Below are 54,818 nucleotides of genomic sequence, written 5' to 3'. Positions count from 1 at the left end.
CAGACATTCGTCGCATCCTGATCTGAGCGCATCACGCGTGAGACGCAAGCCAACGGCCCACTCGGGCCGTTGGCTTTTTTTTGGTCCGGCGGGAGCCCCGGTATTCGCCGAAGCGAGCCTTGTGCGGTTGTCGCACGGCAGGTATCGTTTTGCTCCATTCGCCGGTCGTGTACCGGTGCCATCTTTCAAGGAGCACTAAACCATGCGTTTGATCCTCTTGGGCGCCCCGGGCGCTGGAAAGGGTACCCAAGCCCAGTTCATCTGCGAGCACTTCAACATCCCGCAGATCTCCACCGGCGACATGCTGCGCGCCGCGGTGAAGACCGGCAGCGAGCTGGGAGTCAAGGTCAAGGAGGTCATGGACAGCGGTGCTCTGGTATCGGACGAGCTGATCATCGCGCTGGTGGCGGAGCGAATCGCCGAGCCGGATTGCGCCAACGGCTTTCTGTTCGACGGTTTCCCGCGCACCCTGCCGCAGGCGGATGCGATGAAGGAAGCCGACATCAAGCTCGACCACGTCGTCGAGATCGCCGTCGCCGACGAAGAGATCGTCAAGCGTCTGGCCGGCCGTCGTGTCCACCCCGGCTCCGGACGGGTCTACCACGTCGAGTACAACCCGCCGCGTGAGACGGGACTCGATGACGTCACCGGTGAGCAGCTGGTTCAGCGCGAAGATGATAGCGAAAACACCATTCGTCATCGTCTCAACGTGTATCACGATCAGACCGCACCGCTGATCGACTACTACCAGGCGTGGGCGTCGGAAGACCCGGATTCCGCGCCGACCTACCACCGCATCGCCGGTATCGGCACCGTCGACGATATTCGCGGTCAGGTTCTCGCGGCCCTCGAGGGCTGAGTTCTCGCCAGCGTCGCGCTGCCGCCCGGCAGCGCGACGTCTCCCGCCACCCGGGCGGATCCGGGCTTTGGCCCCTCACTCTTGAACGTTCGGTAACTCGATGCCTTCCCTCCTGGCCCTGGATGCCTCCTCGAACGCTTGCTCGAGCGCCTTGTGGCGCGACGGCACCTTGATTCACCGTTTCGAGATCGCGCCACGCGAACATACCCGACGGCTGATGCCGATGATCGATGAGCTGCTGGACGAGGCCGGGATGCGTCTCGCCGATCTCGATGCCATTGCCTACGGTCATGGACCGGGCTCTTTCACCGGGCTGCGAATTGCCGCGGGCATCGCCCAGGGGCTCGCCTATGGCGCGGATCTCCCGCTGATGGGCGTCTCCACGCTCGAGTCGCTCGCGCTCGCCGCGCACCGTCAGTGGCATGCTCGCCACGTCGTCGCAGCGCTCGACGCACGCATGGGCGAAATCTATGTCGGCGCCTACCGCTGTGTGGAGGGGGAAGTCGAGATCTGCCTCGAAGAACGGGTGATCTCGCCGGCCAAATTGCGTTTGCCGGGGGAGGAGGGCGACCGAGAGTGGGTCGGAATCGGCAGTGGCTGGCAACTTTTGGAACAAACGCCTGTCCAGATACGCGCGTCGCTCGCTCAGGTCCTGCCGGACGAACTCGTAGCGGCGCAGGATATCGTCCGTCTTGCCGCCGGCGCCTGGGCGCGGGGCGAACGCGGCGGCGCGCCTCATGACGCCACCCCCGTCTATCTGCGCAACGAGGTGGCCTGGCGCAAGACGTGAACGCGACGATTCACGTGGCTCATCGATAAGGATCTCGAGCGATCATGGATGTTTTGCACCTGGTAGCCCTGGCCGTCATTCAAGGGGTCACCGAATTTCTACCCATCTCTTCCTCCGCGCACCTGATACTGCCTTCTCAACTGTTGGGCTGGTCCGACCAGGGACTCGCTTTCGATGTCGCCGTGCACATCGGCTCGCTGGGCGCAGTGATGTTCGCCTTTCGGCGAGATATCTGGCGAATCACTCACGCCTGGTTCGCGCAATTCGGAAGCCGCGGGCAGAGCGAGGAGAGCCGACTGGGCTGGGCGGTGATCATCGCGACGTTGCCGGCGGTCATCGCTGGGCTACTCGTGGAGAACTGGGTGGAGAGCGCCGGCCGGTCGGTGCTGGTGATCGCGACGACGACACTGGTCTTCGGTGTGGTGCTCGGCATTGCCGATCTCAAGAGCCTTCGCGAGCGTCCGCTCGGCAGCATGACGCTCAAAGCGGCGCTGCTCGTCGGGTTGGCGCAGGCGCTCGCGCTGATCCCCGGCACCTCGCGCTCCGGGATCACCATGACGGCAGCGTTGATGCTCGGCTTCACGCGCCAGGCAGCGGCTCGCTTCTCGTTTCTACTCTCGATACCCCTGATTCTCGCCGCGGGGCTATACCAGAGTATCGAACTCGTTCAGGCCGATAGCAGTGTTGCCCTGTGGCACGAGATGGTGCTCGGTGTGGTCTTCTCGTTCATCGCCGCCTGGATCTGCATCAAGCTCTTTCTGGTGGCGCTTGACCGGATCGGCATGCTGCCCTTCGTGATCTACCGGCTGCTCCTCGGCGCCGCGCTCTTCCTGTGGGCGACGTGAGCGGTCTCGTCGTCGTCGGTGATGCGCTGCGGGAGCTTGCCGAGCGCTATGGCCTCGCGTGGCAACGAGCGCAGCCCGAGTCCGGGTTGGTCCTGCGGCAGGGTGAGCCGGGGCTCGTCATCGCGGGAGACGCCGCGAGCTACGGGCACCCGGTAAGCGCGGACTTTCTCTCCGGCGGCGTGGCGCACCGGCGTCGATTCGGCGGCGGGCGCGGACAGCTGGTCGCCCGCGCCTGCGGTTTCGCCAAGGGCGTGACGCCCTGCGTGGTCGACGCCACTGCCGGTCTCGGACGCGACGCCTTCGTGCTGGCTTCGCTGGGGGCCGAGGTGCTGATGGTCGAGCGTGTCGCGGCGATTCATGCGCTGCTGGCCGACGCGCTCTTCAGAGCGCGCGAAGACCGGGAAGTGGGCGATATCGTCTCGCGGCTCTGTCTGCTCCATGCCGACAGTGCTGCCGGGCTCGGTGCGGCGGTCGCCGACTGGCCGCATTCGCCCCAGGTCGTTCACCTCGATCCGATGTTTCCGCATCGTGAGAAATCGGCGCTGGCCAAAAAGGAGATGCGTCTTTTCCGCGAGCTGGCCGGTGCCGACGACGACGCTCCGCGCCTGCTGGAAGCGGCGCTGGATATTGCCACCCACCGCGTGGTGGTCAAGCGACCGCGCAAGGCGCCGCCGATCCACGGCCCCGCGCCGCGTCACGTCATCGAAGACAAGACAAGCCGCTACGATCTCTACGTTCATCGCTCGCTAAGGACCTAGGCCGTCTGAAGACTGGGCGCTGGCTAAAGACCCGGGAGCTCGCTAAGAGCCTAAAGGCTCGCTTAAGACGTAAAGCGCGCGGGTCTCGAGGGCGACGGATCGAGCGGGACCATCATGACGACGAAGCCGGGCACAAGGCCCGGCTTCGTCGTATCGATGGCAGTCCGGGGGCGATGCCCCAGCGCGTTACTGACGTTTCAGCGTCATGTCTGCCCCGGAGCTGATGACGCCCATGCGCGTATCGAGCACTTCGAGATTGCCGTCGTCCAGCGGACGCAGGAAGTAGATGGTGTTGCCGCCGGCGCCTCTGAGCTGATAGACGGTCGGCAGATGTTGCGGGCCAACGTCGTTGAGGATGAGGAAATTGCCCTGTGTCTTCATCGGCTCGTCGCTACGCCCCTGGTAGAGACTGTTGAGCACATAGGCGCCACCCGTGTCATCCATGTTCATCATCTTCAGATCGACCTGGATTCCCGAGCAGTCCGCGCAGGGCAGTACGCCCTCGTACTCTCCGGCCACTTTCTCATAGGGAGACGGCGGCGTACTGGCACAGCCACCCAGCGCCAGTGCCAGTCCTAGAACGCCCGCGCCGATCATTCCTTGAGTACGCATTGCAGTCTTCCTTTCTGATTAGGTTACTTGTCCAGTATAGATGTCTCGTCGAAAGTTGCGCTGGCGATGCGTTTCGCAGGCTGAGTGCGAGGTCACGGTATCAGCGAATAGAGACCAACATTGTGGGTTTTCCGACGGGCAGCTACGCTCATTCATCAGCGGAACGAATCCGCTGACATAACCGCTGCCAAGGAGGTCCGTATGTACGAAGATCAAACGAAGGGACGCACCGAAGAACTCAAGGGTCAGGCCCAGGAAGCGGCAGGCCGTTTCACCGAAGACAATGATCTTCGTCGTGAAGGCAAGGCGCGCCAGGCTGCCGGCAAGGTCCAGGCCAACTACGGCGAAACCGTCGACAGCATGCGCGAAGCCACGGTGAAGAATCCCATCAGCGCGCTGGCGATCGCCGGCGGCGTGGGTGTCTTCCTTGGCCTGATCCTCGGCCGCCGTTGATCGACTCGGCGCCGATGCGACCGCAGTAACACGGCGGTCGACGACAGCGCCTCGGTGCGCCCGTATCACGCAACGCCCCGGTATTCAGATACCGGGGCGTTGTCGTTATGGGGTGCGACTCTCGGTTTGCGCCATCGAGGTGGGGAAGTGCCATCTCGACCACTGGCGCAGCAACACGAAAGCCAAGAACGCCTCAGGCAGTTCACCTAGGTAGAACATCCACTCCGCCCCCTGCTGAACCGCGAGCCAGTGCTCCTCACGGGGCAAGTGAAAGCGATACATCCACTTCGCCAATACACCATGGGCCACCATCGAGACGAGCAGCACTCCCAGGCGTAGGTGCAGACTCGGCCTCCGAGGGGCGGGGTCGGGTCCGGCGATCGCCCAGGTGAACAGGCAACCCGCCAGCAGGAAGTGCCAGTGGAGCCACACGGCAAACGCCGGACTCGTCAGCATGACGCCATAGAGGTCGGTCAGGTAGAGGGCGTAGAGGCCGCCCACGTTGAGAACGGCGGCCGTAATCGGGTGAGACAGAAACCGCAGCGGCCGCGTGTTCAGTAGCGTCACCCAACGCCGTCCCCAGATGGCGGGAACGTTCTTCAACGCCAGTGTCACCGGGGCCGCGAAGACCAGCCCGATCGGCGCCATCATGGCGACTACCAGGTGCACCATCATGTGGCCGCGAAAGTCGTGATGCGCCCAGTGTGCGATCGGGGGAAGCAGTGCAACGACGACGGCGAGTGCGGCGAGGGCGAATGCCGCCAGACGCCAGAGCGGCCATGCCCGCCCGCTGCGACGAAGGCGCCAGACGCCCAGCCCGTAGAGCGCCAGCGCCGCTGCCATCAGCCCGGCGAGTGCGGTCATCGCTGACTCAGGGCGCGACCGCGGGCGGCTCGTTTGTAGAGCCAGACCCCGATCAGGAGTACCAAGAGGCCCGCGCCGTTCCACGCCAGGTCGTAGGGCAGCAGGTTGTCGACATAGCGCACCTGATGCAGTCCCAGAATCTTGTGGTCGACGATGCCGTCGAAGAGTTGAAACCCGCCCATGCCCAGCAGAAAGCCCGCACCGCGAAAGCCCGCTGCCTGGCGATGCGTTTCATGGAGCCTGAGCATCATGACGCCGCCGGCGATGATGGCGATCAGTTCGAGGGTATGCAGCAGGCCGTCGGACGCCAGCGCCAGCGCCGAGCTATCGGTCTCGACGAAGTGGTGCCAGGCGAGGACCTGGTGAAAGATGATCTCGTCGATGGCGGCCATGAAGCCGATACCCAGCAGTATGGCAGCGAGCAGCGTCGCCTTGACGTCGGGTCTTGTGTCAGCGGGCGAGTGAGGGGGCGTTGTCTTCACAGTAGCGTTCCTCTGTACCGGGACGGATGCGGGGCGGCGATGAGCCGCCCGACGGGTAGAATCAGGTTAGTCGATGTCATTGCGGTGGCTAGTGTTCCATCGGGGGCGAGGCGCACGTCATCGGTCGCCGTCCCGTCGAGCCCGCGGCCAGGTGTCTCTCGGCGGGGTTTGGCGCCAAAAAGGCTTGAGCCCCGCTGCCGACGAGGCCATCATCTGCGGCCTCGTCTCGCGTTGGTCGCGGGGTGAGAACCATGACCGGGGTGGCATCGGGTCGGGGTGCGCTGAATTTTCCAGAAAGTTAGTTGCCCACTACCGATAAGACCTTATCTCTGTTGACTTTTCCCGATCTGGAACCGAACCATGAGCAAAGTCCTGATTATCGGCGCCGGCGGCGTCGGCGGCGTCGTCACGCACAAGTGCGCGCAGCATCCCGAAGTCTTCGCGCAGATCTGTCTGGCCAGTCGCAACGAAGCCAAATGCAAGGCGATCGCCGAACAGCTCCCGCGAGCGATCGAGACCGCTCAGGTCGATGCGGACGATACCGACGCGCTGGTGGCGCTGATCGAATCGTTCAAGCCGGACGTGCTGATTCACGTGGCGCTGCCGTATCAGGATCTGACGATCATGGAAGCGTGCCTGCGTACCGGCGTGCCCTATCTCGACACCGCCAACTATGAGCACCCCGACGAGGCGAAGTTCGAGTACAAGGAGCAGTGGGCGTTCCAGGATCGCTATCAGAACGCCGGTAACATGGCGACGCTCGGCTGTGGGTTCGATCCGGGCATGACCAACATCTACTGCGCTTACGGCCAGAAGAATCTCTTCGACGAGATCCACCGCATCGACATTCTCGACGCCAACGGCGGCGACCACGGCTATCCGTTCGCGACCAACTTCAACCCGGAGATCAACATTCGCGAGATCACCGCGAACGGTCGCTACTGGGAGAAGGGCGAGTGGGTCGAGACCGCGCCGCTGGCAGAGAAGCGCACGTTCGACTTCGACGGTATCGGTGAAAAGGACCTGTACCTGCTCTATCACGAGGAGCTCGAGTCGCTGGCGCAGAACATCAAGGGCATCGAGCGCATCCGCTTCTGGATGACCTTCTCCGAGAAGTATCTGACGCATCTCAAGGTACTCGAGAACGTCGGCATGACGAGCATCGAGCCGATCAACGTCAACGGTACCGAGGTATCGCCGCTGCAGTTCCTGAAATCCGTGCTGCCGGATCCGGCGTCGCTCGGCCCGCGCACCAAGGGCAAGACCAACATCGGCGTCATCCTTGACGGCATCAAGGATGGCAAGCGTCGCAAGGTGTACATCTACAACATGTGCGACCACGAGAAGTGCTATGCCGAAGTGCAGTCCCAGGCCATTTCCTACACCACCGGCGTGCCGGCGGTGACCGGGGCGATGCTGATGCTGGAAGGGATCTGGAAGGGCGACGGCGTGTTCAACGTCGAGCAGCTCGATCCGAATCCGTTCATGGAGCGCATCGGCGAGATGGGCCTGCCGTGGCAGATGGTCGAACTCGACCCCGACGTCGACCCGCTCGCCTGATGGGAGCGGTCGACAGGAACGCCCAGGCGGTCGAGGTCTGCGGCTTCGATATCCAGACCTGTCCCTCGCCGGCCTACGTGGTCGACGATGCCCGGCTCGAGCGCAATCTCGAGCTGCTCGCGCGAGTGCAGGCGGAAAGCGGCGCCAAGATCCTGCTGGCCCTCAAGGGCTTCGCCATGTGGGATACCTTTCCGCTGGTGAGCCGGTATCTGGTGGGGACCACGGCCAGCGGGCAGGACGAAGCGCGTCTGGGGGCGGAGACGTTCGGCGGCGAGGTGCACTGCTACTCGCCGGCGTTCACCGTGCCGGAGATGGAGGTCGTGCTGCGGTACGCCGACCATTTGAGCTTCAATTCGCCGGGGCAGTGGCACTACTTTCGCCAGACCGTGGAGGAAGCACCGCGTGACGTCTCCTGCGGGCTACGCGTGAACCCGGAGCATTCTACCGGCGAGGTGGCGCTCTACGACCCCTGTGCGCCGGGCTCACGGCTGGGAACACGCGCCGGCGATCTTCGCCCGGGCGATCTCGAGGGTCTCGACGGGCTGCATTTCCACACGCTCTGCGAGCAGGATAGCGACGCGCTGGAAGCGACGCTTGACGCTTTCGAGACGAAGTTCGGCGGGTATCTGGGTGGGCTTCGCTGGGTCAACTTCGGCGGCGGGCATCACATTACCCGGCCGGGTTATGACATCGAGCGGCTGATCCGCGTAGTGCGCGAGTTCAAGGCGCGCTACCCGCATCTCGAAGTCTATCTGGAGCCGGGTGAGGCGATCGCGCTCAATACCGGGTTTCTGGTCGCGACAGTGCTGGATATCGTCGACAACGATGGTCCGATCGCGATTCTGGACACCTCGGCGACGGCGCACATGCCGGACGTGCTGGAGATGCCGTATCGCCCCGAGATCATCGGTGGCGCTTACCCGGGCGAAAAGGCGCATACCTATCGGCTCGGCGGCACCACCTGCCTGGCGGGTGATGTGATCGGCGATTACGCCTTCGACGCCCCGCTCGAGATCGGGGACCGGCTGGTGTTCACGGACATGGCACATTACACCATGGTCAAGACGACCACTTTCAACGGCATTCGTCTGCCGGCAATCTGTCGCGTCGAGGCAACGTCGCGGGTGGTGACCACGGTCAAGACGTTCGGCTATGAAGACTATCGCCAGCGCTTGAGCTGATGTCGCGTCGCTGGCGGGGCGCGTCAGGCTGGCCACCATCGACGGTCGTGATTGGCTGTCAGAACCGACACCTTCGGGGTGTCGGTTTTTTGTATCGGTCTTCTGTGTTGGCGGGTTTTGTCCCGCAACAGTACAGAGAGACGAGCCGTGTCGTCATTCGCGCCGACCGGACGTAAAAAAGCCGCCGGGTGAGTGGCGGCTTTCGACTGGCGTGAGTCAGCTCAGGCGGATTGCTTGAAGTCCGAGAAGTGTTCGGTGGGTGCGACCGTCTCCCGGGCCATCTGAAGAATCAGTCCGCGAGACATGTTGAGTGCCTGCAGCGCGTAGTTGGGTGCCTGGCGGTCACGATACTGCCCGCAGGTCGTGATGAAGTCGCCGCAGTCCGTACAGCTGATTTCATCCCAGTCGAGTGCGGTATCCGGGGCAATGGCGCTGGTGCAGCCGCAGCGGGTACATGAGATTTGATAGTTCATGACACTCCCTCCATGGTGCTGTTCGTCGATTTCCTTGACGATAATCCAATGTTTCTCGAATCAGGCGTCCTTGCCTGGAGGCGTATCGACACAATCCCTTTTCCCGATGAACCTGTCGGTACGTCAAAGGGCTTCCTGCCCCGTGGTACAAATTAAACTTGGCATAATTGCTCAAGCTGTACAAGCATTGATTGCGTGTACAACTTCTGAGGAATGACCGTGACCGATTTCAAGCAGCGACAGAGCGTGAAATGGAAGTGGGGACCGAACTGGGCGGAAGGTACGGTAACCAAAAAATTCCGCGAGACCGTGACGCGCAAACTGCAGGGAAGTGAGGTCAAACGTAAAGGCAGCGAGGACAACCCGGCGTACCTGATCAAGCAGGAAGACGGTACGCGCGTGCTGAAGCTGCAAAGTGAGCTTGAGAAAGCGTGAACCGTGACCTTGGGCATATCGGTCATGCGAGTGATGCCGGCCCGTATCCAGGAGTAGAGAGAATGACTTTTGATGAATTCGTGACCCTAGCGCGAAAGGGTGGCGTGGATGAGCTGCAGGTCGAGGCGATGGAGGGCGATATCTATCTCTTTCACGCGATCGTCGCCGATGATACCCACACGCTGGAAACCGAATCGGGTGAGGTGCTGCGCCCAGATTCGCTCGAACATGCGCGCAAGCTTCTCAAAGGCGCCGGCGGGCTGGAGGAGCTACCGCTGTTTCTCGTCCAGCAGACGGCCTACGACGAGATGATCGGTCAGCAGTCGTCTCAGGAGTCGCACAAGACGCGGATGTCGCTGCGTACCGGCACCTGATCGATAACGCTTCGCCACCCTCCACAGGCTCAATTTCAGGCCGGCTACCTCCCGGGGCCGGCCTTTCATGCCGAGTCACGACCCCATGACGCGGCCGGCGAGTCGATTAGCGCTACTGTATGAGATCGACGTGCTGCGCTCGAGACATGCCATGCGTGGTTATCGCCTCGAGCAACTCGTGCGCGCATGCTGACAGTGCGGCCCGATCGCGTATTAGCAGGCTGCGTTCGCGATAGGCCCAGGCGTCGTCGAGATGGCGAATGTCGATACGCATGTGCCCTTGATAGCGAAGGGCACAGGATTCGGGGAGGATGCCTACTCCGACCCCCGCTTCGATCATGCGACACGCCGATTCGAAGCCGAAGACCTTGATCCTGACGGGTAGTGGCTTGCCGAGCTCGAGCGCCTTGCCTTCCAGAAAATGCAGCAGCGTACTGCCCTCGTGAAGCGCGACGTGGGGGTACTCCAGAGCGCTTTCGAAGGTCACTCGCTCCCGGTGCACCAGTGCATGCTCGCGTGGCGTCGCGATGACCAGTCGATCCCGACTGAAAGGCAGGGTCTTGAGCCGAGGCGGTAGCTCCAGACCGACCATGATGCCGAGCACCCCGAGATCCGCCGTACCGTCGAGCACGCCGCGAATGATATCGGTGGTGAGCCTCTCCTGGAGATCTACCGTGACGCCGGGTCGCGTCGCCAGAAAATCCGCCAGAACCTCCGGCATGAACTCGATGACCGCCGTGGTATTGGCAAAGATGCGTAGATGACCCGAGGCCTCGCTGCCATAGCTCGAGAAGTCGCTCTTGACGGCTTCGACCTGACGCAGGATTCGCCTGGCGTGATCGAGCAGTTTATCCCCCGCCGGCGTTGGCTCGACCCCTAACTGGCCGCGATAGAAGAGCCGCTGGCCGAGCTGATGCTCCAGCGACTTGATGCGTCCACTGACGGCGGCGGCCGACAGGTGGGCGCGCTGTGCACCGGCGGTGAGGCTGCCACCTTCGGCGACATGGACGAAGACACGAAGGTCGGCGAAGTCGAAATGCATCGCGTTTTCCGTCCTCTTGCGGGATGGCTGAATCCATGGGGTGGTGCCGCGCCAGCATCATCACGGGTCGCCGTCGCGTACAATGGTCAAACTCGACGATACGTTGGCGGTGGAACGGCAGTGACGATGACGCAGCCTTGCCGGCATCGGGTGACGAAGGCTGCGGCGTTTCGGCGCATTAACGGTCTTCTGATTGAACCATCGTTTCGTCGGCAGCACTATCGATGCCTTGGTGTACGGCGCCCGCTGCGCGCGCAGACATCTACCGACCCTCGAATGGGAGTTCGTGAAACGTGTTGACCGCATTGGTACTACTGCTCAACTTCATCGGCGTTGCCATCGCCGTATACCAGGTCTATGACATCTACTACGAGCAGAACGTCGGCGACGAAGAGCGTCAGCGCGCGGAGGGCGACGTAGCGGGGGAGCGAGGGGTTGCAGCGACGATCGAGGCGCTGCGTCAAGACAGGATGGATCCGCGGCTTCTCCAGGCAGTGACGGAGCACCCGAATCCGGCCGACTTCCTGCAGCCGCTTCGCCGTCGGCGGCAGCGACTTGTTTTCGACGGCCACCTCAAGGCAAGACATCTATCGTTCTGGTCGTCGTCACTGCCTCGGCGTGACATGCGGCTGGTGCTGCTCAACGTCGTGTTGATCAACTGCCTGCTGGTGCTCTTCCTCGGTGGCTTGAGCCTTTATACGATCGCCTACGAGGTACCCGGTGCCACGCTGGCGTGGATGAACAATGAAGTCGTGCTGATGGTGCTGATCTACGCGCTGGTCGCGCTGACGCACCTCGTCGCCTGGCTGGACCGCTATCTTCATGACCTGTACCAGATAAATCGGCTCATGACCTCGTCGTCGGTCATCGCTCGCTGAGGTCGTCCGACTCGAACACGATCGGTCGTCGGCTCGGTAGGGGTAGCGATCGCCTGTCGTGCTGGGGCAGGCATTCCAGGCGCTCGAGCATGACTGTCATGCCGGTGCGCCGACGAAGCTCCTCTTTCGCGATCGCCACGGCCTGCTGCCAACAGGCCGCCAGTACATAGACGTAGGCGGCTTCGAGATTCGAGGCAATGTAGTGCGCTCGGTAGCGTTGAAGTCTCGTCATTCTCACGATGCGTCGTTGGCAGCTGTGCTGCTCCCCTCATTGAGCAAGCGCTGCAGAATACGGCGTCGAGGGAGTCAGGCCAAGTCTGTGCGGCGGTGTCGGCGCGATCTGAAACGAGCAGGAGCGCCAAAAGGCGCTCCCTCGGTCAACGCGTGGCTTCGCGTCTCGCATCATTCTGACTGCCGTCGATCAGGCGTTATCTTTCTCGACGCTGACGATCTCCGACGGCTTGTGACGCGTCTCGATGATCGAACGGGCTTCCTGTTCGCTTTCGGCTTCGACCTTCTCGCTCTGCGTGTCCTGATGGGCCGGCAGCTTGAACGTGATGTTGAAGATATCCATGGTGATTTCCTCGTGGTTTTTTCAATGGCCTCATAGGCTTAGACGCCTTTACCCGTTCGCGTCAATGTTTTCCGTTTCACACATACCCATCGCGCGGGCATGATCGCGCCAGAGCGAGGCCGGACACGTGTCGAAAGGCGATCTCTTGTCGCCGTGAGCGGTCTGTCGGCCGAGATGCGTAAAGCGTTATGCGGCGGCGGGGTAGAGCGAGCCGAGCGGGGCGTTGATGACGCGGCGGAGCGAGAAATCGGGGTGGGGGAGCGAAGACGCTCAACGGGGAGCCACAATAGGCTATGCGTGAGCTTACGCATGCCTCAAACGCAACGAAGCCCGCGTATGCCGGCTTCGTCGACAGTAATTCTCAAGCGTTAACGCAAGAGCTTACTCGTTACAGCGGCTTGATGTTCGCAGCCTGCAGGCCTTTTTTGCCCTGCGTAACGTCGAAGGAGACTTCTTGGCCTTCCTGCAGCGACTTGAAGCCAGTCGCTTGGATCTCGGAGAAGTGTGCGAAGAGGTCATCGCCACCGTCTGCCGGAGAAATGAAGCCAAAGCCTTTGCTGTCGTTGAACCACTTAACGGTGCCAGTTGCCATGTGTCGAATTCCTTATGCGCAATGCATGTTTCAAAGTTGCCGGGTAATACCCGAGATAGTGGGCAAAACAAGGGGATATAACCAGGCTACCGAATAATTCGACTGCTACTGACAATATGCGACTTGCTACCTACTGCGGTTAGCCTGCGCCCTACAGCCTTTTGAGTCAACCAATACTTTCGGATAGAGCCAAGTCGATGGCGCTGAATCCGCATCGACGGGCCGGTGGGGATCATCGGTAGCGCGCCGCCTCTATCTCGAGCGTCAGCGCATGAGCCGGCAGGGCGCGAGTTTTGTATGTCTGCGTGCCAGCCCACTGCGCACCGTAACCGAATTCCCCCTGCCGTTTGGCGGCCGCGTGGAGTGCCTTCGCCAACGCGTAGGTGCAGGGGTAGGCGGGGATGTCTTCGGTCGGTACGGCCTCAGCCCAAGCGGTGAACCGGTTGGCGAGACAGCGCGCCGGTCGCCCGGAGATGGCGGTAGTCATCCGCGTTTCGCCTCCTTCCAGTAGGCGCTCGCGGTAGGTGTCGTCCGCGGCACTTTCCGGGCAGGCGATAAAGGCCGTCCCCAACTGCGCGGCGCTGGCGCCCCAGCTCAGCGCCCGCGTGACGTCGTGGCCGTCTATCAATCCGCCGGCCGCAATCACCGGCAGCGAGATCTCGTCGGCAAGCAAGCGGGTCAGCGCCTCGGTGGAGAGCTTGTCGTCATGAGCGCGAGGGTCGAACACACCGCGATGACCACCCGCCGACCACCCCTGGGCGATGACGGCGTCGAGACCGCTCGCCTCGATACGCCGCGCCTCCTCGAGTGACGTGGCCGTCGCGATCAAGCGGCAGCCGGCATCACGAAGGGCGCGAATCTGCCCGGGCCTTGGCAGGCCGAAGTGGAAGCTCACGACAGACGGGCGCGTTTGAAGCAGCACATCCAGCATGGCGTCGTTGGCGGTGAACGGGGTGTAGATCTCCTCGAGTCCCGCCGGGGGCGCTGCACCGAACGACGCGAATAGCTCGCGGGTGCGCTCGATCCAGTCAGTCTCTAACCGCTCGTTACGTACCGCTGGCGCGTGGCAGAAAAAATTGACGTTGAACGGATGGCGGGTCAGCGCCTGCGTCTCGAGGATCGTATCGCGGGCGGCATTGGGCGACATCGCCCCCAGGCCCAGTCCACCAAGACCGCCGGCATTGGAAACCGCCGCCGCCATCGCCGGCGTCGAGACGCCCGCCATCGGCGCCTGATAGAGGGGGATGGTGGGGGAGAGCGGATCGGGTCTCTCGTGGCGCATTCGAGGGCTCCTCTCTTGGCGTGGCAGGTCATGGGTCTACCTATCGTCGCGTGCGGACTGCGACGATCAGGCCGCGAGCGGATGCAGCGGGCCGAAGCACTCGAAGCGCCGGTCGGTGGCCTCCACACCCCGGCTCGCCAGCAGCGCGTCGATCTCTTGCATCATGGCGTGCGGGCCGCAGAAATAGAACGTCGCCTCGCGGCCCCCCGTCCAGTCGGCGATCTCCGAGCCGTCGATCGCCCCCGACGCTGTCGAACCGGTTGCTGACGTTTCGCTATAGCGAACCCGTACGTCGACATTGGCGTGCTCGCGCTGCAGCGTCTCGAGTTCTTCACCAAACGCGCGGACACCTTCGTGCCGCGCCGCCTGCACGAAAATCACCGGTCGTGAATTCGATGCCGCCAGCGCCGCGTGCGCCATCGAAATCAGCGGCGTCACGCCGACGCCGCCAGCGATGAAAACCAGCGGTCGCGTTTCATCTTCCGGCAGCTCCAGCACGAAAGTGCCGCACGGCGGGGTGACTTCCAGCGTGTCGCCGACAGCGTACGCCTCGTGCAGTCGCGCCGAGACCGCGCCATCGGTGCCTTCCCCACCGCGCTCGCGTTTCACGCTGATGCGGTAGCTCGCAGCGTTCGGTGCACTGGAAAGACTGTAGTTGCGCATCACCGGTTCGCCGCTCGCGTTCGGCAGCCGCACGCTGACGTACTGACCCGCCCGGTGGGGCGGCAGTGCCGCGCCATCGGTGGGCGCCAGCAAGAAAGAGACGATGTTGTCGCTCTCGACCCGGCGATCGACGATCGTGAACGGCTTGAAACCGCTCCAACCCTGCTGCTGCGCCTGCTCGGTATAGATTTCGCTCTCCCGGTCGATGAAGATCGCGGCCAGCTCGCCGTAGGCCGCCGCCCACGCATCGATGATGTCATCCGTTGCCGCCTCGCCCAGTACTTCTCGGATCGACGCCAGCAGGTTTTCGCCCACGATGGGGTAGTGCTCGGGACGAATCGTCAGGGAGGCATGCTTCTGAGCGATCAGCTCCACGGCGTTTGCCAACACCGAAGGGTTCTCTATGTGCTCGGCGTAGGCGACGACGGCCCCCGCCAGCGCCCGTTGTTGCGCCCCCGAACGCTGGTTCGCCGGATTGAAGTAGCGTTTCACCTCAGGATTGTGCTCGAACATGCGCGCATAGAAGTGGCGAGTCAGTGTCTCGCCGTGGGCTTTGAGCACGGGGACGGTCTGTTTGACGATAGCAATCTGGGCGGGGCTGAGCATGGAGACTCCAAAGGCAGGCCACGGAAGCGATGTCTCGCCGCAAGGCGAGGCATCGGCAATGATTTAAAGTGGTATATCAAATACCTCTTTAAGATCGAGTATCCGCAGCTCGATTCAGAGCGTCAAGCGCCGGAAGCCGTGCGCGACATCTCGCCACGGGGCGGTCAACGTCGCGGGTGTGACCCAGTATCCTGATACGCCAAGCCCACCTCGGCCGGGGGCGACGAATAGCAATGGCGAACGCCTCACCCGCGGGAACAGAGCGCGACGCGCCAAGGATCGACGACGATGAAACTGACGACACATACCGACTACGCCCTGCGCCTGCTGATCTTTCTCGGGGTGAGGGAGGACGACGAGCCCGCCACGGTGCCCGCCGCCGCCAGGCACTACGGCATCTCCAACCACCATCTCGCTAAGGTGTCGCAGACGCTGGTGCAGCTCGGCTATCTCGTCAGCGTGAGAGGGCGGGGCGGCGGGCTCAAGCTCGCCCGCCCCAGTGACAAGATCGCCATTGGCCCCCTGGTGCGAGAGATCGAGAACCTCGAACTGCTCGAGTGCTTCGGCGCGAACTCGACGTGTCCCATCGACCCCGCCTGTCGTCTCAAGGGCGTGCTGTTTGAAGCGCAACAGGCGTTTCTCAGTGTGCTCGACCGCTACGTGCTCGCGGATCTCATCGAAAACCGCCAGACGCTGCGGCTACTGCTGGGAGAGCCGGGGTAGGGCGCCACGACTTGTTGAACGCTCAAGGCAACGAAGCGTTTCTCTACTCCCCCGCGGCCATCGAGTTGGCTTCTCGAGCCTGGCGGAAATCCTCCGCATGCTCGAAGATCCAGAGCCACATGGGAATGATCTTCAGGAGAAATTCCTCCCCCAACCGAGTCAGCTCGTAATCGACTCTTGGCGGAACTTCCTCGTAATCCTGGCGAAGAATCAGCCCATCGCGCTCGAGCTGCCGTAGCGTTCTGGTTAGCATCCGCTGAGTGACACCCTCGAGCCGTCGGCGAAGCTCGGCGTGTCTCAGCCGTCCTTCCTCCTTTAGCGCGTGAATCACCCCAAAAGCCCAGCGATTGCCGGCGTGAGTCAGCACCTCTCTTTTCAGCCAGTCGTCCTCGTCTTCCATCGCGTCACAGAGCGCCCGGGAGCGAGCGAGCAGGTCGTCTTCGTCTTTCGGTATCACCGATGTACCTACTTATGCGGGGAATCCTGACGTGACAACATCCGCCACCTCGAAAGGAACTGCAACGGTGGCAAACGCATGAATTGCACGAACGACTATGAATCGATTTTGGTATTGGGCGCAGGCGAGCTGGGGTTCGAGATCCTGCGCCATCTCGTTAATCGTGGTGACACCGCACCGGCCGCGCGCGTCCATGTACTGCTGCGGCAGTCGGCGTTGGAGACGACCGATCCGCGCAAACGACAGCAGATCGACCAGCTACAGGCGTGGGGTATCGAGCCGATCGCGGGAGATATCGTCTCCAGCAGCCAGGAGACGCTCGCGGCACTTTTCGCTCCCTTCGATACCGTCGTCTCCTGCGTCGGTTTCTCGGCGGGGGCCGGTATCCAGACCAAGATTACCCAGGCAGTGCTCGAGGCCGGCGTGAAGCGCTATGTGCCGTGGCAGTTTGGCGTCGACTACGACACGATTGGCCGAGGTAGCGCGCAGGACGTGTTCGATGAACAACTCGACGTGCGCGACCTGCTCCGGGCGCAGAACCGCACAGAGTGGATCATCGTCGCCACGGGGATGTTCACCAGCTTCCTGTTCGAACCGGCTTTTGGCGTCGTGGATCTTGAGCAGAGCGAGGTTCACGCACTGGGTAGCTGGGATAACCAGGTCACCGTGACAACGCCGGAAGACATCGGGCGCTTGACCACGGCGATACTGTTTCACGAGCCACGGTTCCAGAACGAAACCGTGTTCGTCGCAGGAGATACCGTCAGCTACGGGGCGTTAGCGGATGAGCTGGAGCACCAGCTCGACCGTCCGTTTACCCGTCACGTATAGACGGTGGACTTTCTCGCCGACGCCATAGCCGGTGACCGTGATAACAACCTGCTCAAGTATCGCGCGGTGTTTGCAGCGGGCATAGGCGTCGCCTGGCCCAAAGGCGGGACATTCAATCATCATCAAGGTATCGAAACGGTCGACGTCAAGACCTGGATTCACCGGAATCTGGTCGACTGAGGCGCGAGAATCAGCGGGGGATCAAACCTGTCGAGCGTGATGTGCCGCGGTTAGCGCTAAGGAGAAGAGGCAACAAGAAGGGTCGCCGATATGGCGCCCCCATCAGGATTCGAACCTGAGACCTTCCCCTTAGGAGGGGGACGCTCTATCCAGCTGAGCTATGGGGGCGCAATGCCAAACCGTGCGGCGTTGCGCAAGCGGCGCACAGTATAAGCGCCGGATTCGTCGAGATAAACCCGCGGCGCCGTAGGGAAGGACGTTCGAAGGGGGCGTTGCTACAATGCGCGCCTCGCTTCCACGGCTCCGGTTCATGTCGATCTCTGATCCCTCTCGCGCGCCGGCCGGCGCCTCCGGCCATCACGGCAACGATCTGCCGGTCGCCGACGACCGGATCTTCGATGGTCTTGCCGACAAGTTCGCCAACAGTCTTTACGGCACCGCTCGCGGCGCCATTCGGCTGGCGGTGCTCGACCACCTTCTAGAGACGGCACTGCCGGCAGACGGTTCGCCGGCGCTGGATGTCGGCGGCGGCCTCGGCCAGATGAGCGCCTGGCTGGCGGACCGCGGCCATGCGGTCACCCTCGCCGAGCCCTCGGCGGAGATGCTTGCGGCTGCGCAAAACGGGATGGGGACGCGCGACGTGACCTATCTGGCCTCGACGCTGCAGGCGCTGCCGGCGGCGGCACCGGGGCCGTGGCCGCTGGTGGTGTGTCACGCGGTGCTCGAATGGCTTGCCCAGCCGCAGACTGCCATTGCCACGCTTGCTTCGCTGATGGCACCGGGGGCGCGGCTGTCGCTGATGGTCTTCAATCGCGATGCGCTACGGCTCTCCAACATCGTCAAGGGCAATCTGGACAAGGCGCTGGAGGATCGGCTCTCCGGCACCGGCAAGCGCCAGCGACTGACGCCGATCTCGCCGCTCACGCATGACGACATCGTTGCCTGGTGTCGCGAAGCGGGACTGGTGATCGAGCAGGTCAGCGGCGTCCGCGTCTTCCACGACTATCTCGGCGAGCGGGGCATCGAAGGCGAGCGACTGGAGACGCTGATCGCGCTGGAGAAGCGCTACTGCCAGAGCGAGCCCTACTGGCGTCTCGGTCGCTACCTGCACTATCTCATTCGCCGGCCCGAACGCCCTTTGACTCACCGCCCCGAAGACCCCGCTCGAGGAGACTCGCGATGACGCCCCAGACGCCGCCGGTCGAGTTGCTCGCTCGCCAGAATGCCGACTACCGCGGCTGGCTGTGGGTCGCGCCGCCGCGAGACGGCTGGCTGGCGTCCGGCGAAGGGGCGGTGCTGAGCGCGGATTTCGATATCGTCAGTGCCTGGCAGCGGGCCGACCGCGGCGTGTTCTCGCCACTCGATGCGACGCCGATCGCGGTGGCCGGGGCGGTGCTCTTCTGGCCCAAGAGTCATGCCCTCGGCGAGTGGTGGCTGCGCTCGCTCAACGCGCGGCTGGCGCCCGGTACGCCGATCCAGATCGTCGGCGAGAACCAGGGCGGCATCAAACGGCTGCCCAAGGTGCTGGCAGGGCTCGACCAGGCGTATCGCAAGCTCGACACCGCCAGGCGCTGTGCGCTGTTCGAGACCGAGGCCAGCGGCGTCTCGCTGGCGCCGGACGCGGGCTGGACCCAGTTCGAGGCGGAGGGGCTCGCGCTGGCCTCTCACCCGGGGGTGTTCGGCCACGGCAAGCTCGACGCCGGGACGCGGCTATTGCTGGAGACGCTGGCGGTCGAGTCGAGCACCGGGGAAAGCGAACGCGTGCTCGACGTGGGCTGCGGTGATGGCATCGTCGCTGCCTGGATGGCGCGGCGGGGAAACGCGGTGACCGCGACCGATATCAACGCCTTTGCGGTGGCGGCCGCGCGCCGCACGCTGGCACTCAATCACTTCGAGGGGCGCGTGGTGCAGGGTGACGTCTACAGCGAGGTATCGGGGCAGTTCGAGGCGATCGTCAGCAATCCACCGTTCCATCAGGAGCGCACGATCGACTACGGGCCGGCCCAGCGGCTGATTCTCGAGGCGCCGGACCATCTGCTGCCCGGCGGCACGCTGACGCTGGTCGCCAACGCCTTTCTTCCCTATCCGGACTGGCTGAGTTCGGCCTTCGGCGAGTTCGAGACGCTGGCGGACGACCGTCGCTTTCGCGTCTACCGGGCGACTAAAGGCCGGCGTTAGCCTCCAGGTCGTTCAGCTCGCGCAGGGCGCGCTGGTTGGCCGCGCCGACGTCGAGCGCATCGATACCGAGGCCGGCGAGCCGGTCCCAGGCGATCTCGCTCCAGGTGCCGTTTTCCAGTTGGATCGCCGTGTCGAGCAGTGCCCCGACCGGGCCCTCTCCGGTCAGCAACGCCTGGGCAATGGCATCGTGCAGCGGCAGCGAGTCGATCAACGCTTTCATGGGCTGATCGAAGAACGCCTCGAGGTAGGAGAAGAGCCCGGCGATGAAGGCCTTCTCCGCGAGCGCGCTGTCGTGGCCGGCCAGCGCCTTGCACAGGCACGCTCGAGCCAGCGCGAGCTGCTGGAGGGAATCCGGTTTGTCCTTCATGTCGGCGAGCGCGAGAAGCGTGGCGAGACTGCGAATTCGCTGCATGCCGATCATCGTCACGGCGTGATGCAGTGACGTGATGCGGGCCCGGCGCTGGTATTGGGCTGTGTTGACCAGGCGCATGATGCGAACGCCGAGGCTCGGGTCACGAGCGATCGCCGCGGTGACGTCGGAGACGCCGACATCGGGCTGGTTGAGGGTGGCGATCAGCTGCAGGATCGCCAGTCGGTCGCTGGTCATCGGCCTGCCGTGGACCAGCTGCGGTCGGGCGAGCCAGTAGCCCTGAAACAGATCGCAGCCCGCCTGCTGGCAGCGCAACAGGTCGTGCTCGCTCTCGAGCTTCTCGGCGAGAATCGTCAGATGCGGGTAGTCGCGACGCAGACGGCGCACCACCTGTGTGAAGGTCTCGTCGTCGTAGTGCGGGTACTCCAGTTTGACGATGTCCACCAGCCCGAGAAATGGATGATCGCCGCCCGGCAGAGTGTAGTCGTCGAGCGCCAGCGTGAAGCCCTCGGCCTTCAGTGCTCGTAGCCGCTCGCGAACGGAGTCGTCCGTCGGCGTGTCCTCGAGGATTTCGATCACCAGCTGCGAGGGGGCGAAAGGCAGCTCGTGGGTGAGTGTCTCGCCGGTGAAGTTCACGTAGAGGGGCCGGCCGTGGCTGACGCTTTCGAGATCGCTCTGGGTGAAGGCGTTGAGAAGCACGGTACTGGTGGCACGGTCGCCGTCAAAGGGCGATGGCATGGGGCCGCCATTGGTGGGCCGAAACAGCAGTTCGAAGGCGACGATCTCCCGCGCCGCGTCGAATATCGGCTGGCGGGCGAAGAGGATCGGGGACGGGCTAGAGGCGGCGGCATCCGGCATGGGAATTCTCGAATGGGTGCCGTCCCGATGTGGATGGGTCGGGCGGCGTAGGACGTATTGGGTCTTATCGTCCGGTTGCCGCCATTCTGAATGAAACTTAGGTTTTAAATTGAAGCGGCGACGCGAAGCCGGGCCGAGGCGTCACTCGCGCGTCTTCGGATCGACGTAGGCAATGTCGGTGACGACATAGTGCGTTTCGCCGCCGGGCGCGGCGACGCTTGCGTCGTCGTCGAGCGACTTGCCCAGCAGCGCCTTGGCCAGCGGGGCATCGATGCTGATCCAGTGCCGGCGGGTATCGGTCTCGTCGTGCCCGACGATGCGAATCTGCATCTCCTCGCCATCGTCGTCCTCCAGGGTCACGTAGGCCCCGAAATAGACCTTGTCGGTATCGGCGGGCAGCCGGTCGACGACCTGAAGCTCGTCCAGGCGTTTTTGCAGATAGCGGATGCGTGCGATGACGCGATTGAGCTCTTTCTTGTTGTAGGTGTAATCCGCGTTCTCGCTGCGGTCTCCCATGGCGGCCGCTTCGCCGACCTTGACCGACAGCGCCGGGCGTTTGACCCGCGACAGATGGTCATGAATGCCCTCCAGGCGTGCGTAGCCCTGGGGCGTGATCAGGTGACTCTTCTTCTCCTGGCGAGGGTCCTTCTTGGGATCGCGCCAGCGCGTCATGTTGCGGCCTTGCATGGAACGTCTCTAACATCGGGTGGGTTCGCGAAGCCTAACCCAAAGCGTATCGAGCGTGCCATCGAGCGCGGGGCGACGGCCGCGGGCGCCTTCATGCGACCAAAAACTCATGGTCGCGGATTCAAACGATCGTTAGATTTCCGACACGACCCCGATTTCCGCCGAGCCCCGGTTCGGCTAGACCCGATGGAGCGAATGGCAATGCGACTGCGATACTGGATGGGTACGTGCGGCCTGGCGGCAACGCTTGCGATAGCGAGCGTGGCCCAGGCGCAAGACACGGCGCCTTCGCTGTTCCCGTTGATGCAGCGGTGGGGCAACGTGGAGTATCAGATGCAGGGCAGCGCGCAGGAGAAGGCGTTCGATGCCTTGGCCAGCGAAGTCAACGATCTGGCCGCCACCCATCCGGACGACGTTCACGTGCTCACCGCGCAGGGCGTGATTCTCGCCTCTTACGCGCGGTCGAAAGGCGGCATGGGCGCCCTCGGTCTCGCCAAGCAGGCACGCGCGGCACTGGAGCGAGCGATCGAGCTCGATCCTCAGGGCGAAGACGGCTCGGCACTGGTGACGCTCGGCGCGCTCTATCAGCACGTGCCCGGCTGGCCCATCGCTTTCGGCGACGAGGAGCGCGCCGGCGAGCTATTCCAGCGCGCCGTCCAGACGCGCCCCGACGGCGTGGATACCAACTTCTACTATGCGCAGTACCTCGAGGATCGGGGCGAGCACGATCAGGCGATCGCCTATGCCGAGCGCGCGATCGACGGTGACGCGCGGGACCACCGGCCTTCCGATGAGTCGCTGCGCCGCGACGCCGAACAGTGGCTGGAAGCTCGCCGCTAACGGCAGTCCGCCCACCCATCACAAAGTGCGATAGGTCAGCCTTTCGATTCGCGCGCATCATTGGTTTTCCACGCCTGGCCCTCACATAAGGGGGAAACCGACCGTGGGAAATTCCAATGGCTAACCCGATCGACTCTGTTGCTCGCTTCGACGCTACCGACGTCGAGCGCCTGGAAACCCAGGAGATCTATTCCGGCTTCTTCTCGCTGGAGAAACGGCGTCTGCGGCATCGCCGCTTCGACGGTAGCTGGAGCGAGGCGATGGACCGCGAGGTCCACGTTCGCCGCGATGCCGTCGGCGTACTAATCTACGATCCAGCCCGCGATGCGGTGGTGCTGGTCGAGCAGATTCGCGCCGGGGCGCTGGACGATCCGCGATCTCCCTGGAAACTCGAGCCGGTCGCCGGACTCGTCGAAGCCGGCGAAAGCCCCGCCGAGGTCGCGCGTCGCGAGGCGATGGAGGAGGCCGGATGCGAAATCGCCGAGCTCATCGAACTTCACCGCTACTACCCGAGCCCGGGCGCCTGCACCGAGCAGGTAACGCTCTTCTGCGGCCTGACAGACAGCCGCGGCCTCGGCGGCGTCCACGGCCTCGAGACCGAACACGAAGACATCCAGGTGCACGTGATGCCGTTCTCCCAGGCGTGGGATCGAATGCTGGCGGGGCAGCTGGACAATGCGATGGCGCTGATCGGCTTTCACTGGCTCGCTCGCGAGCGAGCCGGTTTGAGAGCGAGCGTCTAGACACGTCAATCACGAGGTCCGCCGCTCGCGGGCGGCGGGTCGGAGAGCACTATGCGCAAGACCGCCTACGTCACCGATCTCAAGACGCTGCAGACCGAGTGCAGTAGCAACTACCTGCGCCTGCGCCGCTGGGTCATGGACATGGACGCGGGCGAAACGCGAGAAGTTCCTCTGGCCGGCGAGCACGCGCGCTTCGGCACGCTCTGGATCGAAGTGCTGGAGCAGGCGCCCTACACGACCATCGCTCGGGTGTCGCAGACCGGCGTGCTCGACGGCATCATCGATTCGCCGAGAATGACCGTCCATCTCTATCACGATGCGAACATGGCCGAAGTTACGGGATTTCAGCGTCAGCGCCACTTCCAGGGGCGCTACCGTTACCCCAACCCGCGGATGCACCAGCCGGACGAGAAGCTGCAGCTGAATCGCTTTCTGGGTGAGTGGCTGCAGCACGGCCTGGCGCATGGTCATGCCGCCGATCTGCCGGCCATTCGCTGATGCGTCTGGTTCAGATCAGCGACACGCACCTGCTCGCGGACCCGTTCGGGCGCTCGCGCAAGGGCGAGCCGCTACGCCAGCTGCATGCCGTGCTGGCCCGCGCCAGGGCACTGCGCCCGGACGTCGTGCTGATGACCGGCGACGTGGCGCAGGACGAAACCCCCGTCGCCTATCGTCACGCCTGCGACGCCTTCGCCGATCTGGGCTGCCCCTGGTTCTGGATTCCCGGCAATCACGACCAGCCGGAACTGATGACGGCGTCCCACCCCTTGCACGAGGCAGTCGATCTCGGTCATTGGCGCCTGCTGCTGTTGAATACTCGCGTCAGCGGCCAGCCCGGCGGCTCCGTCGGCGTCGAGCAGCTGCAGCGACTCGCCGAGCAGCTCGAAAGCGACGCCCGGCCCACGCTGATCGGGCTGCATCATCCGCCGGTCGCGATCGGTTCGGTATGGATGGATGCGATCGGCCTCGAGGATCGCGATGCGCTATGGCAGACGTTGACGCCGTATCCGCAGGTGAAGGCGATGCTATGCGGCCACATTCATCAGGCGTTCGCGGCGCGAGAGGGGCCGGTCGAGGTCTATGGCTGCCCCGCGACGTCGGATCAGTTTCTACCGCGCAGCCACGAGTTCGCCGTGGACGAGGCCGCTCGCCCCGGCTTGCGCGTGGTGGATCTCAGCCAGGACGCGCTGCAGACCTGGGTCGAACGCGTCGACCTGTAACGCGTCCCGCCGACAGCGGCCTTTGCTGGCATCGCACCCGGCCATCGCGTACGCGGCATTCGAATGTCGTCGCGTGCGCGATAGCTCGTCGGCGTCACGCCTGCCGCCGTCGTCAAACAGCAAGGCCCGCGCCGGCCCAGCCTCCATCGTGATGTCCTCTCCCATTCCTTATATTTCTTTTCGGTCTTTAAAGATCGTTTTCGATTCTTTGACGTTATTAAAGGCCAGTCGTTAGGGTTTGCCTTTTCAGCGCGACAGTGGCGTCCCACCGAGTCCACCGCGCGGTGCGATAGCGAGAGTTCTCATGGCAGATCCCCTGGTCAGCAGTCAGCGTCAGACTCACCTCAAGCAGCTCGAGGCGGAGTCCATCCATATCATTCGCGAAGTCGCCGCCGAGTTTCGCAACCCGGTCATGCTCTACTCGATCGGCAAGGACTCCTCGGTGATGCTGCATCTGGCGCGCAAGGCGTTCTATCCCGGCACGCCGCCGTTCCCGCTCATGCACGTCAATACGACGTGGAAGTTCAAGGAGATGATCGAGTTCCGCGACCGGATGGCGGAGGCCACGGGCATGGAGCTGATCGAACATGTCAACGAAGAGGGCCGCGCTGCCGGCATCAACCCCTTCGACCACGGCAGTGCCAAGTACACCGACGTCATGAAGACCCAGTCGCTCAAACAGGCGCTGGACAAGCACGGCTTCGACGCCGCTTTCGGTGGGGCACGTCGCGACGAGGAAGCCTCCCGCGCCAAGGAGCGCGTCTACTCGTTCCGCGACAAGCACCACCGCTGGGACCCCAAGAGCCAACGGCCCGAACTGTGGAATCTCTACAACGGCCGGGTGAACCAGGGCGAGTCGATCCGCGTCTTCCCGCTCTCCAACTGGACCGAGCTGGATATCTGGCAGTACATCTACCTCGAGTCGATTCCCATCGTGCCGCTCTACTTCGCCGCCCCGCGCCCGGTGGTCGAGCGCGATGGCATGCAGGTGATGGTCGACGACGAGCGGCTGCCGCTGGAGCCGGGCGAGATTCCCGAAGAGAAGTGGGTGCGCTTTCGTACGCTCGGCTGCTATCCGCTCACCGGCGCGGTGGAGTCGCGTGCCGCGACCCTGCCGGAGATCATCCAGGAGATGCTGTTGACCCGTACCAGCGAGCGCTCGGGTCGGGCCATCGACCGCGACCAGGCGGGCTCGATGGAGAAGAAAAAACGCGAGGGGTATTTCTAAATGTCACACCAGTCAACGCTCATCGCCGACGACATCGAGCAGTATCTCAAGGAGCACGAGAACAAGGACCTGCTGCGCTTCATCACTTGCGGCAGCGTCGACGACGGCAAGTCGACCCTGATCGGGCGACTGCTCCACGACTCCAAGATGATCTACGAAGATCAGCTCGCGGCCATCACGCGGGACTCCAAGACCAGCGGCACCACGGGCGACAAGGTCGACCTGGCGCTGCTGGTCGACGGTCTGCAGTCGGAGCGCGAGCAGGGCATCACCATCGATGTCGCCTATCGCTTCTTCTCCACCGACAAGCGCAAGTTCATCATCGCCGATACGCCGGGCCACGAGCAGTACACCCGCAATATGGCGACCGGTGCCTCCACCGCGAGCCTGGCGGTGATCCTGATCGATGCCCGCTACGGCGTGCAGACGCAGACCCGCCGGCACAGCTTCATTGCCGATCTGCTGGGTATCCAGCATCTGGTGATCGCGGTCAACAAGATGGATCTGGTCGACTACTCCCAGGCGCGCTTCGACGAGATCGTCACCGAGTACCGCGCCTTCGCCGAGAAGCTCGATGCCCGCGACATCCGCTTCGTACCGCTGTCGGCGCTGGAGGGCGACAACGTCGTCAACCCGAGCGACAACATGCCGTGGTATCGCCAGGCCGACGCGCCGGGCCCGGCGCTGCTCACGCTGCTGGAGAGCGTCGACGTCAAGCACGACGCCAACCTCTCCGACCTGCGCCTGCCGGTGCAGTACGTCAACCGGCCCAATCTCGACTTTCGTGGCTACTGCGGCACGCTGGAAGCGGGCATCCTGCGCCCCGGCCAGGCGGTCAAGGCGCTGCCGTCCGGCAAATCGTCGCGCATCGAGCGCATCGTGACCTTCGACGGTGACCTGGAGGAGGCGTACCCGGGACAGGCGATCACCGTGACTCTGGCTGATGAGATCGATGTCTCCCGCGGCGACTGGCTGGTGGCGGCCAACGCCGAAGTCGAACTCGCCAGCGGCCTGCGCGCCGACGTCGTCTGGATGGACGAAAACGCGCTCGAACCGGGGCGGCTGTACGACTTCAAGATCGGGACTCAGTACGTCCCCGGACGGGTCGCCGAGATCGACTATCAGATCGACGTCAACACGCTCGCCCATCAGGACGCCGAACGCTTGCCGCTCAACGGCATCGGCCGCTGCCGGGTGGAGCTCACCGCCAGCGTGCCGCTTGACGACTACCGCACCAGCCCCGGCACCGGCAGTTTCGTGGTGATCGACCGGCTGACCAACATCACCGTCGGCGCCGGACTGGTTCGCGGCACCGCTGACGGCGATTCCAGCGCGACCACGGTCGATTGGGCGGCATTCGAGGTCGAGTTCAACGCGCTGGTGCGCAAGCACTTTCCGCACTGGGAGGCCAAGGACGTGCGCGAGCTGTTCAAGCGCTAACGTTGCATACGCCGTGATCGATCCACGCCCGGCGCCTTGCCGGGCGTTTCGCGTTCTCGCGTCTCGCCGGCGTCTCGGTACCGTCCGGTCGTGCACGCCGGTTTCGACACCCAGCGCGAGGTCACTATAATTCCCCGCTTTTTCATGTCGTCAGGCTAGGCAAGTCTGGGTTTCTGCATCACTTTTCATCGGCAGTCGGAATCACACCATGCACATCGGGAAAGGGCGGCGCGCACTGCTGGCCGCGACGGGCACGCTTGCGCTGGCGCAGGCGGGTGTCGTTCAGGCGGAGGTCACGCTGCTATCGCCCGCCGAGCAGCCTCGTACGGCGCTGGATCGCGTCGAGGTTCAGGTCGGGGGCAGTATTCGGGCGCAGCATTTCAACGAAATAGGGGGAACGGACGACGGCAGCTACAAGCATCGGGGCTACGACGGCGGCACGCGCTTTCGCCTGCACGTCGATTACCACGTCAGCGATGATCTGACGCTCTTGAGCTATGGCGAACTCGGCGTGAATACGGCCAAGGTCATGGGTTGGGATGACCACTACGACCGGGATGGCTCGGACAGTGCGACGACCCGTCGGCAGGTCTACTTCGGCTTCGAGAGCGACCGTTATGGCCGGCTGACCGCCGGCAAGCAGAACAGCGTCTACTACGACACCGTCGGGGTCAGCACGGACGTCTGGGATTACAACCAGTTCGCCCAGGCGCCGGGCGTCGGTGTCGATGGCAGCTACGACGGCTCCTACCGCGCCCGCAAGAGTCTCCGCTACGCCAACGGCAACGAGGACTTCACGGTTTTCGTGGGCTGGCTGTTTCCCGACGATGACCTGCATCTGGACGCGCCCTATGACTATCGTCGGCGCACCGGCGCGTCCATTGGCTTTCGATGGCAACTGACCGAGGATCTGACGCTGGGCGGCGCCTACGCCAATACCTCGGCGGCGATCAAGGGCAGCGGCGATCAGCAATCCTTTCGTCAGCAGCTCACCGGCAGCTCCCTGACCTGGACCGGCGGCGACTGGTATCTCGCCGTGGGCGCCGGCTACTACGAGGATTTCGTGCCGGACCCGGCGGGCGGGCTCGATGACTACTTCGCAAGCGACGCCTACGGGGTGGAGTACATCGCCCGCTACACGGTTGCGCTGGATAAGGGCTGGGTCCAGAGCGTCAAGCCGTTCGTCGCCGGCGACCGCCTGAAGCGGCTGGGCAGCGCCGACTCCCAGAGCAATCACCAGGTGCTGGGTATGACCACCCAGTTCGATCACGGTTTCCGTCTCGATCTCGAGCGAATATTCGCCAACACCTCGGACGACGAGCCCGACGCGTTGCTGGCGAGGGCCCGCTACGATTTCTAGCGCCGCCGTTCGCTGTCGTCGAGGCGCGAACGCCCGGGGCCATCGTTTTGCTCGTCCGACGGCCACCGGCTTATGATGAAGCGCTACCGCACGGCCGTGACTACAAAGGAATGACCCATGCAACACGTCAATTGGCAGCTCGACGGGATCGTCACCCAGCTGCGAGCCACCCGCGAGCAGTGGCGCGCCCAGAACGGTCGCGAGAAAGAGAAGGGGTGCCGGGAGCTTCCGTCACGCCATCGCCTGCGCGACACCCTCGATGCGCTGTGCGGGGCCATCTTTCCGATGCGCCTGGGGCCGTCGGATCTGCGCAAGGAGAGTGAGGACTTCTACGTCGGGCACATCCTCGACCGGGCGCTCAATGCGCTGCAGGAAGAAGTGGTGCTGGAACTTCGCTACATGGCGCGGCTCGACGGCGACAGCAAGAGCGACCCGGTCGAGCGCGCCAACGAGATCATCCAGGGCTTCGCCGACGCGCTGCCGGCGCTTCGCAAGCGGCTCGACGGCGACGTGATGGCGGCGTTCTACGGCGACCCCGCGGCGCGCAGCGTCGACGAGGTGCTGCTCTGCTATCCCGGCGTCCACGCGGTGATTCATCACCGCATCGCGCACTACTTCTACCGCGCCGGCGCGGGGCTGGTGGCGCGCATCATCACCGAGATGGCGCACTCCGACACCGGGATCGATATCCACCCCGGCGCGCAGATCGGCGAGGGGTTCTTCATCGATCACGGTACCGGCGTGGTGATCGGGGAGACGGCGATCATCGGCGATCGCGTGCGGCTCTACCAGATGGTCACGCTGGGCGCCAAGCGCTTCCCCGCGGACGATAAGGGCCATCTGGAAAAGGGGCTGCCGCGCCACCCCATCGTCGAGGACGACGTCGTCATCTACGCAGGCGCTACCATCCTGGGACGCATCACCGTCGGCAAGGGATCGGTCATTGGTGGTAACGTCTGGCTCACCCAGAGCGTCGAGCCCGGCAGCAACATCACCCAGGCCAATCTGCAGTCCGCGCCCTGCCCGTGACGCCTCCCGCGTCAGACGCGACGCGTCGCCGAACCCGAAAGCCCGGCGAATGCCGGGCTTTTCTGTGGTCGAGCGGAAAGCGAGGACGGGCTAGCGCAGCGGCTTGCGGGCGATCAGCGTCGCCCGGCGCGGGGCGGGATAGCCCTCGACGGTGCGCGAACGGTCTTGCGGGTCGAGAAAGTCGGCGAGCGAGTGGAACGTCATCCAGTCGGTGGCGCGCTGCTCGTCGAGAGTGGTTGGGGTTTCGTCGACGCAGCGAACCGCCTCGAAGCCGCAGCGCGTGAGCCAGTGCGACAGCGCCGCCGAGGACGGCAGGAAGTAGACGTTGGGCATGCTGGCGTAGCGCTCGCCCGGCATGAAGACGGTGCGCGCGTCGCCTTCCACCACCAGCGTCTCCAGCACCAGCTCGCCGCCGGGGGCGAGGGTGTCCTTCAACTGCTGAAGATGCTCGAGCGGCGAGGGGCGGTGATAGAGCACCCCCATCGAGAAGACCGTATCGAATGCCTCCAGTCGCGACGGCACGTCCTCGATGCCCACGGGCAGAAAGTGCGTGCGATGCCCATCGGCATCGCCGACGAAATGACGCACTGCCTGAAACTGATAGTAGAAGCGCGGCGAGGGGTCGATCACCAGCACGAACGCGGCCCCTGCGCCGGCCATGCGCCAGGCGTGGTAGCCGTTGCCGCCGCCGACGTCGAGAATCCGTCGCCCCGCCAGCGGTGATAGATGCGGGGCAATACGTTGCCACTTCCAGTCCGAACGCCACTCGGTGTCGATCTCGATGTCGCCGAGCCGGTAGGGGCCCTTGCGCCACGGCATGAGAATGCGCAGCAGGCTCTCGCAGCGGCGCCGGTTGGCATCACCGAGTGCGACATCGATGGTGACGCTGTCGGCGTCGAGGCTGACAGCGCGAGCCTCGTCCAGCGCCGGGAGCTTGGCGACCGCCTTCTCCCAGGCCGGCAAATCGCCGTGGCGCCGGCGGTCGAGGCCGGCTGCGAGCTGATCCGGCAGTGCCGCGAGCCAGCGCGTGAACCCTTGATCGAGAAAGGCGAGATAGAGCTGACGTTCGGCCTCTTGCAGTATCGTTCGCGCGTCACTCATGGTCGGCCGCCTCGGCGTGTTCGCCCGCGGACGGCTCGTCTTGAGATCTTTCGCGTCGCGCCGGCGCCCCTCGCGGCTTGAAGGCGATCAGCGAGGCGAAGTTCAGGTACTGGAACCAGGGGGTGACGCGCTCGAAGCCGGCCCCTTCCAGCCGTGCCCGATGCCCCTCCAGCGAATCCGGCACCAGCACGTTCTCGAGTGCGGTGCGTTTTTGGCTGATCTCCATCTCGGTGTAGCCGTTCGCCCGCTTGAAGTCGTGATAGCGCTCCACCAGCCAGGCGTTCTCCTGCTCGTCGGGAGCGACGATCTTCTCCGAGAGCACCAAAAGGCCGCCGGGTTCGAGGGCGTCGAAGAGGGCGGCGATGACGGCATCGCGGTCCGCCGGTGGCAGAAACTGCAGCGTGAAGTTGAGCACGATCATGCCACTGTCGCGGTAGGCGAGGCGGCGGATGTCCGCCTCCACGAAGCGCAGGTCGTGCCCGGGGGCCTCCTGGGCAGCGGTCTCCCGGGCGCGCTCGATCATCGCCGGGGAGAGGTCCACGCCGGTCAGCGTGAAGGCGTTTGCCGGCAGGCGCCCGGCCAGCGCCAGCCCCACCGCGCCGAGCGAACAGCCCAGATCGTAGACGTGGGCGCCGTGACGCAGATGGCGCTCGGCGAAGAGACCGAGCATGCCGAGAATCTGGCCGTAGCCCGGGATGGAGCGGCGCACCATGTCGGGAAAGCAGGCGACCACCCGCTCGTCGAAGGAGAAGCTCGCCACACGATCGAGGGGTGTCGAAAAGATGGCGTCACGGTAAGATGCGTCAGTCATTGCCGGAAGACTTCTAATAGGTACATGAACAGGTACAAGGGCGACGGTGGCAGGGTCGAAGGATGACCGCCGAGGACGTCGGCGACCCGCAGCGCGAAAGCCGTAAGCGAAGGGCGCATCGGGAGAAACGCGTAGTCTACGTGCTGCGTGACGCCGCTGCACGGTGCACCGCGCCGGGCGACGGCAAAAGCCCACGCGGTTTCTCGCCTCGCCCGTTGTGACTAACGGGCTTGTGGCTACCTCGCTTGTGGCTACCTTGAGTGTCACGGCCCCTCATTCCCCGGGGGAGACGCGGGCATTACCGCCGAGCGAAGAGACGCGCCACGACGTGCGTCGCCTACGGCAGGCAATCCAGCGGTTTCCCCAGCAGACAGACCGATACAAGGAGAGTCATCGATGTCGATTCGCGAGACGCAGGCGTGGAAAGCGCTCGAAGCACAGCTCGAGGGCGGCATGCGCGACGTCCATCTCAAGACCCTGTTTCGCGAGAGCGGACGCTTCGAGACCTTTTCGCTCGACGCTGCCGGCATTCAGCTCGACCTCTCCAAGCAGCGCTGGACGCCGGCGGTGCGTGAGAATCTGCTCGCGCTCGCTCGCGCGGCGGACGTGCCCGGCGCGATCGAGCGTCTGCTCAGCGGTGAGCGCGTCAACGTCACCGAAGACCGCCCGGCGCTGCACACTGCGCTGCGGCTCCCGCGGGACGCCAAGCTCGAGGTCGAGGGCACCGATCTGGTTGCCGAGGTTCACGCCACCCTCGACAAGATGGAGACGCTGGTCGACAAGCTGCTGAAAGGGCAGTGGCGCGGGGCCACCGGCAAGCCGATCACTGACGTGGTCAATCTGGGCGTCGGCGGCTCCGATCTCGGCCCGCTGATGGTGACCGCGGCGCTGCCGGAGTTCGAGCAGGACGGCGCGCACAATATCGAGACCCATTTCGCCTCCACCATGGACGGCTCGCAGCTGGCGGATTTCCTCGGCTGGCTCAATCCCGAGACAACGCTGTTCATTCTGTCGTCGAAGTCCTTCGGCACCATCGACACGCTCTCCAACGCCTCCACCGCCCTCGACTGGATCGCGACCCGGCTCGGCAGCGACGAGTCGCTGATCAAGCGTTTCCATTTCGTCGGCGTGTCGACCAAACCGGAAAAAATGACCGAGTGGGGCATCGCGCCGAGCAACCAGCTGCTGTTCTGGGACTGGGTCGGCGGTCGCTATTCGCTCTGGAGCGCCATCGGTCTCCCCATCGCCATTCGCCTCGGCATGGATAACTTTCGCAAGCTGCTCGCCGGTGCCCACCAGATGGACGAGCACTTTCGCACCGCGCCGATGGAAGAGAACCTGCCGGTCCAGCTCGGCCTCATCGGTATCTGGAACGTCAACTTCCTGGATATCCGCTCTCACGCCGTGCTGCCCTACGACGGTCGCCTGAAGCACCTGCCGGGCTACTTTCAGCAGCTGGAGATGGAGTCCAACGGCAAGTCGGTGACCAACGACGAGCAGGTCGTCGACTACTCCACCTGCCCGGTGATCTGGGGCGAGATCGGCCCCAACGGTCAGCACGCGTTCTATCAGCTGCTGCATCAGGGCACCCAGCCGGTGGCGTGTGACTTCCTCGCCCCCGTGAATCGCTACAACGACGTCGAGGACGAGCGTTTCCGCGACGACCTGATGGCTCAGCACCGTCTGGCGCTGGCCAACTGCTTCGCCCAGTCCCGCGTACTGATGCTCGGCGACGATGCGGTGAGCGAAGAGGGCACGCCGCCGAGCTACAAGCGCTACCGTGGCAATCAGCCCTCCAGCACGCTGCTGTTCGACAGCCTCAACCCGACGACGCTGGGTGCGCTGATCGCGCTCTACGAGCACAAGGTCTTCGTTCAGGGCGTGATCTGGAACATCGACTCCTTCGATCAGTGGGGCGTCGAGCTCGGCAAGCAGATCGCCACCGAAACCGAGGAGATCATCGCCACGCGCCAAGGGCTCGAGACCCTGGATGAGTCCAGCCGCGGGCTGATCGAATCGATCTGGCGCGGTCAGCCGTCCCAGTGAGGGCAGACGCGCTCGTCACTGAAGGGCCGCGGGGGGCGGTGGCCGGCCCGTCGGGCCCCGTCTCTTCGGTGCTCTATCTGCACGGTTTCAACAGCGCGTCCGCGTCACCCAAGGCACGCCTGATCGAGCGCACCTGCGAGCGGCTGGCCGCGACGCGGGGTGAGAGGCTCGACTGCCTCGTGCCGGATCTACCGGACCGGCCGGCGCTCGCGCTGGCCAGGGCCGAGCGGGATCTCGCCACCCTCGCCGAACGGACCGGCAGGGCGGGCGAGACGCTGCTGATCGGCAGCTCCATGGGTGGCTTCCTCGCCACTTGTCTCGCCGAACGCTTCGGGCTGCGCGCCGCGCTCATCAATCCGGCCGTGGCGCCGGCACGGCTCGTCGCCGACTATCTCGGCGCGACGCTGACCAACCCTTACACCCAGGCGACGTTCACCATTCATGACGCCCATCGGAATGAACTCGAAACGATGACCTGGTCGACGATTGGCGACCCCGAGCGCTACCTGGTTCTGCTCGGCAGCGCCGACGAAACGCTCGACTGTCGCGATGCGCTCGCAGCCTACGCCGGTGCCCGGACGCTGATCGAACCCGGCGGCGATCACGGCTTCGGCTGTCTTGCGGCCTACCTGCCGGCCATCTTCGCCCACGGCGGCTGGACGCTGGCGTCGGACGACGTGCCTGACGTCAGCCTCGACTGAGGCAGATGCCTGCCCGTGCCCTCGATACGGCTCGCGGGAACTTCGCCCTACTGGATATTTGACCAGTCGTGTATGATGGCCCGATGTCGTTTCCGGCCGATCTGCCGGCCTGCAGCCCCGGCGCACCGACGCCGGGCCGTGCGATCTTCGACCCCGACAACACGCCGAGACCCTGCATGACGCAATACAGTGCCAGCTCCATCGAGGTACTTTCCGGCCTCGATCCGGTCCGCAAGCGACCGGGCATGTATACCGATACCACCCGCCCCAATCACTTGGCGCAAGAAGTCATCGACAACAGCGTCGACGAGGCGCTGGCCGAGTACGCCCGCGAGATTCGCGTCGTTCTGCTCGAGGACGGCGGCATCGAGGTCTCCGACGACGGGCGGGGCATGCCCATCGATATCCACCCCGAGCACGGCGTCTCCGGTGTCGAGCTGATCCTCACGCGACTCCACGCCGGCGGCAAGTTCTCGCAGTCGAGCTACCGCTTCTCCGGCGGGCTTCACGGCGTCGGCGTCTCGGTGGTCAACGCGCTCTCCACCCGGCTCGAAGTCGAGGTGTGCCGCGACGGCAGCCGCCACCGTATCGCCTTCGAGAAGGGCGAGAAGGTCGAGGAGCTCGCGGTCATCGGCAGCTGCGCCAAACGGGCCACCGGCACGGTGGTGCGTTTCTGGCCGGAAGTCGAGTACTTCGACAGCGCCAAGCTCTCGTTGCCGCGTCTGAAGCATCTGCTGCGCGCCAAGGCGGTGCTCTGCCCGGGGCTCAAGGTCGTGCTCAAGGAGAGCGATGGCGCCGAGAGCGTCTGGCAGTACGCCGACGGCCTGCGGGATTACCTCGCGCAGGCCACCGACGGCTTCGAGGTGCTGCCGCCGTCGCCTTTCGTCGGCCACTTCGCCGACGACGAGCAGGCGGTGGACTGGGCGATCCAGTGGCTGCCGGAGGGCGGCGAAGCGGTGCTCGAGTCCTACGTCAACCTGATTCCCACGCCGCTCGGCGGTACCCACGTCAACGGCTTTCGCAGCGGCCTGCTCGAGGCCGTGCGCGAGTTCTGCGAGTACCGAAATCTGCTACCGCGAGGCGTGAAGCTCACCCCGGAGGATCTGTGGGAGCGGGTGTCGTTCGTGCTGTCGGTGAAGATGCTCGATCCGCAGTTCGCCGGTCAGACCAAGGAGCGACTGTCGTCGCGCACCGTTGCCGGCTTCGTCTCCGGCGTGGTCAAGGATGCGTTCTCGCTATGGCTCAATCACCACACCGACCAGGCCGAGGCGCTGGCGGAACTGGTGGTCAGCGCCGCCCAGCGGCGGCAGAAGAGCGCCAAGAAGGTGGCACGCAAGAAGGTGACCTCCGGTCCGGCACTCCCCGGCAAGCTTGCCGACTGCTCGGGTCAGGATCCGGTCGCCAGCGAGCTCTTTCTGGTCGAGGGCGACTCCGCCGGCGGCAGTGCCAAGCAGGCGCGTAATCGGGAGACCCAGGCGATCCTGCCGCTGCGCGGCAAGATCCTCAACACCTGGGAGGTCGAGTCCGGCGACATCTACAGCTCCCAGGAGGTGCACGACATCGCCGTGGCGATCGGCCTCGATCCGGGCAGCGACGACCTCGGCAAGCTGCGCTACCACAAGGTCTGCATCCTCGCCGACGCCGACTCCGACGGTCTGCACATCGCGACGCTGCTCTGTGCGCTCTTCGTGCGTCATTTCCCGGCGCTGGTCGATGCCGGTCACGTCTTCGTCGCCATGCCGCCGCTCTACCGCATCGATCTCGGCAAGGAGGTGCACTACGCCCTCGACGAGAGCGAAAAGGCCGCGATTCTGAAACGGCTCGAGAAGAAGCGCGGCACCGTCAATGTTCAGCGCTTCAAGGGCCTCGGTGAGATGAGCCCGCTACAGCTTCGCGAGACGACGATGGCGGTGGACACGCGGCGGCTGGTGCAGCTCACTCGCGAGCTCGACGACGGCACGCTGGAGATGATGGACATGCTGCTGGCGCGCAAGCGGGCAGGGGACCGCAAGAGTTGGCTGGAGGATTACGGCAACCTCGCGGAGATCGAAGTCTGACAGGCCTGCGCGAGGCTCGTACGGCGTTGAGCTCATGAGTGTCTAATGCGCATCGACACCCCAGTCAACTGCGCTTCACCGCTCATCGTCTGCCTTGTCTGAGCCACGCTCGGCGCTGTCAGTCACCTTCCACGCCGCTTGAAGCGGCTCCTCGACGACATGCTGTCTCTCGAAGCTCGAAGCTCGAAGCTCGCTTTACCCAGAGTTGATGAGGGCGAAGCCCTCGACGATTCCACAATCGTGAACAAGGTCAAAATTGTATGACCATGGATATTCAGGTGGCGGAGGGCGACGTCGAACGCCTTTCGCTCAAGGAGTACACCGAGAAGGCGTATCTCGACTACTCGATGTACGTGATTCTCGACCGTGCGTTGCCGAACATCGGTGACGGCATGAAGCCCGTGCAGCGGCGTATCGTCTACGCCATGCGGGAACTCGCGCTCAACGCCAACGCCAAGTACAAGAAGTCGGCGCGTACCGTCGGCGACGTGCTGGGTAAATTCCACCCCCACGGCGACAGCGCCTGCTACGAGGCGATGGTGCTGATGGCGCAGCCGTTCAGCTATCGCTATCCGCTGGTCGACGGCCAGGGCAACTGGGGTAGCCCGGACGATCCCAAGTCGTTCGCGGCGATGCGCTATACCGAAGCGCGGCTCTCCAAGTTCAGCGAGACGCTGCTCGCCGAGCTGGGCCAGGGCACCGTCGACTGGACGCCGAACTTCGACGGCACCATGAACGAGCCGGCGGTGCTGCCCTCGCGGCTGCCCCACGTGCTGCTCAACGGCGGCACCGGCATTGCGGTGGGCATGGCGACCGACATCCCGCCGCACAACGTCAGCGAGGTGGTGGAGTCGACCTGTCATCTACTGCGCAACCCCGACGCCACCGTCGCCGATCTGATGGCGTACGTCCCGGGGCCGGATTTTCCTACCGAGGCGGAGATCATTTCCCCGGCCTCGGATCTGCGCAAGCTCTACGAGAGCGGGCGTGGCTCGGTGAAGCTGCGCGGACGCTATGAGCGCGAAGAGAACAATATCGTCATCACTGCGCTGCCGTATCAGGTCAGCGGAGCCAAGGTGCTCGAGCAGATCGCCGCGCAGATGCAGGCGAAAAAGCTGCCGATGGTCGCCGACCTGCGGGATGAATCGACCCACGAGACGCCGACCCGGCTGGTGATCGAACCACGCTCGAACCGCATCGACGTCGAAGGGCTGATGGCGCATCTGTTCGCCACCACCGATCTCGAGAAGAACGTCCGCGTCAATCTCAACGTCATCGCCCTCGACGGCCGGCCGCGGGTCATGCCGCTCAACGAAATGCTCGGCGAGTGGCTCACCTTTCGACGTGAGACCGTGCGCCGGCGTAGCCAGCACCGTCTCGACAAGGTCGAGGACCGGCTGCACATTCTCGAAGGCCTGCTGGCGGCGTATCTCAACCTCGATGAGGTGATCCGCATCATTCGCGAGGAGGACGAGCCGAAGCCGGCGCTGATCGCAGCCTTCGGGCTCAGCGAGCGCCAGGCGGAAGCGATTCTCGAGCTGCGGCTTCGCCACCTCGCCAAGCTCGAGGAGATGAAGATTCGCGGCGAGCAGGACGATCTCGAGGCCGAGCGCAAGCGGCTGCAGAAGCTGCTCGGCTCCGAAACCGCGATGACCAAGCTGATCGAGAAAGAGCTTCGCGATGCGGCCAAGGCATTCGGCGACGAACGCCGCTCGCCGCTGGTCGAGCGTCAGGAGGCCAAGGCGCTCTCCGAGGTCGAGCTGCTCGGCGCGGATCCGGTCACCGTGGTGCTCTCCGACAAGGGCTGGATTCGGGCGGCGCGGGGGCATGACATCGACCCGGCCGGTCTCTCCTACAAGGCCGGTGACGCGTTTCATCTCGCCGCGCGCGGCAAGACCAACCAGCCGCTGCTGCTGCTCGACGACAGCGGCCGCAGCTATACACTGGCGGCGCACAACCTCCCCTCGGCGCGCGGGCAGGGCGAGCCGGTCACCGGGCGTATCAACCCGCCCGCAGGCGCGCGCATGGTCGGGCTGATGCTGGCTCCGCCGAGCGCGCGCTATCTGCTCGCCAGCGACGGCGGCTACGGCTTCGTCACCCGGCTCGAGGATCTCACCGGCAAGAACAAGGCCGGCAAGGCGGCGCTGACGGTGCCCAAGGGGTGCAGCGTACTGCCGCCGCAGCCGATACCCGAAGGCGACGAGATACGGGTGGCGGTGGTCTCCAACGAAGGACGGCTGCTGGTCTTCGCGCTGTCGCAGCTACCGGCAATGGCGAAGGGCAAGGGCAACCGGATGATCGACATCCCGGGCCAGCGCGCCGCCAATCGCGAAGAGTACGTCAAGGATCTGGCGATTCTGCCCGACGGCGCGGCGCTGATCGTTCACGCCGGCAAGCGCAAACAGACGCTCAAGGCGGCGGATCTGGCGTATTACGCGGGAGATCGTGGGCGCCGCGGCAGCAAGCTCGCCCGCGGCTTTCAGAAGGTGGACCGGCTCGAGGTCGGTGCCTGAGATTACCGTATCGCTGCGCGCTCGGGGGACGATCGTTCGGGCGGGCGATCATCGAGACTCACCATACGGTCAGGAGAGGGCGACAACGCCCGGTAGGAAACGATGGCACGACGTTTTGTAGTGAGAGCGGTCGGCCCGGCAAGGCCGGGACAGACGGCGGCGCTGGCGACGGCGCTGGCGGTCGCGCGGGTACGACTGCTGGACCTCGGTCAGCGGGTGGCGATGGGGGAAGTCGCGCTCGAGGCACTGGTCGAGACCGACGGCGAGATCGATCTGGAGACGCTGCTGCCGAGCGCCGGTGACAGCTGCGGACTGGACTGTCGCGTCGAAGCGGTGGAGCCGGCGGTGGAAGAGACCTGGCGCGAAGAGGCGAGCACGCCGCAATGGTCGTTGACCCTGATGGGGGCGTCGCTCAGCGCCGAGATCACAGCCGAGGTAGGCACGCTGACCGCGGCGCAGGGGCTGACGATCGAGCGCATCGAGCGGCTCTCGGCCGATGCCGATCTCGATCCCTTCACCGCGCCGCCGAACGGCGCTTGTCTCGTCTGGTCGTTGCGGGGCGCGCCGGTCGATGACGCCGCCTTCCACGAAACGGCGCTGGGACTCGCCGAGCGCTTCGACGTCGATATCGCGCTGCAGCCGACTACGCTCTGGAATCGGCACCGGCGTCTGATCTGCTTCGACATGGACTCCACGCTGATCCAGGCGGAGGTGATCGACGAGCTGGCGCGTCGTCATGGCGTCTTCGACGATGTCGCCGCCATTACCGAGCGTGCCATGCGCGGCGAACTCGATTTCCAGCAGAGCTTTCGCGAGCGCATGAAAAAGCTCGAGGGGCTCGACGAATCGGTGCTTGCGGAAATCGCCGAGACGCTGCCGCTGATGCCGGGGGTCGAGCGGCTGATGCGTCATCTCAAGCGGCTGGGCTATCGCACCGCGATCCTCTCCGGTGGCTTCACCTACTTTGCGCACCATCTGCAGGAGCGCCTCGGCTTCGACGAGGTTCACGCCAACACCCTGGTGATTCGCGACGGCAAGGTGACCGGCGAGGTCGAAGAGCCGATCGTCGACGCCGAGCGCAAGGCGCATCTACTCGGGGAAATCGCCGAGCGCTGCGGGTTCGCGAGGGAGCAGACCGTGGCGGTCGGCGACGGCGCCAACGATCTCAAGATGCTCGAAAGCGCCGGCACCGGCGTTGCGTTTCACGCCAAGCCGCTGGTGCGTCGCCAGGCCCGCCAGGCGGTGTCGAACATGGGGCTCGACGGGCTACTCTATCTGCTCGGCTACAGCGAGCGGGAGCTCGATTCGCTGAGCTGAGAACATGCGGGGAGGAGGCTCAACTCTGGACGGGTTTTGCCGATAGGGTATCGTTCCTCTCCCCGTTTCCGCCGTTGTCATCGGAGCCTCCCATGTCCGAGTCCGCCTCGACCGATATCGTCAACGCCAAGGCCAAGTGGGAGTGGCTCGAGCCGCTGTTTCTCCATGGCAGCGTCAACCTCGCTTTCGACCCTGCCGATGACGCCTATTGGCCGATCCTGCTCGACGAGGTCACGCCCGACGAATCGATGATCGTCGACATTACCGCCATCCCGGCGCTGGCGAGCAAGCTCGAGCGCGGCGATACCTTCCATCTCTTCGGGCACGTCAACGGCGCGCTGGTGCGCACCGCACCACTCGTCGTCGAAGCGTGGCTCGACTCCAGGGAGCGTCTGCGCTTCCGCTGCGACTACCCCGAGTTTCTGAGCACCGTTCACCGCCGCAGTACCTATCGCGCCGCGATCCGCCCCGAGATGGGCGTGTCTGCAAGCCTCGTCGTCGGTGAGCAGCCGGCGCTCGAGGCGGAACTGCACAATCTTTCGCTCGGTGGCGCCCTCGTGGCGCTGCGCCTCAACGAAGCGGTGACGATCGGGCCGGATCAGCGTATCGAGCGCCTGTTGCTGGATTTCCCCAGCGGTCGGCAGCTGGACTTGAAAGGTCACGTGCGCCACGTGCGCAACAACGCCGACTGGACACTCGGGCTCGCCGGCTGCGAATTCACGGCGCTGAATCTCGATGACGAGCGCAAGCTCTGGTACTGCGTCAAGGAGATAGAGCGAGAAGGGGCGCGCACCGAGCTCACCTCGGACAAGGCGCTTGCGCCATCGACGCTCTTCAGAGCGCCGGACGGTCGCCGACCCTCTCCAACGCCCTTGATGCGCGAGGCGCCGACCGGCATTCCCACCGGCAACACCACCGCGCGTCGACTCAAGCGCATTGCCGACTATCTCAGCGCCCAGCAGCTGCAGTTGCACAACGGCGGCGACATCGCCGCGTCTCTGCTGTCACGCCATGCCGATACGCTGGTGACGCTGGGCGAGCAGAGCCGTGAGTCGCTGCTCTACGCCATCGGCTATCTCGCTGGCGAAACTCGGCTGGTTCAGCACTCGCTGGCGGTGGCGATACGCGCGACCGACCTGGCGCGCTGGCAGGGTCATGCTCGCGAGACGCTCAAGGCGATCGCGGCCAGCGCCCTGGTACACGATCTGGGCAAGACCTGGCTGCCCGCGAGTCTGCTGGAGAGCCCGACGCCGCTGGACGACGAGCAGCGTGAGCGGCTCCGCGAGCACGTACCGGCACTGCTCGAGCAGCTCCAGGTCTGCCGCTGGCTCGATCCCGAGATCGCCGTGACGATCGTCGCGCAGGCCAACGAGCGGCTCGATGGCAGCGGCTATCCGCGCGGGGCGACGGCGGAACAGCTCGGAGAGCTGGGGCGGATGATGGCGGTGGTCGACGTCGTGGATGCGCTGACGCGGCCTCGCGCGGATCGCGAAGCCTGGCCGCTGATCGACGCCTATCGCCACCTGCTGGCATCGACGCAGGCGTTCGACACGGCCTGGGTACAGCGCTATATCAAGCGGTTCGGCGCAACGCCGGTCGGCTCGCTGGTGAAGTACTCCACCGGGGCGCTCGCCTGGGTGCAGCGTGTCGACGGACAGGGGAGACCCACGCAGGTGCATCTGGTGCTCAACGAGCGAAGTCGCCAGCGCCGGCTCGATCAGATCCTGACCGGGCAGGACATCGACCAGCTGGGTCGTCTGGCAGGGGCGGTGGCGCCGGCGAGTTACGGTCTGGCGCTCGTCTGAACCGGTTTGCGCGGCCAAAGCCCAGGGTAGGAAACCGAAGCTGACTCAGCACGTTCCGCGACGGGCCTGTCTCGGCGTCAGCCCAAAGGTGCGGCGAAACGCCGTGGCAAAATTGGTCGCATCGGCGTAGCCGGCAAGTTCCGCGGCGGCGTCGACGCTCACCCCGCTGGCGCTGAGGGCCTGACGCGCCCGCGCCAGTCGTCGGTAGCGCAAATGACGCTGTAGCGACATCCCATAGCAGTGCTGGCTCAAGCGCTGCAGCGTACTGGCGCTCATGCCGAGATGGGCGGCGATGTCGTCGAGACAGGCGGCATCGGCTTCACCGCTGTCGATCAGCGTGCAGAAACGCTGCTGCTGGCGCGACGGCGCCGTGTCGTTCGCCGCGAGCAGCGTCGCCAGTCCCTGATTCGCCAGCGTCATCGCCACCGCATCGCGTCGAAGTCGCGCCAGGCTCGCCATCTCCTCGTCGGCAGGGGACGTCTCCAGCAGGTTGCGCGCCGCCTGGCCGAGGCCGGCATCGGGCTGCCAGTGGCGTAGGCCCAGGTGCGGCAGCGCGTCCTGCAGACCGGCCGTGTCCGTCGACTGTGCCAGCCACTGTGGCGAGAGCGTAAGCGTCAGACTGGACTCCCACGTACCCGCTTCGGCGCAGCGCTCGAACGCCGCCGGCCGACACAGATTGACCAGCAGCGCCGTCGGCCCGCCGGGGCAGAGCGGCAGCGGCCGGCCGTCGAAGCGCACCTCCGTCGTCCCCGCCATGAATAGAATCAGCTTGAGCCCCGGTGTCACCTCGGCGCGGTTGCGCATGGTGACTCGATTGTGGATCGCCGCCTGGCGAAGCGTCATGCCCGGTTCGATGCCATCGACCCGAAAGCGTCCTTCTACCAGTGCGCCCTGGCGCGGCGCTTCCACGCGATAGTCGCGGCCAACGCCGGCGGCGTGGCGGGCGAGAGCGGCAGAGCCCAGCAGGGCGGCGCCATTGGCGGAAGAGGGCGTCGCCGGTTCGGCGAGTGGCGTTGTGATCACGTTGAACGTCCGGCAAAGCGATTGGCGTGTTTTGCACAGGTCGACCCCGTGCGGATCTGGAATAATGCGGGTCGTCAATCACTAGTGCAACTCATTCTCATTAAGAAGCGTGCCTGCGAAGCACGCCCCAAGGGAAACGCCATGCTCTTCACGCCCTCTCGCTTTCGCTACCGTGCGCCGCTGGCCCGTCTCGGATCTCTCGCGCCGCTGGCGCTGGGCCTCGGCCTGACAGTGCCCTGGACGGCCGCTCAGGCGCAGCAGTCGGTCGATGCCGACGACGCCACGCTCGAGACGATCACCGTCACCGGCAACCGGCTCTACGAGATGCTGCCGTCCGAGGCCACCGAAGGCTATTCGGTCGATGCCGCCACGGTGGGCACCAAGACGCCGGCGGCGCTGCGCGACATCCCACAGTCGATCAGCGTGGTCACTCGGGACGCGATTGAGGATCAGAACCTGCTCACGCTCGATGAGCTGGGTCGGCGCACGCCGGGCATGCGCGTGCTGAGCAACGACAACGGCCGCTCGTCGATCTATGCCCGGGGCTATGAATACGACGAGGCCAATATCGACGGTCTGCCGGCCCCGATGACCAGCATCAACGGTTCCGTACCGTCGCTGGTGGCGTTCGATCGGGTCGAGGTCATGCGCGGCCCGTCGGGGCTGTTCAACAGCACCAGCGAGATGGGCGGCATCGTCAATCTGGTCAGAAAGCGTCCGACCTATGACTTCCAGGGCCACACCCAGGCAAGTGTGGGCACCCGCGGGCAGCACCGTGTTCTCACCGATCTATCCGGTCCGATCGACTCACGCGGGCGAGTGCGCGGTCGCCTGATCATCGACGACACGGATCACGCGGAGCGGGTCGATCGCAACGACAACGAGCAGAACGACTTCTACGCGGCGCTGGACATCGACCTGGACGACGCCACGACCCTGGGCCTGGGCTTTCTGCGCAACACCAAGGAGATCGTCGTCAACAACGGTCAGCCGGTCGACGCCAACGGTGACCTGCTCTACAAGCGGCGCACCGCCTTCTATGGCGCCGACTGGAACGATTTCGACAGTCAGGCCAACGACTGGATCGCCGAGTTGACCCATCGCTTCGACGGCGGTGGCTACGGCCGGCTCGCAGCGCGCTACTCGAATCGAAATGCCAGCTACAACTACGCCTTCGGCGGCAGTGCGCTGGATGCCGACGAGACACTGGCAGTCGCAGGGACGGCGAGCCGCGTCGACCAGGAGTCGGTGTCGGTGGACGCAAGCTACAGTCAGCCCTTCGAGGCGGTGGGTAACGTCAGCGAGTTCGTGGTGGGAACGGATTACAAGCGCTACGACACCGATGTCGAAGCGGGGCGCTCGCGAGATCTGACCGGGGGGCGCGTGACCCTGGGCGAACTCAACGGCCTGGCCTACGTCGATATCCTGGACAGCGCCCGGACGACCGGCCGCGGCTATACCGCGACCGACACGCGACTCGAGGAGACCGGGCTCTACTCGAAGCTGACGTTTCGGCCGATCGCGCCGCTGGCGCTGATCGCCGGCGGGCGTTTCAGCCACTTCGACGTCGGCCTCGAAGACAGCGTCGCAGGCGATCATCAATCCCGGAGCGATGACGAGTTCACGCCCTACGCCGGTCTGGTGCTCGATCTGGACACCTATCACTCGCTCTACGCCAGCTACTCGCAGGTGTTCAAGCCGCAGACCAGCTACGACGAAAACGGCGACCTGCTCGAGCCGCGAGAGGGCGACCAGTACGAAGTCGGCGTGAAAGGTAGCTATTTCGGCGGCGATCTCAATGCCCGCCTCAGCGGCTTTCGGCTCTACGACGAGAACCGTGCGGCGACGCCGGACGACACCGGCGCGAGCTATCAGGTCGCGGTGGGCAAGATGCGTATCCAGGGCGTGGAGCTGGAAGTGACCGGCAGTCTCACCGACCAGTGGGACGTCATCGCCGGCTACACCTATCTCGACACCGAGGTTCAGGAAGCGGCCACGACGCGCGACGACGGCGTCTTTCTGCTGATGCCCAAGAATACCCTCAATCTCTGGACCCAGTACGCCTTCGCCGGCGCACTGGAGGGCTTTCACCTGGGCGGCGGCGTGACCGCGCTGAGCGACTTCGACTCTTCCAACGGCGTCGAGGCGCCGGGTTATGCGGTGGTCGATGCCATGGTCGGCTATGACTTCACCTCTCACTTGAGCGCCCAACTCAACGTCAACAACGTGTTCGACCGCGACTACTACAACCGCGTCGGTGGCGTGAACACGTTCAACATGGTCGGTGCGCCGGCGAACGCGGTCGCCTCGCTGCGCTATGACTTTTGACCCGCGTCGTGCATCGCGAACGCTGGGACTCGGCTGCCTGCTCTGGGCAGCCGTTTCCCTGTGTGGCGTGCAGGCCGAGGATTCGAGATGGGAGACCGAGCCCGTGACGCTACCCGATGCCGCCCAGTGGACGATGCACGCAGAGAGTACCGGGCGCGACTACCTGATTCAGGTGTCGGTGCCGGAGGCGCCGATGCCGGAGGCAGGCTACCCGGTGCTCGTCGTGCTCGACGGCAACGCCCGCTTTCCGCTGGCCGTGGCCGGGCGCGAGGCGCTGACCCTGCGCGGGCCGTTCGACGGCACTGCGCCGTGGCTGATCGTCGGCGTGGGCTATCCCGATACGCGCCGCTTCGACGGCCCGGCGCGCAGTGAAGACTATACCCCCGCACTGCCCGATGGACCGGTGAGGGACGCTCGCGGGCGACGCGTGGGCGGCGCTGACGCCTTTCTCGCCTTTCTGGCGCAAACGCTGATCCCCGAGATCGAAAGCCGCTACGCGGTCGACGGCACGCGTCGTGCGCTACTGGGCCACTCCTATGGCGGCCTGCTGGCGCTCTACGCCGCCCTGGTCGATCCCGGTCGTTTCAGCGATGTCATCGCCATCAGCCCGTCGCTCTGGTGGGGCGATGGCTATCTCTACGACGTGGCGCTGCAGCAAGCGTCTCGCAACGAGACGCCCGCCGACGGCGGCGCACGTGTGTTGCTCGGCGTGGGGGAGCTCGAACAGCAGCGGCGGCCCGCTTTCGCTACCGGCGCCGAGGGCGAAGAGACGCCGAGGATGTGCGACAACGTCGCCTGCTTCGCCGATTGGCTCGGCGAGCATCGCCCCGGTTGGCAGATCGAACATCGGACCTTTGCCAACGTCGATCACGGCAGCGTGATGTGGCCGGCGATGCAGGCGGTGTGGGCGTTCCTCGATCCTCGGCCTGCCGCCGCTCCGACGTCGCGGCATGGGCGACGGGGGGCGACCGACACGTTCAAGATGTCACCGACCGCGTCCCGGTCCAGCAACAAAACACAACAGTGACGGGGCGGTGACGGTGGCGGGATTGGACCACACTGGGGGCGTACGCAGCGATCCAGGAGGTCTTCATGATGTCATCCCGATCTCGTCCCACGCCGGGTTTCATGCCGCCCCATGTACTGGAGCGGGTGGCGACCCATGGCAGTGACCGGCTAAGGCGCTGCGCCGAGGCGACGCTGCGAGTCGACGCGGCGTTTCGTGCGCGAACCGCCGTGATGCCGGCGGCCCGCCCGGCGGACAGCGGGCGCCGGGGCGAGCCCGCCCGCTATATCTACGATGCCGGTAACCAGCAGACGCTGCCCGGCGATCTCGTGCGCCGTGAGGGGGAATCCGACGGCGGTGACGCGGCGGTCGACGAAGCGTATCACTGGCTCGGCGCGACCTACCGCTTCTTCTGGGAGCGCTTCGAGCGTCACTCGATCGACGACGAGGGCATGGCCCTGCTCGGCACGGTTCACTATGGCGACGACTACGACAACGCCTTCTGGAACGGCGCCCAGATGGTGTTCGGCGACGGCGACGGCGAACTCTTTCATCGTTTCACCGCCTCGCTCGACGTGGTCGCCCACGAACTGACCCACGGGGTCATCGAGCGTGAAGCCGGGCTCATCTACGCCGATCAGTCCGGCGCGCTGAACGAGTCTCTCGCCGACGTCTTTGGCATTCTGGTCAAGCAGTATCACCTCGAGCAGAGCGTCGAGGAGGCCGACTGGCTGATTGGTGCGAGCCTGCTCACCGATCGCGTCAACGGTCGGGCGCTGCGCTCGATGGCGAACCCGGGCACCGCCTATGACGATCCCGTGCTGGGCCGGGATCCGCAGCCGGGGCACATGGATCGGTTCGTGCGTACCTCATCGGACAACGGCGGGGTGCATATCAACTCCGGGATTCCCAACCGGGCGTTCTATCTCGCCGCCATGGCGTTGGGCGAATTCGCCTGGGAGATCGCCGGACCCATCTGGTACGCCGCGCTGACCGACGCCCGGCTGACCCGTGACGCGGACTTCGCCGCCTTCGCCGAACTGACGCTCGCCTGTGCCGCCGAGCGTTACGGCGAGAACGGCCGAGAGGCCGATGCGGTGCGCCAAGCCTGGGTCGGCGTCGGCGTGTTGACATGAGCGACCGGGCGTGGCCGCGTCTGGAGGCGCAGGCGGTGCTGGCGCTGGTGCGTGAGGGCGGTTTCGCCGCCATGCCGGGGCTCGAACAGCCCCGGCGGATCGCCTACGCCGAGCTCAGCGATAGTCAGCGCGTCCGTCTTCAACGGCTGCTCGACGAGATCGAGCGGCGTGCCGCGGAGGCGTCTAACGGCGCGGACCGTCGCCGATTCCGGCTGTCGCTGGAGCTGCCAGAACAGGGGACCTGCTGGCAGTGCGAACTCGACGAGGACGAAACGCCCCGCGTGCTGGTCGGGCTCTGGAAACACGGTGTCAGGGCGCTGGACGAGTAAAAGACTGATTTCCATGGACTTCGGCAAGATTCGACGAATTGTCGGATGTTTTTTCGACGTTCGTGGAACTCTCGTTGGGGAAAGGACTCTCAGTAAGTAGCCCAGGACGGGCACACAGCGTAGGCCGAACCCCTCTTTGGGTTCGGCTTCTTTTTTGCCCGCCGTCCGAACGGATCTTGCTCGGCATCCTGTCTGACACCTCGCTTCCTCCTTCCTTGTCACGATCTCCCGCTTACGCTCGCCGACCCCATTCGACGTGTGTCCATTGACGATCGCTGAGAGTATGAGGAACGCTCGCCGCGTGGCTATCGCGGTAACGTCGCTGACATTCTCATGGGGAGCGCGCCATGCCCGTCACGCCTCGCAAGTCGGTTTCTAGACGCCCGTTGGCATTTCTCGTCGTTCTGCTCTGTCTGGCGGGCGCGGTGACGGCGACGATCCTCTCGACGACATCCGCGGTATCGGACGGCGTGCTCCAGGCGGATACGCCGGAGGAGACGCTGCGTCGCGCCTTCGACACTCGGCGCGGTGACTTCTGGGTCGAGGCGAGTGGCGAGGTCATCGATCGACTCCCGGACGATCTCGACGGCAGCCGCCATCAGCGAATGATCGTGCGTCTCGACACGGGGCAGACGCTACTGATTGCGCACAACATCGACATCGCCCCCCGGGTAGAGGGGATCGAAGCGGGAGAGCGGCTGACGTTTCGGGGCGAGTATGTCTGGAATGAGAAGGGTGGGGTCATCCACTGGACCCATCGGGACCCGGGACTTCGCACGCCGGGTGGGTGGCTCGAGTGGCAGGGGCGTCGCTACCGTTGAGCTCCCGCGGCTCGGCGATTCCACCGTTGCTGTGCACTCGAAGGTCGCGAGGTGTCCGAACGAATCGATGAGCTTGGCGGCATCAACGCGCATAGGCGCGCGGGCGCGAGGCGGGCGACGTTCTCGGCCGCGATGCGCAAAGCGGGCGAAGGCGGCGCGAGAACCACGCCACGCCGAGTCTATCCCGCGCGGTGCCGAGCATCTCCAGCGGCCAGCGATAGAAAGCCCTCGCCGGCGGGCGGGTGCCGGGGCGAACGTGGGCCGGGTGGCGTTCGATGAGGCCGCCTTGGCGAGCCACCAGGAGCGGTAGATAGCGCTCGAGCCCGGGCATGACCGGCAGCGACACCAGCGCTGCCTGGCGGACCAGGCGCATGCCGTGATGAGTGTCGCCGCGGTGGATGCCGCACGCGCTGGCCCAGGCGGCCAAGCGCTTGCGATACCCGCTCGGCGCGAGGGCTCGGCCGTGGATCAGCGTCAGGCCCTGATGGAGCGCATGACAGAACATCTCCGGTAGATCGTATGGATCGTCGCGCCCGGTGGCGTCCAGCGTCACCACCCACTCGCTACGCGCGCTCTCACACGCTCGCCAGAGGGCGGCATCCTTGCCGATCGCGGTACGCTGACGCAGAACGCGCACGCGCGGGTCCGACTCGGCCAGCCGGGCGAGAGCGGCAGCGGTCGGTGACGCGGTGGCGTCGTCCACCACGATGAATTCGAGCGCCCGCGCGTGGCGTAGCGCGCAGGAGGCTTCTCTGACGAGGCTCTGGACTCGATGCGTCGCGTCCGTCACGGTGATCAGGACCGAGAGCGAAGGTAGTGCCAGCATGATGAAATCCTTTGATTTCCATACGATAAGGGCTTTTCATGGCGCTTCCGAAGTGCACTATGACAGGCTTTTCTTAACCGCGACTTACTGCCCCAGCGTCGTGCGCTGACGGCCGAACGCGCCGTCTGAAAGGTCTCGGCGAACGTGTCGCCGGTGCCCTCCATTGTTCATGTCGACTGTGACGATGACGTGGCGGGCGGCGGTGACGCGCTTTTCATTGCCGACCTTTGCAGTGCCGATCTTTATAGTATCGAACTGTAGTGCCGAACCTGGCGGGGCCAGTCGTTGCGTGGCCGCCCGACTCGCGGCCTGAATTCGTGGCCGGCTGGAGCGTCGGGCACTTATGGCAGTGTCGGCAGTCATACGTCGCGGGTCGCTGGCGACTCGCCGCTCGCCGACGACGGCAAGCGTCGCCACGGACGACGTCGCAAAACCTACGGGAGGAACGATCATGAGGGTGATGCTGGTCGAGGACGATCCTCTGCTGGGCGAGGGGGTCGTGGACGTGCTGCGCCGCGAGCAGATGACACCCGAGTGGCTGAGCGAGGGCAGAGGCGTGGTCGAGGCGCTGGAAAAGTCCACTTTCGATGCCCTGATACTCGATCTCGGTCTACCGGACATCGATGGGCTCGAGGTGCTCAGACAGCTGCGCGAGGTGCAGTGCCACGTACCGGTGCTCATCCTGACGGCGCGAGACGATATCGATCATCGTATCCGCGGGCTCGACAACGGTGCCGACGACTACATGGTCAAGCCGTTCGACAACGGTGAGCTGCTGGCACGGCTGCGGGCACTGGTCCGTCGCAGCACGGGACGAACGTCCCCCGTGGTGACCTGCGGGCGACTCACGCTCGATCCCGCCGCCCACGAGATTCGCTTCGATCAGGCGGTGGTTGCGCTGGGTCGTCGCGAGCACGATCTGCTCGCCCATCTCATGACGCATCCGGGGCAGGTCTTCAGTCGCGACCAGCTGGTCGAAGTGCTGTACGGCTGGAGCGCCGAGGTCGAGAGCAACGTCATCGAAGTGCATGTGCATCATCTACGTCGCAAGTTCGGCAGTGGCGTCGTCGCCACGGTGCGTAACGTGGGCTATCGGCTGGGGACGGCCGATTGATCTCGATTCGCCGCTATCTGCGCCGGGTGCTGCTGATTTCCGTGACGTCGATCACCGCGATCGCGGCACTCTGGAGCTATCACGACACCCGAGATCAGATCAACGAGCTGTTCGATGCGGAGCTCGCCCAGACGACGCGCACCGTGGTCGCGCTCTATTTCGAGTACAGCGGCGAACTCGGACAAGATCCGTCGCAATCGCCGCGCGCTTTGCAGCTCGCGCCGACCGTCATTCCCGACAACCCCACCGATGCGCCCACGCGGCTCGGTCACCCGTACGAAAAGAAACTGGCGTTCCAGATCTGGCGTGCCGACGGCGAGCCGCTTTTGGGCATGCAGCCTCCGGGCGTGCTCGAAACCCCGACGTATGCCCCGGGTTACACCCATATCGATGACGGCGAGCACGACTGGCGGGCCTTCACGCTGCACGACGAGGAGCGCGGCATCTGGGCGAGCGCGGCGCAGCGCGACGACGTGCGTGACGAGCTCACCTGGCAGATCGCCATTCGCGATCTCATTCCGCCCGTCGTCGGCGTGCTGCTGATCGCCATTCTGATCCCGTTCATCGTGGCCCGCGGTTTCTCGTCACAGCTGCGCATCAGTCGCGAGATCACCGAGCGTCAGCCGAGCTTTCTGGAACCGATCGATGCCAGTCGGGCGCCCGAGGAGATCCGCGGCATGGTGTCGGCGCTCAACGGGCTCTTCGCGCGGCTGGCGGAGACGCTCGACAAGGAGCGGCGCTTCACGGCGGATGCGGCCCACGAACTCCGAACGCCGTTGGCCGCCATCAAGGTGCACGCTCAGAACCTGATGAGTGAAACCACAACGGAGAGCTCCGGTCGCGCTGCCAGGGCGATCATCAACGGCGTCGATCGCATGACTCGCGTCGTCGAACAGCTGCTGACGCTCTCTCGACTCGAGAACGGCCAGGCGGTCCCGCGTCAGACCATCGACCTCAACCGCCTCGGCCAGGAGCTGACGCGGGAAATGCAGCCGCTCGTGCTGCAGCGGGAACTGCACTTCCACCAGTCCTTGCCGGCGGCGCTGCGCATCGAGAGCCACGAGAACGGGCTCTACGTGCTGCTGCGCAATCTGCTCGACAACGCCGTGCGCTACACCCCCGTCGGCGGCGAAGTGAAGCTTTCGATGGTCCGGGAGGCGCAGCACCTGCATATCGAGATCGCCGACACCGGCCCGGGCATCGCCGACGCCGATCATCAGCGCGTCTTCGACCGGTTCGTGCGTCTCGCCGGGCAGGGCACTAGCGGCTCTGGGCTCGGGCTCTCCATCGTCAAGGCGCTGGTCGAGGGACTGGACGGCGAAATCCGGCTGGGGCCAACCTCTCTCGAGGCGCCGTCGGGCCTGAGTGTGCACGTCTATCTGCCGCTCGCCTGACTCGCGTTATGCCCGACTCGGTGAGTCGCGCGGTCAGAGCGGGGTCTTGTTGGGTTCGCCGGGTATCTCACGCACTAGCCGGGGCACGAGAAACCCCGGCGCCCGCGTCCTGAGCGCCTCGACGAGTTCCCGTGCCTCGGCATCGCCCACGTCGAAGTGCGACGCCCCACGCACCGGGTCGAGCACGTGCAGGTAGTAGGGCAGCACGCCGGCCTCGAAGAGCCGCTCGGAGAGCGCCTCGAGGGTCGCGACATCGTCGTTGACCCCGCGCAGCAGCACACTCTGGTTGAGCAGGGTGATCCCGGTGTCCCGCAGTCGTGCGCAGGCGGCGAGCACGGCGTCGTCGATCTCGCCGGCGTGATTGATGTGCAGCACCATCACTCGCTGCAGCCGGGTCTCGCCGAGCCATCCGAGCAGGGCGTCGTCGACCCGGGCCGGAATCACCACCGGCAGCCGGGTGTGGATGCGCAGCCGCTTGAGATGGGGAATCGCGTCGAGCCGCTGGACCAGCGCGGCGAGGCGTCGATCGGAGGAGGCGAGGGGGTCGCCGCCGGAGAGGATCACTTCCCGAATGGAGTCGTCGCCGCGTAGATAGTCGAGCGTCGCCTCCCATTCCCGCATCGACGGGGCGTTGTCGTCGTAGGGAAAATGGCGGCGAAAGCAGTAGCGACAGTTGATTGCGCAGGCGGGGCTTGCAATCAGCAGCACGCGACCGGCGTACTTGTGAATCAGTCCCGGCTTCGGGGTGTGGTCGCGCTCGGCCAGCGGATCGTCGACGAACCCGGGCGTCGATTCGCTCTCCGCGGCTACCGGCAGCACCTGACGCAGCAGCGGATCGCTTGCGTCGCCCGGTCGGATGCGGGCGAGATACGCCTCGGGGACACGCACGGCGAACAGCGCATGGCCTGCCTCGGCACCCGGTAGCCAGGTGGGGTCCAGGCCGAGCCGGCGGCAGAGTTCCAGCGGATCGGTGATCGCTGTGCTCAGCTGGCGCTGCCAAGAGGCCGCGCCGGCGCGATGCTCGTCTGCGTCATGCACGTCTGCGTCATGCACGTCTGCGTCATGCACGTCTGCGTCATGCACGTCTGCGTCATGCACGGCGATCGGGGTTCGGGTTATCATGCGGACCACTCGGAGTCTGAGCGCACGCCGTCGGCGTGACGCCTTTTGCGAAAGTTTTCGTCGCGACAGGATCGCGAGCGTTCATTAGTGAGGAAACATGGCGAACCATTCTACCAACGAATTCAAGGGCGGCCTGAAGGTGATGCTGGACGGCGACCCCTGCAACATTCTCGAGAACGAATACGTCAAGCCGGGCAAGGGGCAGGCGTTCAATCGCGTCAAGCTGCGCAACCTCATCACCGGTCGCGTCTGGGAACGGACCTTCAAGTCCGGTGAGTCGCTCGAGGGCGCCGACGTGATGGATCTCGACATGGAGTACGTCTACACCGACGGCGACATGTGGCACTTCATGAAGACCGACGGCTCTTTCGAGCAGTACGCGGTCGACAAGAAAGCGATTGCCGACGTCGAAAAGTGGCTGAAGGAGCAGGCGGTCTACACCGTGACGCTGTGGAACGACAACGCCATTGCCGTGACGCCGCCGAACTTCCTCGAGCTGGAAGTGACCGAGACCGATCCTGGCCTCAAGGGCGATACCGCTCAGGGCGGTTCCAAGCCCGCCACGCTCTCCTCCGGTGCCGTGGTGCGCGTGCCGCTGTTCATCAATCAGGGTGAAATCCTGAAGATCGACACGCGCAACGGCGAGTACGTCTCCCGCGCCTGACGCCGCGAGACAGCCGTTGCCGCCGAGGCACAATCCCGGGCCACGCAATTGCGTGGCCTTTGTCGTCAGGGCTTGAAGAACGTGGCCGCGGCGGGATGATGCGGCAAGGAGCTGGGCATGGGCAGACTGAATGGACGCCGCGCGCTGATCACCGGCGGGGCCAGCGGCATCGGGCTTGCCTCCGCCGAGTGTTTTCTCGCCGAAGGGGCGAGAGTGGCGCTGCTGGATCGGGACGGCGACGCACTCGCGCGTGAGTGCGCCCGACTCGAGCGGGCGTTCGGGTCGCCCGTGCTCGGCGTCAAGGCGGACGTCGCGGATTCGGTCTCGGTGGCGCGCAGTATCGCTGAGCTGCTCGATCCGCTCGACCGCATCGATATCCTGGTCAACGCCGCCGGGGTCAACGTCTTCGCCGACCCGCTCGCCACCGACGATGCGATCTGGCGCCGCTGCCTCGGCATCAATCTCGAAGGCGCCTGGCACTGCACGCGTGCCGTGCTGCCGGGGATGCTCGAGCGCGAGTACGGCAACGTGGTCAACGTCGCCTCGGTCCACGGGCACAAGATCATCCCCGGCGCTTTCCCTTACCCCGTCGCCAAGCACGGCCTGATCGGCCTGACTCGCTCGCTGGGTATCGAGTACGCCGCCTGCGGGATTCGCGTCAATTCGGTTTCGCCGGGGTTGATTCGCACGCCGCCGGCCCAGGCCTGGCTCGACGGTCTGAGCGACGAAGCCCGTCGCGAGCAGGTGGCGCTGCTACCGTGCCGGCGTCTCGGCGAGCCGGAGGAGGTCGCCAACACCGTGCTCTTTCTTTCGAGCGACGAAGCACGCTTCATCAACGCCACCGACATCCTCATCGACGGTGGCCGCAGCCAGGTCTATCACTCATGACGCCACCCGAGACGAACGGCGACTGGCGCCCGAGCGCCACCCTGGAGACGCTGCGCCAGCGGGCACGGCTGCTGGCGCGGGTCCGCGCCTTCTTCGCCGAGCGAGACGTACTCGAGGTCGAGACGCCGGTGCTGGGTCACGGCGGCTCGACCGATGCGCACCTCGATTCGCTGTCGCTGACCGCGACGACGCCCGCCGGCCGCGAGCGGCTCTGGCTGCAGACCTCCCCCGAATTTCACATGAAGCGCCTGCTGGCGGCGGGGAGCGGCCCGATCTTCCAACTCGCGCGCAGCTTTCGCGATGGCGAGGTCGGTCGTCGCCACAATCTCGAATTCACCATGCTGGAGTG

General features: G+C 64.9%; 59 protein-coding genes and 1 tRNA gene (2 of these 60 only partly in view). 41 read left to right on the top strand and 19 right to left on the bottom strand.

Translation table 11 applies throughout. From position 1 onward, the window contains the following. The 5 genes from aceF to DOM33_RS04870 form a co-directional block, all read left to right on the top strand. Nucleotides 1-26, top strand: partial view of a dihydrolipoyllysine-residue acetyltransferase gene (gene aceF / locus DOM33_RS04890; RefSeq protein ID WP_110666333.1) — the final stretch only. It extends 2,143 nt beyond the left edge of the window; 26 of the gene's 2,169 nt are visible here — the last part of the coding sequence; the start codon falls outside the window, past its left edge; it ends in the stop codon at nt 24-26. Between the two features lie 176 nt (nt 27-202). Beyond that, nucleotides 203-859: an adenylate kinase gene (adk, locus tag DOM33_RS04885; RefSeq protein ID WP_110666330.1), complete on the top strand. Its 657-nt coding sequence runs from the start codon at nt 203-205 to the stop codon at nt 857-859. A gap of 100 nt (nt 860-959) precedes the next feature. Continuing rightward, complete coding sequence (gene tsaB, locus DOM33_RS04880) at nt 960-1,649, top strand: tRNA (adenosine(37)-N6)-threonylcarbamoyltransferase complex dimerization subunit type 1 TsaB (protein ID WP_110666328.1); 690 nt, start codon at nt 960-962, stop codon at nt 1,647-1,649. A gap of 44 nt (nt 1,650-1,693) precedes the next feature. Beyond that, a complete protein-coding gene (locus tag DOM33_RS04875; RefSeq protein WP_110666326.1) occupies nt 1,694-2,494 on the top strand; it encodes an undecaprenyl-diphosphate phosphatase in 801 nt (266 codons plus the stop codon). Nucleotides 2,495-2,520: 26 nt separating this feature from the next. Next, a complete protein-coding gene (locus DOM33_RS04870; protein WP_204352636.1) occupies nt 2,521-3,252 on the top strand; it encodes a class I SAM-dependent methyltransferase in 732 nt (243 codons plus the stop codon). A gap of 186 nt (nt 3,253-3,438) precedes the next feature. Here the strand turns inward: DOM33_RS04870 and DOM33_RS04865 are convergent, their stop codons facing one another. Then, nucleotides 3,439-3,864, bottom strand: coding sequence for a copper resistance protein NlpE N-terminal domain-containing protein (locus DOM33_RS04865; protein ID WP_110666321.1), 426 nt, complete (start codon nt 3,862-3,864; stop codon nt 3,439-3,441). 201 nt (nt 3,865-4,065) lie between these two features. Between DOM33_RS04865 and DOM33_RS04860 the strand changes: the two genes are divergently transcribed. Further along, a complete protein-coding gene (locus DOM33_RS04860) occupies nt 4,066-4,317 on the top strand; it encodes a CsbD family protein (protein ID WP_110666319.1) in 252 nt (83 codons plus the stop codon). Nucleotides 4,318-4,422: 105 nt separating this feature from the next. Here DOM33_RS04860 and DOM33_RS04855 read toward each other — a convergent pair whose 3' ends face one another. After that, entirely contained in the window at nt 4,423-5,181 is a 759-nt protein-coding gene (locus DOM33_RS04855; protein ID WP_110666317.1) for a cytochrome c oxidase assembly protein, read from the bottom strand. Further along, complete coding sequence (locus DOM33_RS04850; RefSeq protein WP_239495267.1) at nt 5,178-5,663, bottom strand: DUF2243 domain-containing protein; 486 nt, start codon at nt 5,661-5,663, stop codon at nt 5,178-5,180. Before DOM33_RS04850 ends, DOM33_RS04855 begins: the two co-directional genes overlap by 4 nt. A gap of 360 nt (nt 5,664-6,023) precedes the next feature. On the opposite strand from DOM33_RS04850, the gene DOM33_RS04845 reads away from it, so the two are divergent. Then, entirely contained in the window at nt 6,024-7,223 is a 1,200-nt protein-coding gene (locus DOM33_RS04845) for a saccharopine dehydrogenase family protein (protein WP_110666315.1), read from the top strand. Next, the gene (nspC, locus tag DOM33_RS04840) at nt 7,223-8,404 is read left to right on the top strand and encodes a carboxynorspermidine decarboxylase (RefSeq protein WP_110666313.1); all 1,182 of its coding nucleotides are present in this window, start codon (nt 7,223-7,225) and stop codon (nt 8,402-8,404) included. The genes DOM33_RS04845 and nspC overlap by 1 nt, the downstream gene beginning before the upstream one ends. 221 nt (nt 8,405-8,625) lie before the next feature. Here nspC and DOM33_RS04835 read toward each other — a convergent pair whose 3' ends face one another. After that, nucleotides 8,626-8,877, bottom strand: coding sequence for a hypothetical protein (locus DOM33_RS04835; protein ID WP_110666311.1), 252 nt, complete (start codon nt 8,875-8,877; stop codon nt 8,626-8,628). Nucleotides 8,878-9,096: 219 nt separating this feature from the next. On the opposite strand from DOM33_RS04835, the gene DOM33_RS04830 reads away from it, so the two are divergent. Together DOM33_RS04830 and DOM33_RS04825 are read left to right on the top strand one after the other, a co-directional pair. Then, the gene (locus DOM33_RS04830) at nt 9,097-9,312 is read left to right on the top strand and encodes a hypervirulence associated TUDOR domain-containing protein (protein WP_204352607.1); all 216 of its coding nucleotides are present in this window, start codon (nt 9,097-9,099) and stop codon (nt 9,310-9,312) included. A 62-nt stretch (nt 9,313-9,374) separates the two neighbouring features. Beyond that, nucleotides 9,375-9,686: a DUF6482 family protein gene (locus tag DOM33_RS04825; RefSeq protein ID WP_110666306.1), complete on the top strand. Its 312-nt coding sequence runs from the start codon at nt 9,375-9,377 to the stop codon at nt 9,684-9,686. Nucleotides 9,687-9,798: 112 nt separating this feature from the next. Here DOM33_RS04825 and DOM33_RS04820 read toward each other — a convergent pair whose 3' ends face one another. Further along, on the bottom strand, nt 9,799-10,728 hold the full coding sequence (locus tag DOM33_RS04820) for a LysR family transcriptional regulator (protein ID WP_110666304.1): 930 nt from the start codon (nt 10,726-10,728) through the stop codon (nt 9,799-9,801). 293 nt (nt 10,729-11,021) lie between these two features. Between DOM33_RS04820 and DOM33_RS04815 the strand changes: the two genes are divergently transcribed. Next, entirely contained in the window at nt 11,022-11,606 is a 585-nt protein-coding gene (locus tag DOM33_RS04815; RefSeq protein WP_162617890.1) for a hypothetical protein, read from the top strand. On the opposite strand, the gene DOM33_RS04810 is transcribed toward DOM33_RS04815, so the two are convergent. From DOM33_RS04810 to hmpA, 5 genes are all read right to left on the bottom strand, one after another. Then, a complete protein-coding gene (locus DOM33_RS04810; RefSeq protein ID WP_110666300.1) occupies nt 11,593-11,838 on the bottom strand; it encodes a hypothetical protein in 246 nt (81 codons plus the stop codon). The genes DOM33_RS04815 and DOM33_RS04810 overlap by 14 nt on opposite strands. A 189-nt stretch (nt 11,839-12,027) precedes the next feature. Continuing rightward, nucleotides 12,028-12,180 (bottom strand): hypothetical protein, encoded by a 153-nt coding sequence (locus DOM33_RS16125; RefSeq protein WP_162617889.1) that lies wholly within the window; start codon nt 12,178-12,180, stop codon nt 12,028-12,030. A gap of 388 nt (nt 12,181-12,568) precedes the next feature. After that, entirely contained in the window at nt 12,569-12,772 is a 204-nt protein-coding gene (locus DOM33_RS04805) for a cold-shock protein (RefSeq protein ID WP_110666298.1), read from the bottom strand. 232 nt (nt 12,773-13,004) lie between these two features. Beyond that, a complete protein-coding gene (locus DOM33_RS04800; RefSeq protein ID WP_110666295.1) occupies nt 13,005-14,054 on the bottom strand; it encodes an NAD(P)H-dependent flavin oxidoreductase in 1,050 nt (349 codons plus the stop codon). A gap of 66 nt (nt 14,055-14,120) precedes the next feature. Continuing rightward, entirely contained in the window at nt 14,121-15,323 is a 1,203-nt protein-coding gene (gene hmpA, locus DOM33_RS04795) for an NO-inducible flavohemoprotein (RefSeq protein ID WP_110666293.1), read from the bottom strand. Between the two features lie 288 nt (nt 15,324-15,611). Between hmpA and DOM33_RS04790 the strand changes: the two genes are divergently transcribed. Then, nucleotides 15,612-16,046: an Rrf2 family transcriptional regulator gene (locus DOM33_RS04790; protein ID WP_110666291.1), complete on the top strand. Its 435-nt coding sequence runs from the start codon at nt 15,612-15,614 to the stop codon at nt 16,044-16,046. Between the two features lie 43 nt (nt 16,047-16,089). On the opposite strand, the gene DOM33_RS04785 is transcribed toward DOM33_RS04790, so the two are convergent. Continuing rightward, nucleotides 16,090-16,503, bottom strand: coding sequence for a winged helix-turn-helix transcriptional regulator (locus DOM33_RS04785; RefSeq protein ID WP_204352606.1), 414 nt, complete (start codon nt 16,501-16,503; stop codon nt 16,090-16,092). A gap of 78 nt (nt 16,504-16,581) precedes the next feature. Here DOM33_RS04785 and DOM33_RS04780 point away from each other — a divergent pair, with 78 nt between their 5' ends. Continuing rightward, nucleotides 16,582-17,334, top strand: coding sequence for an aromatic alcohol reductase (locus DOM33_RS04780; protein WP_239495266.1), 753 nt, complete (start codon nt 16,582-16,584; stop codon nt 17,332-17,334). A gap of 3 nt (nt 17,335-17,337) precedes the next feature. Further along, nucleotides 17,338-17,514, top strand: a complete 177-nt coding sequence (locus DOM33_RS16335) for a hypothetical protein (protein WP_239495265.1) — start codon at nt 17,338-17,340, stop codon at nt 17,512-17,514. Between the two features lie 91 nt (nt 17,515-17,605). On the opposite strand, the gene DOM33_RS04775 is transcribed toward DOM33_RS16335, so the two are convergent. Then, a tRNA-Arg gene (locus tag DOM33_RS04775) sits at nt 17,606-17,682 on the bottom strand. Between the two features lie 142 nt (nt 17,683-17,824). Between DOM33_RS04775 and DOM33_RS04770 the strand changes: the two genes are divergently transcribed. Together DOM33_RS04770 and DOM33_RS04765 are read left to right on the top strand one after the other, a co-directional pair. Further along, a complete protein-coding gene (locus tag DOM33_RS04770) occupies nt 17,825-18,697 on the top strand; it encodes a methyltransferase domain-containing protein (RefSeq protein WP_110667534.1) in 873 nt (290 codons plus the stop codon). Next, complete coding sequence (locus DOM33_RS04765; RefSeq protein ID WP_110666289.1) at nt 18,694-19,692, top strand: class I SAM-dependent methyltransferase; 999 nt, start codon at nt 18,694-18,696, stop codon at nt 19,690-19,692. Before DOM33_RS04770 ends, DOM33_RS04765 begins: the two co-directional genes overlap by 4 nt. Here the strand turns inward: DOM33_RS04765 and DOM33_RS04760 are convergent. Then, nucleotides 19,676-20,920: an EAL and HDOD domain-containing protein gene (locus tag DOM33_RS04760; protein WP_110666286.1), complete on the bottom strand. Its 1,245-nt coding sequence runs from the start codon at nt 20,918-20,920 to the stop codon at nt 19,676-19,678. The genes DOM33_RS04765 and DOM33_RS04760 overlap by 17 nt on opposite strands. Before the next feature lie 141 nt (nt 20,921-21,061). Further along, nucleotides 21,062-21,607, bottom strand: a complete 546-nt coding sequence (greB, locus tag DOM33_RS04755; protein WP_110666284.1) for a transcription elongation factor GreB — start codon at nt 21,605-21,607, stop codon at nt 21,062-21,064. Nucleotides 21,608-21,808: 201 nt separating this feature from the next. Here greB and DOM33_RS04750 point away from each other — a divergent pair, with 201 nt between their 5' ends. The 8 genes from DOM33_RS04750 to epsC all read left to right on the top strand — a co-directional run bounded on the left by DOM33_RS04750 (nt 21,809) and on the right by epsC (nt 29,467). Further along, a complete protein-coding gene (locus tag DOM33_RS04750; RefSeq protein WP_239495264.1) occupies nt 21,809-22,447 on the top strand; it encodes a TRAP transporter TatT component family protein in 639 nt (212 codons plus the stop codon). A 116-nt stretch (nt 22,448-22,563) separates the two neighbouring features. Further along, nucleotides 22,564-23,190 carry an NUDIX domain-containing protein gene (locus tag DOM33_RS04745; protein WP_110666281.1) on the top strand — a complete coding sequence of 209 codons (627 nt, stop codon included), beginning with the start codon at nt 22,564-22,566 and terminating at the stop codon, nt 23,188-23,190. A 51-nt stretch (nt 23,191-23,241) separates the two neighbouring features. Next, the gene (locus DOM33_RS04740; RefSeq protein WP_110666280.1) at nt 23,242-23,688 is read left to right on the top strand and encodes a DUF1249 domain-containing protein; all 447 of its coding nucleotides are present in this window, start codon (nt 23,242-23,244) and stop codon (nt 23,686-23,688) included. Further along, nucleotides 23,688-24,410, top strand: coding sequence for a metallophosphoesterase (locus DOM33_RS04735; RefSeq protein WP_110666279.1), 723 nt, complete (start codon nt 23,688-23,690; stop codon nt 24,408-24,410). The genes DOM33_RS04740 and DOM33_RS04735 overlap by 1 nt, the downstream gene beginning before the upstream one ends. Before the next feature lie 304 nt (nt 24,411-24,714). Then, the gene (gene cysD / locus DOM33_RS04730; protein ID WP_204352605.1) at nt 24,715-25,638 is read left to right on the top strand and encodes a sulfate adenylyltransferase subunit CysD; all 924 of its coding nucleotides are present in this window, start codon (nt 24,715-24,717) and stop codon (nt 25,636-25,638) included. Beyond that, complete coding sequence (gene cysN / locus DOM33_RS04725) at nt 25,639-27,078, top strand: sulfate adenylyltransferase subunit CysN (RefSeq protein WP_110666276.1); 1,440 nt, start codon at nt 25,639-25,641, stop codon at nt 27,076-27,078. Between the two features lie 208 nt (nt 27,079-27,286). Beyond that, nucleotides 27,287-28,438 (top strand): porin, encoded by a 1,152-nt coding sequence (locus DOM33_RS04720; protein WP_110666274.1) that lies wholly within the window; start codon nt 27,287-27,289, stop codon nt 28,436-28,438. 117 nt (nt 28,439-28,555) lie between these two features. Next, a complete protein-coding gene (gene epsC, locus DOM33_RS04715; protein WP_110666272.1) occupies nt 28,556-29,467 on the top strand; it encodes a serine O-acetyltransferase EpsC in 912 nt (303 codons plus the stop codon). Nucleotides 29,468-29,557: 90 nt separating this feature from the next. On the opposite strand, the gene cmoB is transcribed toward epsC, so the two are convergent. Beyond that, nucleotides 29,558-30,568: a tRNA 5-methoxyuridine(34)/uridine 5-oxyacetic acid(34) synthase CmoB gene (cmoB, locus tag DOM33_RS04710; protein WP_110666270.1), complete on the bottom strand. Its 1,011-nt coding sequence runs from the start codon at nt 30,566-30,568 to the stop codon at nt 29,558-29,560. Further along, nucleotides 30,561-31,379 carry a carboxy-S-adenosyl-L-methionine synthase CmoA gene (gene cmoA, locus DOM33_RS04705; RefSeq protein ID WP_110666268.1) on the bottom strand — a complete coding sequence of 273 codons (819 nt, stop codon included), beginning with the start codon at nt 31,377-31,379 and terminating at the stop codon, nt 30,561-30,563. Before cmoA ends, cmoB begins: the two co-directional genes overlap by 8 nt. Before the next feature lie 396 nt (nt 31,380-31,775). Here cmoA and pgi point away from each other — a divergent pair, with 396 nt between their 5' ends. The 6 genes from pgi (at nt 31,776) to DOM33_RS04675 (ending at nt 41,818) form a co-directional block, all read left to right on the top strand. Beyond that, on the top strand, nt 31,776-33,425 hold the full coding sequence (pgi, locus tag DOM33_RS04700; RefSeq protein WP_110666265.1) for a glucose-6-phosphate isomerase: 1,650 nt from the start codon (nt 31,776-31,778) through the stop codon (nt 33,423-33,425). A gap of 38 nt (nt 33,426-33,463) precedes the next feature. After that, entirely contained in the window at nt 33,464-34,126 is a 663-nt protein-coding gene (locus DOM33_RS04695; protein ID WP_110667530.1) for a YqiA/YcfP family alpha/beta fold hydrolase, read from the top strand. A gap of 176 nt (nt 34,127-34,302) precedes the next feature. Further along, on the top strand, nt 34,303-36,183 hold the full coding sequence (parE, locus tag DOM33_RS04690) for a DNA topoisomerase IV subunit B (RefSeq protein WP_110667528.1): 1,881 nt from the start codon (nt 34,303-34,305) through the stop codon (nt 36,181-36,183). Nucleotides 36,184-36,443: 260 nt separating this feature from the next. Then, on the top strand, nt 36,444-38,696 hold the full coding sequence (gene parC / locus DOM33_RS04685) for a DNA topoisomerase IV subunit A (RefSeq protein ID WP_110666262.1): 2,253 nt from the start codon (nt 36,444-36,446) through the stop codon (nt 38,694-38,696). Nucleotides 38,697-38,798: 102 nt separating this feature from the next. After that, on the top strand, nt 38,799-40,013 hold the full coding sequence (serB, locus tag DOM33_RS04680) for a phosphoserine phosphatase SerB (RefSeq protein WP_110666260.1): 1,215 nt from the start codon (nt 38,799-38,801) through the stop codon (nt 40,011-40,013). 92 nt (nt 40,014-40,105) lie between these two features. Beyond that, a complete protein-coding gene (locus tag DOM33_RS04675) occupies nt 40,106-41,818 on the top strand; it encodes an HD domain-containing phosphohydrolase (protein ID WP_110666258.1) in 1,713 nt (570 codons plus the stop codon). 45 nt (nt 41,819-41,863) lie between these two features. On the opposite strand, the gene DOM33_RS04670 is transcribed toward DOM33_RS04675, so the two are convergent. Further along, the gene (locus DOM33_RS04670; protein WP_110666256.1) at nt 41,864-42,841 is read right to left on the bottom strand and encodes an AraC family transcriptional regulator; all 978 of its coding nucleotides are present in this window, start codon (nt 42,839-42,841) and stop codon (nt 41,864-41,866) included. Nucleotides 42,842-42,982: 141 nt separating this feature from the next. Between DOM33_RS04670 and DOM33_RS04665 the strand changes: the two genes are divergently transcribed. The 5 genes from DOM33_RS04665 to DOM33_RS04645 all read left to right on the top strand — a co-directional run bounded on the left by DOM33_RS04665 (nt 42,983) and on the right by DOM33_RS04645 (nt 48,461). Further along, nucleotides 42,983-45,169, top strand: coding sequence for a TonB-dependent siderophore receptor (locus DOM33_RS04665; RefSeq protein ID WP_110666254.1), 2,187 nt, complete (start codon nt 42,983-42,985; stop codon nt 45,167-45,169). Nucleotides 45,170-45,272: 103 nt separating this feature from the next. Beyond that, complete coding sequence (locus tag DOM33_RS04660; protein WP_162617888.1) at nt 45,273-46,196, top strand: alpha/beta hydrolase; 924 nt, start codon at nt 45,273-45,275, stop codon at nt 46,194-46,196. 65 nt (nt 46,197-46,261) lie between these two features. Next, nucleotides 46,262-47,311 carry a M4 family metallopeptidase gene (locus DOM33_RS04655; protein WP_110666250.1) on the top strand — a complete coding sequence of 350 codons (1,050 nt, stop codon included), beginning with the start codon at nt 46,262-46,264 and terminating at the stop codon, nt 47,309-47,311. Continuing rightward, a complete protein-coding gene (locus tag DOM33_RS04650; protein WP_110666248.1) occupies nt 47,308-47,640 on the top strand; it encodes a protealysin inhibitor emfourin in 333 nt (110 codons plus the stop codon). The genes DOM33_RS04655 and DOM33_RS04650 overlap by 4 nt, the downstream gene beginning before the upstream one ends. Nucleotides 47,641-47,987: 347 nt before the next feature. Continuing rightward, complete coding sequence (locus DOM33_RS04645) at nt 47,988-48,461, top strand: DUF3465 domain-containing protein (protein WP_110666246.1); 474 nt, start codon at nt 47,988-47,990, stop codon at nt 48,459-48,461. 82 nt (nt 48,462-48,543) lie between these two features. On the opposite strand, the gene DOM33_RS04640 is transcribed toward DOM33_RS04645, so the two are convergent. After that, nucleotides 48,544-49,287, bottom strand: a complete 744-nt coding sequence (locus DOM33_RS04640) for a glycosyltransferase (RefSeq protein ID WP_110666243.1) — start codon at nt 49,285-49,287, stop codon at nt 48,544-48,546. A gap of 451 nt (nt 49,288-49,738) precedes the next feature. Here DOM33_RS04640 and DOM33_RS04635 point away from each other — a divergent pair, with 451 nt between their 5' ends. Next, the gene (locus DOM33_RS04635; protein ID WP_110666241.1) at nt 49,739-50,401 is read left to right on the top strand and encodes a response regulator transcription factor; all 663 of its coding nucleotides are present in this window, start codon (nt 49,739-49,741) and stop codon (nt 50,399-50,401) included. Then, the gene (locus DOM33_RS04630; RefSeq protein WP_110666239.1) at nt 50,398-51,795 is read left to right on the top strand and encodes an ATP-binding protein; all 1,398 of its coding nucleotides are present in this window, start codon (nt 50,398-50,400) and stop codon (nt 51,793-51,795) included. The genes DOM33_RS04635 and DOM33_RS04630 overlap by 4 nt, the downstream gene beginning before the upstream one ends. A gap of 33 nt (nt 51,796-51,828) precedes the next feature. On the opposite strand, the gene epmB is transcribed toward DOM33_RS04630, so the two are convergent. After that, nucleotides 51,829-52,833, bottom strand: a complete 1,005-nt coding sequence (gene epmB, locus DOM33_RS04625) for an EF-P beta-lysylation protein EpmB (protein ID WP_162617842.1) — start codon at nt 52,831-52,833, stop codon at nt 51,829-51,831. On the opposite strand from epmB, the gene DOM33_RS16450 reads away from it, so the two are divergent. The 4 genes from DOM33_RS16450 to epmA form a co-directional block, all read left to right on the top strand. Further along, nucleotides 52,773-52,937: a pentapeptide repeat-containing protein gene (locus tag DOM33_RS16450; RefSeq protein ID WP_162617931.1), complete on the top strand. Its 165-nt coding sequence runs from the start codon at nt 52,773-52,775 to the stop codon at nt 52,935-52,937. The two genes, epmB and DOM33_RS16450, sit on opposite strands and share 61 nt — an antisense overlap. A 77-nt stretch (nt 52,938-53,014) precedes the next feature. Next, complete coding sequence (gene efp, locus DOM33_RS04620) at nt 53,015-53,581, top strand: elongation factor P (protein WP_110666235.1); 567 nt, start codon at nt 53,015-53,017, stop codon at nt 53,579-53,581. Between the two features lie 117 nt (nt 53,582-53,698). Continuing rightward, on the top strand, nt 53,699-54,469 hold the full coding sequence (locus tag DOM33_RS04615; RefSeq protein WP_110666233.1) for an SDR family oxidoreductase: 771 nt from the start codon (nt 53,699-53,701) through the stop codon (nt 54,467-54,469). After that, nucleotides 54,466-54,818, top strand: the 5' end (the start) of a protein-coding gene (gene epmA, locus DOM33_RS04610) for an EF-P lysine aminoacylase EpmA (RefSeq protein WP_110666231.1). 637 nt of this gene lie beyond the right edge of the window; only the first 353 of its 990 coding nucleotides appear in the window; the start codon lies at nt 54,466-54,468; the stop codon falls past the right edge of the window. Before DOM33_RS04615 ends, epmA begins: the two co-directional genes overlap by 4 nt.

It is taken from the genome of Salinicola halophilus (assembly GCF_003206155.1).
Classification (GTDB): domain Bacteria; phylum Pseudomonadota; class Gammaproteobacteria; order Pseudomonadales; family Halomonadaceae; genus Salinicola; species Salinicola halophilus.
This window is presented reverse-complemented; position numbering and strand designations above follow the sequence as displayed.

Excerpts from the sequence above, each read along its gene's own strand:
- efp (WP_110666235.1), top strand. The coding sequence starts at position 53,015 with ATGGCGAACCATTCTACCAACGAATTCAAGGGCGGCCTGAAGGTGATG.
- DOM33_RS04770 (WP_110667534.1), top strand. The coding sequence starts at position 17,825 with ATGTCGATCTCTGATCCCTCTCGCGCGCCGGCCGGCGCCTCCGGCCAT.
- DOM33_RS04860 (WP_110666319.1), top strand. The coding sequence starts at position 4,066 with ATGTACGAAGATCAAACGAAGGGACGCACCGAAGAACTCAAGGGTCAG.
- DOM33_RS04675 (WP_110666258.1), top strand. The coding sequence starts at position 40,106 with ATGTCCGAGTCCGCCTCGACCGATATCGTCAACGCCAAGGCCAAGTGG.
- DOM33_RS04760 (WP_110666286.1), bottom strand. The coding sequence starts at position 20,920 with ATGCCGGATGCCGCCGCCTCTAGCCCGTCCCCGATCCTCTTCGCCCGC.
- DOM33_RS04750 (WP_239495264.1), top strand. The coding sequence starts at position 21,809 with ATGCGACTGCGATACTGGATGGGTACGTGCGGCCTGGCGGCAACGCTT.
- DOM33_RS04800 (WP_110666295.1), bottom strand. The coding sequence starts at position 14,054 with ATGCGCCACGAGAGACCCGATCCGCTCTCCCCCACCATCCCCCTCTAT.
- DOM33_RS04845 (WP_110666315.1), top strand. The coding sequence starts at position 6,024 with ATGAGCAAAGTCCTGATTATCGGCGCCGGCGGCGTCGGCGGCGTCGTC.
- DOM33_RS04740 (WP_110666280.1), top strand. The coding sequence starts at position 23,242 with ATGCGCAAGACCGCCTACGTCACCGATCTCAAGACGCTGCAGACCGAG.
- nspC (WP_110666313.1), top strand. The coding sequence starts at position 7,223 with ATGGGAGCGGTCGACAGGAACGCCCAGGCGGTCGAGGTCTGCGGCTTC.
- adk (WP_110666330.1), top strand. The coding sequence starts at position 203 with ATGCGTTTGATCCTCTTGGGCGCCCCGGGCGCTGGAAAGGGTACCCAA.
- DOM33_RS04805 (WP_110666298.1), bottom strand. The coding sequence starts at position 12,772 with ATGGCAACTGGCACCGTTAAGTGGTTCAACGACAGCAAAGGCTTTGGC.
- DOM33_RS04655 (WP_110666250.1), top strand. The coding sequence starts at position 46,262 with ATGATGTCATCCCGATCTCGTCCCACGCCGGGTTTCATGCCGCCCCAT.
- DOM33_RS04810 (WP_110666300.1), bottom strand. The coding sequence starts at position 11,838 with ATGACGAGACTTCAACGCTACCGAGCGCACTACATTGCCTCGAATCTC.
- DOM33_RS04615 (WP_110666233.1), top strand. The coding sequence starts at position 53,699 with ATGGGCAGACTGAATGGACGCCGCGCGCTGATCACCGGCGGGGCCAGC.
- DOM33_RS04745 (WP_110666281.1), top strand. The coding sequence starts at position 22,564 with ATGGCTAACCCGATCGACTCTGTTGCTCGCTTCGACGCTACCGACGTC.
- DOM33_RS04650 (WP_110666248.1), top strand. The coding sequence starts at position 47,308 with ATGAGCGACCGGGCGTGGCCGCGTCTGGAGGCGCAGGCGGTGCTGGCG.
- greB (WP_110666284.1), bottom strand. The coding sequence starts at position 21,607 with ATGCAAGGCCGCAACATGACGCGCTGGCGCGATCCCAAGAAGGACCCT.
- DOM33_RS04875 (WP_110666326.1), top strand. The coding sequence starts at position 1,694 with ATGGATGTTTTGCACCTGGTAGCCCTGGCCGTCATTCAAGGGGTCACC.
- cmoA (WP_110666268.1), bottom strand. The coding sequence starts at position 31,379 with ATGACTGACGCATCTTACCGTGACGCCATCTTTTCGACACCCCTCGAT.
- cysN (WP_110666276.1), top strand. The coding sequence starts at position 25,639 with ATGTCACACCAGTCAACGCTCATCGCCGACGACATCGAGCAGTATCTC.
- DOM33_RS04825 (WP_110666306.1), top strand. The coding sequence starts at position 9,375 with ATGACTTTTGATGAATTCGTGACCCTAGCGCGAAAGGGTGGCGTGGAT.
- DOM33_RS04855 (WP_110666317.1), bottom strand. The coding sequence starts at position 5,181 with ATGACCGCACTCGCCGGGCTGATGGCAGCGGCGCTGGCGCTCTACGGG.
- DOM33_RS04665 (WP_110666254.1), top strand. The coding sequence starts at position 42,983 with ATGCTCTTCACGCCCTCTCGCTTTCGCTACCGTGCGCCGCTGGCCCGT.
- DOM33_RS04765 (WP_110666289.1), top strand. The coding sequence starts at position 18,694 with ATGACGCCCCAGACGCCGCCGGTCGAGTTGCTCGCTCGCCAGAATGCC.
- DOM33_RS04645 (WP_110666246.1), top strand. The coding sequence starts at position 47,988 with ATGCCCGTCACGCCTCGCAAGTCGGTTTCTAGACGCCCGTTGGCATTT.
- DOM33_RS04635 (WP_110666241.1), top strand. The coding sequence starts at position 49,739 with ATGAGGGTGATGCTGGTCGAGGACGATCCTCTGCTGGGCGAGGGGGTC.
- DOM33_RS04820 (WP_110666304.1), bottom strand. The coding sequence starts at position 10,728 with ATGCATTTCGACTTCGCCGACCTTCGTGTCTTCGTCCATGTCGCCGAA.
- tsaB (WP_110666328.1), top strand. The coding sequence starts at position 960 with ATGCCTTCCCTCCTGGCCCTGGATGCCTCCTCGAACGCTTGCTCGAGC.
- DOM33_RS04780 (WP_239495266.1), top strand. The coding sequence starts at position 16,582 with ATGAATTGCACGAACGACTATGAATCGATTTTGGTATTGGGCGCAGGC.
- DOM33_RS04720 (WP_110666274.1), top strand. The coding sequence starts at position 27,287 with ATGCACATCGGGAAAGGGCGGCGCGCACTGCTGGCCGCGACGGGCACG.
- DOM33_RS04835 (WP_110666311.1), bottom strand. The coding sequence starts at position 8,877 with ATGAACTATCAAATCTCATGTACCCGCTGCGGCTGCACCAGCGCCATT.
- cmoB (WP_110666270.1), bottom strand. The coding sequence starts at position 30,568 with ATGAGTGACGCGCGAACGATACTGCAAGAGGCCGAACGTCAGCTCTAT.
- epsC (WP_110666272.1), top strand. The coding sequence starts at position 28,556 with ATGCAACACGTCAATTGGCAGCTCGACGGGATCGTCACCCAGCTGCGA.
- DOM33_RS04790 (WP_110666291.1), top strand. The coding sequence starts at position 15,612 with ATGAAACTGACGACACATACCGACTACGCCCTGCGCCTGCTGATCTTT.
- parE (WP_110667528.1), top strand. The coding sequence starts at position 34,303 with ATGACGCAATACAGTGCCAGCTCCATCGAGGTACTTTCCGGCCTCGAT.
- DOM33_RS04640 (WP_110666243.1), bottom strand. The coding sequence starts at position 49,287 with ATGCTGGCACTACCTTCGCTCTCGGTCCTGATCACCGTGACGGACGCG.
- DOM33_RS04865 (WP_110666321.1), bottom strand. The coding sequence starts at position 3,864 with ATGCGTACTCAAGGAATGATCGGCGCGGGCGTTCTAGGACTGGCACTG.
- serB (WP_110666260.1), top strand. The coding sequence starts at position 38,799 with ATGGCACGACGTTTTGTAGTGAGAGCGGTCGGCCCGGCAAGGCCGGGA.
- DOM33_RS04735 (WP_110666279.1), top strand. The coding sequence starts at position 23,688 with ATGCGTCTGGTTCAGATCAGCGACACGCACCTGCTCGCGGACCCGTTC.
- parC (WP_110666262.1), top strand. The coding sequence starts at position 36,444 with ATGACCATGGATATTCAGGTGGCGGAGGGCGACGTCGAACGCCTTTCG.
- pgi (WP_110666265.1), top strand. The coding sequence starts at position 31,776 with ATGTCGATTCGCGAGACGCAGGCGTGGAAAGCGCTCGAAGCACAGCTC.
- DOM33_RS16125 (WP_162617889.1), bottom strand. The coding sequence starts at position 12,180 with ATGGATATCTTCAACATCACGTTCAAGCTGCCGGCCCATCAGGACACG.
- cysD (WP_204352605.1), top strand. The coding sequence starts at position 24,715 with ATGGCAGATCCCCTGGTCAGCAGTCAGCGTCAGACTCACCTCAAGCAG.
- hmpA (WP_110666293.1), bottom strand. The coding sequence starts at position 15,323 with ATGCTCAGCCCCGCCCAGATTGCTATCGTCAAACAGACCGTCCCCGTG.